Annotated in this window: 54 protein-coding genes, 1 tRNA gene and 1 pseudogene (1 of these 56 running past the window's edge); 48 read left to right on the top strand and 8 right to left on the bottom strand. The window is 42.2% G+C overall.

The genetic code is table 11. The features are described 5' to 3' along the window. The 6 genes from LLW17_RS15610 to LLW17_RS15585 all read left to right on the top strand — a co-directional run. Nucleotides 1-776, top strand: partial view of a hybrid sensor histidine kinase/response regulator transcription factor gene (locus LLW17_RS15610; RefSeq protein ID WP_228231219.1) — the 3' end only. 3,331 nt of this gene lie to the left of the window's left edge; the window shows 776 of its 4,107 coding nt (coding positions 3,332-4,107); its start codon lies beyond the left edge, outside the window; the stop codon is at nt 774-776. Nucleotides 777-969: 193 nt separating this feature from the next. Then, the gene (locus tag LLW17_RS15605) at nt 970-1,788 is read left to right on the top strand and encodes an SDR family oxidoreductase (protein WP_228231218.1); all 819 of its coding nucleotides are present in this window, start codon (nt 970-972) and stop codon (nt 1,786-1,788) included. After that, nucleotides 1,781-4,417 (top strand): MGH1-like glycoside hydrolase domain-containing protein, encoded by a 2,637-nt coding sequence (locus LLW17_RS15600; protein ID WP_228231217.1) that lies wholly within the window; start codon nt 1,781-1,783, stop codon nt 4,415-4,417. The genes LLW17_RS15605 and LLW17_RS15600 overlap by 8 nt, the downstream gene beginning before the upstream one ends. A gap of 49 nt (nt 4,418-4,466) precedes the next feature. Next, complete coding sequence (locus LLW17_RS15595; RefSeq protein ID WP_228231216.1) at nt 4,467-4,871, top strand: VOC family protein; 405 nt, start codon at nt 4,467-4,469, stop codon at nt 4,869-4,871. A 15-nt stretch (nt 4,872-4,886) separates the two neighbouring features. Beyond that, nucleotides 4,887-6,152: a cation:proton antiporter gene (locus LLW17_RS15590; RefSeq protein ID WP_228231215.1), complete on the top strand. Its 1,266-nt coding sequence runs from the start codon at nt 4,887-4,889 to the stop codon at nt 6,150-6,152. A 54-nt stretch (nt 6,153-6,206) separates the two neighbouring features. Beyond that, entirely contained in the window at nt 6,207-6,917 is a 711-nt protein-coding gene (locus tag LLW17_RS15585; RefSeq protein ID WP_228231214.1) for a hypothetical protein, read from the top strand. A gap of 327 nt (nt 6,918-7,244) precedes the next feature. On the opposite strand, the gene LLW17_RS15580 is transcribed toward LLW17_RS15585, so the two are convergent. Further along, complete coding sequence (locus tag LLW17_RS15580) at nt 7,245-8,300, bottom strand: endonuclease/exonuclease/phosphatase family protein (RefSeq protein ID WP_228231213.1); 1,056 nt, start codon at nt 8,298-8,300, stop codon at nt 7,245-7,247. Nucleotides 8,301-8,307: 7 nt separating this feature from the next. After that, the gene (gene gldA / locus LLW17_RS15575) at nt 8,308-9,204 is read right to left on the bottom strand and encodes a gliding motility-associated ABC transporter ATP-binding subunit GldA (RefSeq protein ID WP_228231212.1); all 897 of its coding nucleotides are present in this window, start codon (nt 9,202-9,204) and stop codon (nt 8,308-8,310) included. Between the two features lie 442 nt (nt 9,205-9,646). Between gldA and LLW17_RS15570 the strand changes: the two genes are divergently transcribed. The 4 genes from LLW17_RS15570 to LLW17_RS15555 are packed head-to-tail and all read left to right on the top strand — an operon-like array spanning nt 9,647 to nt 13,601. After that, nucleotides 9,647-10,471, top strand: a complete 825-nt coding sequence (locus LLW17_RS15570) for a prephenate dehydratase (RefSeq protein WP_228231211.1) — start codon at nt 9,647-9,649, stop codon at nt 10,469-10,471. After that, nucleotides 10,468-11,619, top strand: coding sequence for a pyridoxal phosphate-dependent aminotransferase (locus tag LLW17_RS15565; RefSeq protein WP_228231210.1), 1,152 nt, complete (start codon nt 10,468-10,470; stop codon nt 11,617-11,619). Before LLW17_RS15570 ends, LLW17_RS15565 begins: the two co-directional genes overlap by 4 nt. A 1-nt stretch (nt 11,620) precedes the next feature. Continuing rightward, the gene (locus tag LLW17_RS15560) at nt 11,621-12,481 is read left to right on the top strand and encodes a prephenate dehydrogenase (protein WP_228231209.1); all 861 of its coding nucleotides are present in this window, start codon (nt 11,621-11,623) and stop codon (nt 12,479-12,481) included. 28 nt (nt 12,482-12,509) lie between these two features. Then, nucleotides 12,510-13,601: a bifunctional 3-deoxy-7-phosphoheptulonate synthase/chorismate mutase type II gene (locus LLW17_RS15555; protein ID WP_228231208.1), complete on the top strand. Its 1,092-nt coding sequence runs from the start codon at nt 12,510-12,512 to the stop codon at nt 13,599-13,601. 56 nt (nt 13,602-13,657) lie between these two features. Here LLW17_RS15555 and LLW17_RS15550 read toward each other — a convergent pair whose 3' ends face one another. Further along, on the bottom strand, nt 13,658-14,122 hold the full coding sequence (locus LLW17_RS15550; RefSeq protein WP_228231207.1) for a hypothetical protein: 465 nt from the start codon (nt 14,120-14,122) through the stop codon (nt 13,658-13,660). A gap of 79 nt (nt 14,123-14,201) precedes the next feature. On the opposite strand from LLW17_RS15550, the gene rsgA reads away from it, so the two are divergent. The 16 genes and pseudogenes from rsgA (at nt 14,202) to LLW17_RS15475 (ending at nt 29,478) form a co-directional block, all read left to right on the top strand. Next, nucleotides 14,202-15,155, top strand: coding sequence for a ribosome small subunit-dependent GTPase A (gene rsgA / locus LLW17_RS15545; protein WP_228231206.1), 954 nt, complete (start codon nt 14,202-14,204; stop codon nt 15,153-15,155). 12 nt (nt 15,156-15,167) lie between these two features. Beyond that, nucleotides 15,168-15,620, top strand: coding sequence for a D-aminoacyl-tRNA deacylase (gene dtd, locus LLW17_RS15540; RefSeq protein WP_228231205.1), 453 nt, complete (start codon nt 15,168-15,170; stop codon nt 15,618-15,620). A 36-nt stretch (nt 15,621-15,656) separates the two neighbouring features. Continuing rightward, a complete protein-coding gene (locus tag LLW17_RS15535) occupies nt 15,657-17,564 on the top strand; it encodes a DUF3858 domain-containing protein (protein WP_228231204.1) in 1,908 nt (635 codons plus the stop codon). Between the two features lie 3 nt (nt 17,565-17,567). Further along, the gene (locus LLW17_RS15530) at nt 17,568-18,536 is read left to right on the top strand and encodes a DUF3857 domain-containing protein (protein ID WP_228231203.1); all 969 of its coding nucleotides are present in this window, start codon (nt 17,568-17,570) and stop codon (nt 18,534-18,536) included. Nucleotides 18,537-18,551: 15 nt separating this feature from the next. Further along, nucleotides 18,552-18,806 (top strand): annotated as a pseudogene (locus LLW17_RS19095) (transglutaminase domain-containing protein); the annotation flags it as partial. A 27-nt stretch (nt 18,807-18,833) separates the two neighbouring features. Then, nucleotides 18,834-19,583, top strand: coding sequence for a DUF3858 domain-containing protein (locus LLW17_RS15525; RefSeq protein ID WP_491546742.1), 750 nt, complete (start codon nt 18,834-18,836; stop codon nt 19,581-19,583). Between the two features lie 5 nt (nt 19,584-19,588). Next, nucleotides 19,589-20,086, top strand: coding sequence for a hypothetical protein (locus LLW17_RS15520; RefSeq protein ID WP_228231202.1), 498 nt, complete (start codon nt 19,589-19,591; stop codon nt 20,084-20,086). Between the two features lie 162 nt (nt 20,087-20,248). Further along, complete coding sequence (locus LLW17_RS15515) at nt 20,249-21,604, top strand: DUF3858 domain-containing protein (protein WP_228231201.1); 1,356 nt, start codon at nt 20,249-20,251, stop codon at nt 21,602-21,604. Nucleotides 21,605-21,695: 91 nt separating this feature from the next. Next, nucleotides 21,696-22,022 carry a nucleotide pyrophosphohydrolase gene (locus LLW17_RS15510; RefSeq protein WP_228231200.1) on the top strand — a complete coding sequence of 109 codons (327 nt, stop codon included), beginning with the start codon at nt 21,696-21,698 and terminating at the stop codon, nt 22,020-22,022. A gap of 23 nt (nt 22,023-22,045) precedes the next feature. After that, nucleotides 22,046-23,269 (top strand): 3-phosphoshikimate 1-carboxyvinyltransferase, encoded by a 1,224-nt coding sequence (locus LLW17_RS15505; protein WP_228231199.1) that lies wholly within the window; start codon nt 22,046-22,048, stop codon nt 23,267-23,269. A 147-nt stretch (nt 23,270-23,416) separates the two neighbouring features. After that, nucleotides 23,417-24,466 carry a tRNA preQ1(34) S-adenosylmethionine ribosyltransferase-isomerase QueA gene (gene queA, locus LLW17_RS15500; RefSeq protein ID WP_228231225.1) on the top strand — a complete coding sequence of 350 codons (1,050 nt, stop codon included), beginning with the start codon at nt 23,417-23,419 and terminating at the stop codon, nt 24,464-24,466. A gap of 220 nt (nt 24,467-24,686) precedes the next feature. Further along, a complete protein-coding gene (rlmN, locus tag LLW17_RS15495; protein WP_228231198.1) occupies nt 24,687-25,730 on the top strand; it encodes a dual-specificity RNA methyltransferase RlmN in 1,044 nt (347 codons plus the stop codon). A gap of 33 nt (nt 25,731-25,763) precedes the next feature. Then, nucleotides 25,764-26,741: a polyprenyl synthetase family protein gene (locus LLW17_RS15490; RefSeq protein ID WP_228231197.1), complete on the top strand. Its 978-nt coding sequence runs from the start codon at nt 25,764-25,766 to the stop codon at nt 26,739-26,741. 332 nt (nt 26,742-27,073) lie between these two features. After that, the gene (locus LLW17_RS15485) at nt 27,074-27,643 is read left to right on the top strand and encodes an RNA polymerase sigma factor (RefSeq protein WP_228231196.1); all 570 of its coding nucleotides are present in this window, start codon (nt 27,074-27,076) and stop codon (nt 27,641-27,643) included. Continuing rightward, nucleotides 27,624-28,361, top strand: a complete 738-nt coding sequence (locus tag LLW17_RS15480; protein WP_228231195.1) for a hypothetical protein — start codon at nt 27,624-27,626, stop codon at nt 28,359-28,361. The genes LLW17_RS15485 and LLW17_RS15480 overlap by 20 nt, the downstream gene beginning before the upstream one ends. 82 nt (nt 28,362-28,443) lie before the next feature. Next, nucleotides 28,444-29,478, top strand: a complete 1,035-nt coding sequence (locus LLW17_RS15475; protein ID WP_228231194.1) for a hypothetical protein — start codon at nt 28,444-28,446, stop codon at nt 29,476-29,478. Nucleotides 29,479-29,584: 106 nt separating this feature from the next. Here LLW17_RS15475 and LLW17_RS15470 read toward each other — a convergent pair whose 3' ends face one another. After that, nucleotides 29,585-29,971 carry a hypothetical protein gene (locus LLW17_RS15470; RefSeq protein WP_228231193.1) on the bottom strand — a complete coding sequence of 129 codons (387 nt, stop codon included), beginning with the start codon at nt 29,969-29,971 and terminating at the stop codon, nt 29,585-29,587. A 183-nt stretch (nt 29,972-30,154) separates the two neighbouring features. Between LLW17_RS15470 and dnaG the strand changes: the two genes are divergently transcribed. After that, nucleotides 30,155-32,116 (top strand): DNA primase, encoded by a 1,962-nt coding sequence (dnaG, locus tag LLW17_RS15465; RefSeq protein WP_228231192.1) that lies wholly within the window; start codon nt 30,155-30,157, stop codon nt 32,114-32,116. On the opposite strand, the gene LLW17_RS15460 is transcribed toward dnaG, so the two are convergent. Both LLW17_RS15460 and nadE read right to left on the bottom strand, forming a co-directional pair. After that, complete coding sequence (locus tag LLW17_RS15460; RefSeq protein ID WP_228231191.1) at nt 32,113-32,751, bottom strand: response regulator; 639 nt, start codon at nt 32,749-32,751, stop codon at nt 32,113-32,115. The two genes, dnaG and LLW17_RS15460, sit on opposite strands and share 4 nt — an antisense overlap. Before the next feature lie 93 nt (nt 32,752-32,844). Next, nucleotides 32,845-33,639: an NAD(+) synthase gene (gene nadE, locus LLW17_RS15455; RefSeq protein WP_228231190.1), complete on the bottom strand. Its 795-nt coding sequence runs from the start codon at nt 33,637-33,639 to the stop codon at nt 32,845-32,847. 88 nt (nt 33,640-33,727) lie between these two features. Between nadE and gldB the strand changes: the two genes are divergently transcribed. The 3 genes from gldB to LLW17_RS15440 are packed head-to-tail and all read left to right on the top strand — an operon-like array spanning nt 33,728 to nt 35,398. After that, nucleotides 33,728-34,705 carry a gliding motility lipoprotein GldB gene (gldB, locus tag LLW17_RS15450; RefSeq protein WP_228231189.1) on the top strand — a complete coding sequence of 326 codons (978 nt, stop codon included), beginning with the start codon at nt 33,728-33,730 and terminating at the stop codon, nt 34,703-34,705. A gap of 3 nt (nt 34,706-34,708) precedes the next feature. Then, on the top strand, nt 34,709-35,032 hold the full coding sequence (gldC, locus tag LLW17_RS15445) for a gliding motility protein GldC (protein WP_228231188.1): 324 nt from the start codon (nt 34,709-34,711) through the stop codon (nt 35,030-35,032). Between the two features lie 3 nt (nt 35,033-35,035). After that, nucleotides 35,036-35,398 (top strand): GTPase, encoded by a 363-nt coding sequence (locus LLW17_RS15440; protein ID WP_228231187.1) that lies wholly within the window; start codon nt 35,036-35,038, stop codon nt 35,396-35,398. On the opposite strand, the gene yihA is transcribed toward LLW17_RS15440, so the two are convergent. Both yihA and LLW17_RS15430 read right to left on the bottom strand, forming a co-directional pair. Then, entirely contained in the window at nt 35,379-35,993 is a 615-nt protein-coding gene (gene yihA / locus LLW17_RS15435; RefSeq protein ID WP_228231186.1) for a ribosome biogenesis GTP-binding protein YihA/YsxC, read from the bottom strand. The two genes, LLW17_RS15440 and yihA, sit on opposite strands and share 20 nt — an antisense overlap. A 12-nt stretch (nt 35,994-36,005) precedes the next feature. Then, nucleotides 36,006-36,770, bottom strand: coding sequence for an alpha/beta fold hydrolase (locus tag LLW17_RS15430; RefSeq protein ID WP_228231185.1), 765 nt, complete (start codon nt 36,768-36,770; stop codon nt 36,006-36,008). A gap of 250 nt (nt 36,771-37,020) precedes the next feature. Here LLW17_RS15430 and mraZ point away from each other — a divergent pair, with 250 nt between their 5' ends. The 18 genes from mraZ to LLW17_RS15340 all read left to right on the top strand — a co-directional run bounded on the left by mraZ (nt 37,021) and on the right by LLW17_RS15340 (nt 57,496). Continuing rightward, on the top strand, nt 37,021-37,494 hold the full coding sequence (gene mraZ, locus LLW17_RS15425; protein WP_099644794.1) for a division/cell wall cluster transcriptional repressor MraZ: 474 nt from the start codon (nt 37,021-37,023) through the stop codon (nt 37,492-37,494). Further along, nucleotides 37,481-38,377, top strand: a complete 897-nt coding sequence (gene rsmH / locus LLW17_RS15420) for a 16S rRNA (cytosine(1402)-N(4))-methyltransferase RsmH (RefSeq protein ID WP_228231184.1) — start codon at nt 37,481-37,483, stop codon at nt 38,375-38,377. The genes mraZ and rsmH overlap by 14 nt, the downstream gene beginning before the upstream one ends. Before the next feature lie 6 nt (nt 38,378-38,383). Beyond that, entirely contained in the window at nt 38,384-38,701 is a 318-nt protein-coding gene (locus LLW17_RS15415) for an FtsL-like putative cell division protein (protein WP_228231183.1), read from the top strand. A 7-nt stretch (nt 38,702-38,708) separates the two neighbouring features. Continuing rightward, nucleotides 38,709-40,700 carry a penicillin-binding protein gene (locus tag LLW17_RS15410; protein ID WP_228231182.1) on the top strand — a complete coding sequence of 664 codons (1,992 nt, stop codon included), beginning with the start codon at nt 38,709-38,711 and terminating at the stop codon, nt 40,698-40,700. After that, complete coding sequence (locus tag LLW17_RS15405) at nt 40,697-42,160, top strand: UDP-N-acetylmuramoyl-L-alanyl-D-glutamate--2,6-diaminopimelate ligase (RefSeq protein WP_228231181.1); 1,464 nt, start codon at nt 40,697-40,699, stop codon at nt 42,158-42,160. The genes LLW17_RS15410 and LLW17_RS15405 overlap by 4 nt, the downstream gene beginning before the upstream one ends. A 32-nt stretch (nt 42,161-42,192) precedes the next feature. Next, on the top strand, nt 42,193-43,422 hold the full coding sequence (gene mraY, locus LLW17_RS15400) for a phospho-N-acetylmuramoyl-pentapeptide-transferase (RefSeq protein WP_228231180.1): 1,230 nt from the start codon (nt 42,193-42,195) through the stop codon (nt 43,420-43,422). Nucleotides 43,423-43,548: 126 nt separating this feature from the next. Then, nucleotides 43,549-44,880, top strand: coding sequence for a UDP-N-acetylmuramoyl-L-alanine--D-glutamate ligase (murD, locus tag LLW17_RS15395; protein ID WP_228231179.1), 1,332 nt, complete (start codon nt 43,549-43,551; stop codon nt 44,878-44,880). A gap of 179 nt (nt 44,881-45,059) precedes the next feature. Beyond that, nucleotides 45,060-46,262 carry an FtsW/RodA/SpoVE family cell cycle protein gene (locus LLW17_RS15390; protein WP_228231178.1) on the top strand — a complete coding sequence of 401 codons (1,203 nt, stop codon included), beginning with the start codon at nt 45,060-45,062 and terminating at the stop codon, nt 46,260-46,262. A gap of 250 nt (nt 46,263-46,512) precedes the next feature. Further along, nucleotides 46,513-47,625, top strand: a complete 1,113-nt coding sequence (gene murG, locus LLW17_RS15385) for an undecaprenyldiphospho-muramoylpentapeptide beta-N-acetylglucosaminyltransferase (RefSeq protein WP_228231177.1) — start codon at nt 46,513-46,515, stop codon at nt 47,623-47,625. Between the two features lie 8 nt (nt 47,626-47,633). Then, nucleotides 47,634-48,983: a UDP-N-acetylmuramate--L-alanine ligase gene (gene murC, locus LLW17_RS15380; RefSeq protein ID WP_228231176.1), complete on the top strand. Its 1,350-nt coding sequence runs from the start codon at nt 47,634-47,636 to the stop codon at nt 48,981-48,983. Beyond that, nucleotides 48,980-49,696 carry a cell division protein FtsQ/DivIB gene (locus tag LLW17_RS15375; protein WP_228231175.1) on the top strand — a complete coding sequence of 239 codons (717 nt, stop codon included), beginning with the start codon at nt 48,980-48,982 and terminating at the stop codon, nt 49,694-49,696. The genes murC and LLW17_RS15375 overlap by 4 nt, the downstream gene beginning before the upstream one ends. 3 nt (nt 49,697-49,699) lie before the next feature. Continuing rightward, on the top strand, nt 49,700-51,046 hold the full coding sequence (ftsA, locus tag LLW17_RS15370; RefSeq protein ID WP_228231174.1) for a cell division protein FtsA: 1,347 nt from the start codon (nt 49,700-49,702) through the stop codon (nt 51,044-51,046). 89 nt (nt 51,047-51,135) lie between these two features. Further along, nucleotides 51,136-53,166, top strand: coding sequence for a cell division protein FtsZ (ftsZ, locus tag LLW17_RS15365; protein WP_228231173.1), 2,031 nt, complete (start codon nt 51,136-51,138; stop codon nt 53,164-53,166). A 175-nt stretch (nt 53,167-53,341) separates the two neighbouring features. Further along, on the top strand, nt 53,342-53,791 hold the full coding sequence (locus LLW17_RS15360; protein ID WP_228231172.1) for a GatB/YqeY domain-containing protein: 450 nt from the start codon (nt 53,342-53,344) through the stop codon (nt 53,789-53,791). A gap of 56 nt (nt 53,792-53,847) precedes the next feature. Then, a tRNA-Arg gene (locus LLW17_RS15355) sits at nt 53,848-53,924 on the top strand. A 146-nt stretch (nt 53,925-54,070) separates the two neighbouring features. After that, on the top strand, nt 54,071-56,095 hold the full coding sequence (locus tag LLW17_RS15350; RefSeq protein ID WP_228231171.1) for a type I restriction-modification system subunit M: 2,025 nt from the start codon (nt 54,071-54,073) through the stop codon (nt 56,093-56,095). Beyond that, on the top strand, nt 56,089-56,931 hold the full coding sequence (locus LLW17_RS15345; protein ID WP_228231170.1) for a restriction endonuclease subunit S domain-containing protein: 843 nt from the start codon (nt 56,089-56,091) through the stop codon (nt 56,929-56,931). The genes LLW17_RS15350 and LLW17_RS15345 overlap by 7 nt, the downstream gene beginning before the upstream one ends. A 1-nt stretch (nt 56,932) precedes the next feature. Beyond that, nucleotides 56,933-57,496: a restriction endonuclease subunit S gene (locus LLW17_RS15340; protein WP_228231169.1), complete on the top strand. Its 564-nt coding sequence runs from the start codon at nt 56,933-56,935 to the stop codon at nt 57,494-57,496. The last annotated feature ends 175 nt before the right edge of the window (nt 57,497-57,671 follow it).

The following is a 57,671-nucleotide window of genomic DNA, read 5'->3' as shown; positions in this document are numbered from 1 at the left end:
AGCGCGAACTCATTTTGCTGGTTGAAGATAATCCGGATATTCTGGAACTCTTAGATGCTATTTTGAGTGAAAAATATGATTTAATACACGCTGAAAATGGCGAAATAGGAATTGGCATGGCCGGTAAATTTTCGCCAGATCTTATTATTACCGATGTCATGATGCCGGTAAAAGATGGGATAGATTTGTGTCACGAACTCAAATCTGCTAAAGAGACGTCCCACATTCCTATCATCATGTTGTCTGCCAAGGCAGATACTGCCGTTAAGGTAACCGGTTATAAAGAAGGTGCAGACGACTATCTTACAAAACCCTTTGAGCCGGAATTGATCAAGGCGCGTGTGCGAAATCTGCTCGATAGCAGAATGCTGCTGCAAACTTATTTTAAAGGTCTGGGAGATACTCAGGAGCTTAGTTCTACAGAGACCCGCGTGCTTGACAAGGAGAAGGTTTTCTTGGCAGATTTTGAAAAGGCAGTATTAAAGTTTAAAGATTCTGAAGGTTCTATTATTCTCAAGCTCACCCGCGAACTGGGGATGAGCAGAACTTCGCTCTATAAGAAAATTACCGTCCTTACCGGAGAGAACATCAATAGCTATGTGCGCAGCATTAAAGTAAATAAGGCGAGCCAGCTTATGCGTGAGGAAGGCTATAGCGTTTCTGAAGCAGCTTCGGCAGTGGGCTTTAATAATCCCAAGTATTTTCGCAAGATATTTAAAGAGCAGTTTGGAAAGCTTCCGTCTGAGTTTACCACTTCAATTCATAAACTTCTTTAACAAATGCCGGCTCAGAGCTTGCATTTTTAGCAGTTAAGCAGTATTTTTTTCAGGATTTGATAACCAGATGTTAATCTGCTGAAAGGTTATCAAATTTCGTGTTTGTGTCATTATAAAATACGTTAATACCGGGCTTAACCTATGAGTAATAGTTTAATTTAGAAGATTTGTAAGTTTAGTAAACTAAAAATATATGCAAAAACCCAACGAACGTTTAAAAGGTCAGACCGCAATAGTAACCGGCTCCAGCACCGGTATAGGGGCAGCCGTTGCCCTTGCACTGGGAAGAGATGGTGCCAATGTAGTGGTAAACTACAATTCTTCAGAAAAGGAGGCGCGGGAAGTCGCAGCCCAAATCAATAAGGACAATACCTGTGGTGAGGCTCTTGTTATTAAATGCGACGTGAGTAAGGAAGATCAGGTGCAGGCCATGTTTAAGCAAACTATTGAAAAATTTGGGACCGTAGATATCTTGGTAGCCAATTCGGGTTTGCAACGGGACGCCCCGCTTCATGAGATGAGTCTAAAAGACTGGCAGTTGGTTATTGATGTCAATCTAACCGGCCAGTTCCTGTGTGCCCGTGAGGCGTTGCGCGAATTTATGCGCAGAGGCATGCGTGAGGGTGTTTCAAAATCTTTAGGGAAAATTATTCATATGAGCTCTGTGCATCAGATCATTCCTTGGGCAGGGCATACCAATTATGCCGCTTCCAAAGGCGCGCTGGTTATGTTGATGGAAAGTATCTGTCAGGAATATGCACCACTTAAAGTGCGTTGTAACAGCATAGCGCCGGGAGCCATTAAAACCGATATCAATCGCGATGCCTGGGAAACTCAGGAAGCACTTAATAAATTAAATGAACTCATTCCCTACAAACGCATCGGTGTTCCCGAAGATATAGGCAGTGCGGCTGCGTGGCTGGCATCAGACGAATCAGAATATATTAATGGTACGACCCTCTTTGTTGACGGAGGTATGACCTGTTATCCCGGATTTACTACAAATGGTTAAAAAAAATACTCAAGAACAAAAACGCCTTGACGCGCATTATGCACAGGAAGAAGACTGGTTACACTGGGGTCCTTACCTGAGTGAGCGCCAATGGGGAACCGTACGCGAAGACTATAGTGTAAACGGAGATGCCTGGGGGTATTTTCCTCACGATCACGCCCGAAGCAGAATGTATCGCTGGGGAGAAGACGGTCTTGCCGGTTTTACAGACCGGTACTGTAACGTGTGCTTTGGCCTCGCTCTATGGAATGGTAAAGACAATATCTTAAAAGAGCGCTTGTTTGGACTTACCGGGCCCGAAGGGAATCATGGTGAAGATGTAAAGGAGCTGTATTATTATCTGGAAAATACCCCTACGCATTCGTACATGAAGCATTTGTACAAATACCCGCAGAATGCTTTTCCTTATGATGAAATGGTTTCAAAAAACCGAAGCAGAGATCGAAAGCAACAGGAATATGAACTACTGGATACCGGTCTTTTTGATAAAAATGAATATTTTGATGTTGTAACCGAATATGCAAAAGCAGGTCCCGATGATATTTGCATCCGTATTTCGGTTACCAACCGAAACTCAAAAAGTGCTAAGCTGCACGTGCTACCCACATTGTGGATTCGTAATTTCTGGAGCATTCGGGATATGCCCTTTAAACCCCAGATAACACAAAATAAAAAGAGCAAAACGCCTTCGGTACACATTAATCATCCCTATACCGGAGAATACAATTTCTACTTTGAGCAACCCGAGCATTTTCTGTTTACCGAAAATGAAACCAACGATCAGCGACTTTACGGGCAGCCCAATGATCATCCTTACAAAAAAGATTTTTTCCATGATACGGTAATCAAGGCAGACTATAAGCTGGCCAAAAAGAAAACCGAAGGAACGAAGTTTGCCCCGCACTATCAGCGTGATGTGCCTGCGGGAGAAACGGTGGTTTTTAAATTAAGACTCTCAAAAGAAGAGCTTGAGGCAGCCTTTAATGAAGACTTTGATGACACCTTTGATACACGATTCCAGGAGTGCCTGGATTTTTATGAAGGTATCAACGCTATTAAAGATCCCGAAGCTAAGGCAATTCAGCGGCAGGCCTTTGCAGGTTTACTTTGGACCAAACAATATTACAATTACGAGGTAGAGCAGTGGCTTAAAGGTGATCCTAAAGTATCAACACCGCCGCAAAGTCGCACCAGCGGTCGCAATCACAACTGGAAAACCCTGAGAAATCACGACATTCATCTGATGCCCGACAAGTGGGAATATCCCTGGTATGCCGCCTGGGACAGTGCCTTTCACTGCATCACGATGGCCTACATAGACCACGAGTTTGCCAAAAAACAATTACTGCTATTCACCAAGGAATGGTATATGGCTCCTAATGGGCAGATCCCGGCTTACGAGTGGAATTTTAGTGATGTTAATCCGCCTACTCAGGCTTTTGCAGCACTTCAGATTTATAAGATAGAACGGGACAGCACCGGCTATGAGGATATTGATTTCCTCAAACGCATTTTCAACAAGCTGTCGCTCAATTTCACCTGGTGGGTTAATCAGGAGGACAAGAGGCAAAACAACGTATTTCAGGGAGGCTTTTTAGGTCTTGATAATATCGGGGTTTTTGACCGAAGCAGCGGAATCCCGGGTAATGCAACTCTGGAGCAGGTTGACGGAACTTCCTGGATGGCGCTTTATTGCCTCAATATGCTCGAGATCGCGATCAAGATCGCATTGGTTGATCCTTCCTATGAAGAAATGGCGACCAAGTTCTTTGGGCATTTTATTTTTATTGCAGAAGCGCTCAACCAGCTCAATGAGGAGTATGAAGGTACCTGGGATGAAAAAGAGGGATTCTTTTACGACAAGCTGGTTTTTGAAAACGGAAACTTTCAGCCTATAAAAGTACGGTCTATCGTGGGCTTGATGTCTTTGGTAGCCGTGCTGCACATAAGTAAAACGACTTTAGACAGACTGCCTAACTTTAAATACAGTATAAACTGGTTTAGAAAATACCGTAAAGAGAATTTGAAGTATCCTGTGATTCAGGAATATTCTGAAGATTCAGATTTGCTGTTGGCTTTGGTTCCCAAAGAGCGGGTGAAGATTATGCTCAATGCTGTTTTTGATGAAAAGGAGTTTTTAAGCAAGCACGGGCTGAGGTCACTTTCTAAAGTGCACGAAAAGGTTTACAGAATAGACATAGACGGGACAAATTACGAGATCAAGTATGAGCCTGCAGAGTCTGAATCATCTATGTTTGGGGGTAATTCAAACTGGCGCGGCCCGGTATGGTTACCTTTTAATTATCTGTTTATCACGGCCATCAAAGAGTTTAGAGATTATTACGGCAAGAGTCTCGAGGTGGAATATCCTAAAGGAAGCGGAAAGATTATGGGTCTTAATGATATTCGCAACGACCTGATGAAGCGTCTGTTAACTCTTTTTCAACAGGATGAGGACGGAAACAGACCGGTAAATGAGAATTATCAAAAAATGTATAAAGATCCACACTTTAAAGATCTGATACTTTTCTATGAGTATTTTCACGGAGACACCGGCAGGGGATTGGGAGCTTCGCATCAAACCGGATGGACTGCCTTAATCGCCAATATGATTCACGAAATTTATTAATATGAACGCCTTAAAAATTATATTCAATACGGCAGTAATACTTTTAGTTATGCAGACAGCACATGCGCAGCAATTTACCTTTACCAAAGATCATGACGCACTTTTAGTTAAAGACCTCGATAGTGCAGCTGCTTTTTACAGCGAAATTTTGGGATTGAAGGAGATTGATAACGCAGGTCTTGGACCGAAGTTCAGATGGTTTGAGCTGGATAATAAGGTCCAAATTCATTTGATCGAAAGCAGTGAAGAATTCACTCCGCATAAAGGCGTGCATCTGGCTCTTAACGTTAATGATTTAGACGCTTTTATGGAGTTTCTTAAACAGAAGAAAATCCCTTTTGAAAATTGGCCCGGAGAAGCCGGTACTACTAACACCCGGCCGGATGGAGTGCGTCAGATATACCTGAAAGATCCCGATGGATACTGGATAGAAGTGAATACGAATACCTTATAAAAAACCGGCAGTTTTATGGACTTTTACCTCATCTGTACTATTTTAATTGTGCTTTCGGCACTATTTGGCTACGTCAACGTACGTTTTTTAAAATTGCCAAATACCATAGGTTTAATGGTCATAACGCTTCTTTTTACTCTGGGAGCAGTAGGTTTAAGTCATTTTAACGATGCCTTGCTTGAGGCCGAAAGAGAGCTCATTACAAGTATAAATTTTGAAAAAGTCCTGCTCGACGGGATGTTGAGTTTTTTGCTCTTTGCAGGTGCTTTGCACACCAATTTTGAGCAGCTCAAGGTGCAAAGGGGGCCTGTTTTGGCTTTTGCTACCATAGGCGTGCTGACTTCCACGTTTTTAGTGGGAGGGGCATTATATCTCATACTGGTACTTTTGGGGATTCCGGTAGATTTTATCTATTGCCTTCTTTTTGGGGCACTTATTTCGCCTACAGACCCAATCGCTGTTTTGGGCATTTTAAAAAAGGCCGGAGCGCCCAAGCAACTCGAGACCAAAATTGTAGGGGAATCGCTTTTCAATGATGGGGTAGGAGTTGTAATTTTTTTGACCTTGTTTCGGATAGCAGGCTCAGCAGAGCCCGTTACGGCTTTAGATGTGATCAAGTTATTTGGGATTGAAGTTTTTGGAGGGATTTTGTTGGGCTTGATTTTGGGCTATATCACGTATAAACTGCTCAAAAGTATAGACGATTATGATATTGAGGTAATCATAACACTTGCAGCAGTTATGGGGGGTACTGTTATTGCTCAAAAGTTGCATACATCGGCCCCGCTGGCTATGGTAACGGCAGGCCTGCTGGTAGGTAACGATACCTCCCGAAAAAATACGATGTCGCATCTTACCGAGACTTATGTAGACAAGTTTTGGGAACTTCTCGATATTTTGCTCAACACCATTCTGTTTGTGCTCATTGGGATGGAGTTACTCATTTTAACTTTTGAATTTGATGCGGTTGTTGCAGGACTTATAGCCATTCCGGTGGTGCTGGCCTGTCGTTATATCGCTTTGCTACTGCCTATATCTTACTTTGCCAAAAAGCTCGACTTTGTGCCCCGAACAAATGAAATTATGACCTGGGGCGGCTTGCGCGGGGGGATTTCAATCGCCCTGGCTTTAAGTCTGACTCAGGAAATGCACCGGGATTTATTTCTTATAATAACCTATATCATAGTGGTATTCTCCATAATTGTACAGGGCCTTACCGTTGGGAAGGTAATCGAGAAATTTGGTCTAAGTACAAAATCAGAAAAACCTTCAGAGTTGTAGAGGTAAATCGGCTAATGTGTTTTATTAGTCGATTAAAGACTTAATAGTGTATATTTGAGTTCATCTTCAATACAACTCAAAATGCGTTTGAATCCGTTATTAATACTGGTAACATTTTTAGTAACCGCCTGTGCGGTCGAACCCGTATCTCAATCAGAAACTTTTCCTGAAGCTACTTTTGAAACGAGCACAGCCCTGCGTATAACTCTGGAGAGGATTTCAGAAAGTGCCGAAGAAAAAGCTGCCCGCACAAAAAACCGACTCAATGCGTTGTGTTTTCAGATTGTTTATCCTGTTTCTTTAGGTTATAACACGGGTGAAACTATCGTGGTCGAAAATTACGATCGGTTGCTTGAAGTTATTTTGTCGGAAACCCTGGAGCGGCATATTACTTCAATTGCTTATCCATTCCGCATTGTGAAACGTGATTCGGGTCAGGAGGTTTTGATAACTGATGAAGCTGGCTTTATGCAGGTTGTGCAGGATTGCGGTTATGAGGCAATTACCTATACCGATGTGATTACAGAAGCCGGAAGCTGCTTTGAAGTGATCTATCCGCTGACGCTTCTGGTCAATACCAATCCTGTAGATTTTGGTTCAGCGATCGAAGCACAGAAATATTTTGCTGCTCAATACGCCGCTATTCAATCTTTGGGAATCGCTTATCCTCTTAATGTAAGGCTCATTGCTACTGATGAGGAATTGGTGATAGCAGATGATTATGAACTCATTTATCTTTTTAAAGAAACCTGCGGATTTCAATAATCACAGCCATTAAAAGGCTTCGTAGATTAATACAAGTAATTTTTGTAAAAAATATATTATTTTTGAAAATATAACTGAAAATAGTTTAGTATATTTGTAGCACGAAAGATTAAGAGGCCACCAGATCTTTAAATTTTGGTTTTGAAGTGTTAGCCAGGGTGGCCCCTAAGAAAATGTCAGATTGGGTTTAGGGACTAGTTCAGCAATGGACACTTAATTCTGGCAAATAAGCCTCCGCAAGGAGGCTTTCTTTTTATAGTATAAGTGAGAATTTATGTAAAGCCACTATTTACAAGGTCTTCGTAAATATTTTAGCTTTTTTTAAAATCATTCGGCACGTTCAATACCCTCCTCAATGCGTTCCTCAACTTCTTCTTCAGTTTCCTGATCTATTTCGGGTTTTTCAGTTTTTTTGAACTCTTCAAGCCAAAAGGTAAAGTACATCGGGAAGTGATCTGAGCCAATATGCCCTAAACGGTTCATATTATCAACGGTAATATTTTTGGAATGAAACAGGTGGTCAATAGGAAACCTCAGATACCAGTAATCGGCATGAAAAGTGGGGAAGAGACCCCGGCCTATACGAGGATCAATCAACCCGGTGATTCGGGCAAACAATTTACTCACGCGCGACCAGACCACATCATTAAGGTCTCCGCAAACAATAACCTGAGCGTCATCGTCAAGTTCGCGCACTGCTTTACCTACTATTAATAATTCGGCATCGCGTTCCTCGCTGGTTTCGTTTTCCGTGGGGCTCGGAGGGGCGGGATGTACACAAATGAGATGTAGCGGCTTAAAGCCACCATAATGTACTTTGGTGAAAATAGAGGGTACGTCTTTTTCGACCAGGTAATTTACCTGCGTTTCAGAAAGTTCGAGCTTGCTGTACAGGTGCATACCGTATAAATTATCGAGAGGTACCCTTACTACGTGTGGATAGTCTGCTTCAAAAAGCTGCAGGGCCTCTTCCCACTGGCTGTCGGTTTCCATAACCAGAAAGAGATCGGGATCTTTATCCTGAATTTCCCTGATAAGTTTATCATAGTCCCGGTTTGTTTGTAAGACATTGCTGCTTATTAAACTTATTTGTTTTAAAGATTCGGCATTTTTCGGCTTTGCCTGGCTTAAAGGATAATATTTGGAGTACGGGAAAACCACAAATACCTGAAATATAAATGCAGCAATAAGGCTTATTAATGTTGTGTATTCCCAGGATTCCTCGGGAAATTCTAAAATTATTATAAGCAGGATGGTGAGAATTTGCAGAAAAGAGGTTTGAACACGAATAAAATCCCAGCCTCTTACGATCCAATGAGTACCCCGAGTTAAAGGCAATAGGGCAATGACGATCAAAAAGACTGCAAAACTATAGAGAATCATAGGCTTGTTAATTGCTGGTAAGCTCGTGAAATAATTGCTCTAGGGTTTGATTTTTTCGGTTGAGTTGCAGGGTTTTGAGACCGTTATCGTGGGCAAAGTCAAAAAGCGCAGGCCGCATGTCTTTTGTGGTTTCAAAAGTGATTTCATAAACAAAACCCCTGGTGTTTTTGGTCTGCTTTACATGAGGTAATTTTTGAAGCGCTACCTCTTCAACCCGGTAATCAAATTCTACTTCAATAAGTTGGTCTGTAGCTTCGGTAAGCTCTTTAAGTCTGCGATCTGCGACAATTTTACCTTTGTTGATGATGATTACCCGGTCGCACATCGCTTCTACTTCCTGCATTATATGGGTAGAAAGCAACACGGTTTTGTCTTTTCCCAAACTGCGTATGAGCTGTCTTATTTCACGAAGCTGATTGGGGTCTAGTCCTGTTGTGGGTTCATCAAGAATAAGCACCTCGGGATCGTGTAAGAGGGCGGCTGCAAGACCCACGCGCTGTTTGTAGCCTTTGCTGAGTTGCTTTATTTTTTTTGAAACTTCAGGGCTGAGTCTGGTCATTTCTATGACCTCATCAACACGTTTTGCAGGTGCTTTACTCAAATTGGCCATGAGTTTTAGGTACTCCCGCACATACATTTCGGGATAGAGCGGGTTGTTTTCGGCCAGATAGCCCACATGTTGCTGTACGCTACGTGGAGCGTTTTCTGTAGAAAAATCGATCACCGAAGCTTCCCCCGAAGTAGGTTTAAGCAGAGTGGTGAGTATTTTCATCAACGTGCTTTTTCCGGCTCCGTTGGGTCCCAGAAAACCGGTGATTTCTCCCTTTTGAATTTCGAAATTTACTGTGTCAAGAGCCTTCTGCTCACCAAATTTCTTTGAAATATCTTTAACCCGTATAGACATAGCTGTAATTATGCTTAAAGCTAAAATTACTCAATTAGACTGCAGCCTCTTCTATATTAAAACATAAAATTAGCAGGCAGAATAAATACAATCTGTACGAAAACGTTGTTGAATAATGAAATTTCTAACAAATCTCACAAATACGGATGCCTCATTAAAGTTCATTTAATAAAAGTAAAGTTTTATTTGGATATGTGTAAAAGTTGCCCATTCTTCTAGGCGTTCTTAAATATTTAAGTACTTTAGCAGCGTAAAAATCAAGATAATGATCAATCTAGGTTACTTCTTTAATCGCTATTACTTCTTTTTCTTCTGGAGAGAGACGGGACCGCTATAAAGTAACTTATAGTACATAAAGCACTTAGGTCCCGATTTAATAAATCGGGATTTTTTTTTGCCGAAAAAAAAAAGATTAAAAATAAAAAAAAACAGCAGCAACGCATTGAAACATAAAGTAGCCATACAGGGAATACGGGGGTCTTTTCACCACAAAGTGGCACAGGACTTTTTTGGTGAAGCGGTCGAAGTAGTGGCTTGCGGCAGTTTTCAGGATGTGGTGGGCAGTTTGCTTAAAGAGACTGCAACAGATGCGGTGATGGCTATTGAAAATTCGATCGCCGGAAGCATCATTCCCAATTATGCTTTAATTGACAAAAACAACCTGAATATCGAGGGAGAGCGTTATCTGGAAATCAGTCAGAATTTAATGGCTTTGCCGGGGCAAAAGCTTTCAGACCTTAAAGAAGTCTGGTCTCATCCGATGGCTTTGTTGCAGTGCCATGATTTCTTTCAGAATCATGAACACATCAGGCTGGTGGAACAGGATGATACGGCTGCGGCAGCTATGCGTATTGCAGATGCTAAAACCCGGGGGGTAGGAGCGATTGCCAGTAAAACAGCTGCACAGATTTACGGTCTCGAGTTGCTGGCAGAAGATATACAAACCATAAAGGCAAACTCGACGCGTTTTTTTATTCTAAATACAAACGGACGCACCGAGGCTGATGTACCCGATAAGGCATCGGTAAAATTCCTCACAGACCACAAGCGGGGAAGCCTTGCGGCAGTGCTCAATGTGATGAGCGATTGCCGGTTAAACCTAACGAAGATTCAGTCTTTACCGGTAATTGAAACACCCTGGAAATACGCCTTTTTTGTTGATGTTACCTTTGAGCGTTATGAAGATTTTGAAAAGGCTAAAAAACTATTAGAGATTATGGCACAGGAGTTTAAAGTGCTTGGGGAATATAAAAACCGAAAATCATGATTATAGAATCGGCAAACCGGTTAAATCAAACTGCAGAATACTACTTTTCGCGAAAGCTGAAAGAAGTGCGGGCACTGGCAGCACAGGGCAAACCCATTATCAATATGGGTATTGGAAGCCCAGATTTGCCACCGCCTCCGCACGTGATAGACGCGTTAACGAAGGCTCTGGTTGACGGTCCGGCTCATCAATACCAAAGCTATAAAGGTCTGCCCGAGCTTACTGCGGCGATGTCAGATTTTTATAAACAACAATATCATGTTGATCTGGATGCAGAGACCGAAATTCTCCCACTAATGGGTTCAAAAGAGGGTATTATGCACATCAGCATGGCCTTTTTAAACCCCGGGGATGAGGTGTTGATTCCCAATCCCGGTTATCCAACCTACACCTCTGTAACCCATTTGGTAGAGGCAGAGCCGGTTTATTATGATCTGGACGCAGCGCACAACTGGATGCCCGATTTTGAGTCGCTTTCTCTAAGAGATTTAAGTAAAGTGAAATTAATGTGGGTCAACTACCCGCATATGCCCACCGGAGCCAAGGCCTCGAAGGCAGATTTTGAAAAACTGATCGCTTTCGCGAAAGCAAACCAGATTCTTTTGGTGAATGATAATCCCTACAGTTTCATTTTAAACGAAAATCCACAAAGTATTCTGGCAGTCAAAGGTGCTAAAGAAGTCGCTATTGAGCTTAACTCCCTGAGCAAAACCTTCAATATGTCTGGCTGGCGCGTGGGTATGTTGCTGGGCGCCCCGGAATACATAAACACGGTGCTTACGGTTAAAAGCAATATGGATAGCGGTATGTTTTATGGCATTCAAAAAGGAGCTGCTGCTGTTTTAAAGGAAGGAAAAGAGTGGTTTCAATCGTTGAACGAGGTTTATACAAGCCGGCGGGAGTTGATGTGGCAGTTTGCAGAAATCCTGGGTTGCAGCTATGATAAGGATACAGCGGGTATGTTTATTTGGGCCAAATTGCCTGAAGGAGCAGGGGATGCCGAAGCCTTTATCGATGATATTTTGATCAATAAAAGTGTTTTCATTACCCCGGGGACTATTTTTGGATCACAAGGTGCCGGTTACATACGCTTTTCGCTTTGCGTAACTGAAGAAAAAATTAAGGAAGCCATTAGCAGATTTAAATAAGGTGAACGAATTTAAAAACATACACATACTTGGAATAGGCCTTATAGGAGGTTCCCTGTCCCGCGATCTTAAACGCATTTTGCCCGAATCTGTGCTGTATGGTGTAGATAGCAATGAAGATCACCTGGATGAAGCTATTGGCCTGGGCGTTATCGATCATTCGTCACGATTTGAGGCCATTAATCAGGCAGATCTGGTTATATTGGCAATACCTGTTGATCAGGCAAATCTGTTTTTGCCGCCCATTCTCGATGCGTTAAAAGAAGATGCGCTGGTTATAGATGTGGGTTCCACAAAAGGCAGTGTGTGCGATGCCGTAAAGGAGCATCCACGACGCGATCAGTTTTTGGCAGCACATCCTATCGCAGGAACGGAGTTTTCGGGGCCTTCGGCAGCGATTGAGCATCTGTTTAAAAACAAGACGATGATACTTTGCGAAGTAGAAAAAACACGTCACGATTTGCTGGATAAAGCCTTGCAGATTTTTGAAGCTTTAGAAATGAAAATCCGCTATATGAATCCGCATTCGCACGATAAGCACATCGCATACGTCTCGCATTTGTCGCACATCAGCAGTTTTATGCTGGGTAAGACGGTCATCGAAAAGGAGAAAAATGAGAAGGATATTTTTGATATGGCCGGCAGTGGTTTTGCTTCAACCGTGCGTCTGGCAAAAAGTAATCCTGCCACCTGGACTCCTATTTTTAAAGAAAATAAAGCTAACGTACTCGAAAGCTTATCTGAATACATAACTAATTTAACGCATTTCAAAAACGTGCTCGAAGCAGGGGATTACGAGGAGGTTTATAACGAGATGCACAATACAAACCACATAAAATCAATACTTAAAGGATTGTCGTAATTGGCTTAAAGCTGTAAATTTGTTGAATATGGAAAATAAGAAAGAACTTAGAAACTGGTTAGACGCTTTCAATCTGGACCACCCGCTTGTAATAGCTGGTCCATGTAGCGCAGAAACCGAAGAGCAGGTACTTAAAATTGCTCACGAACTCAAAGATACCGATGCAACTGTTTTTAGAGCAGGTATCTGGAAACCACGTACCCGCCCGGGAATGTTTGAAGGAGTAGGTGCTTTAGGTCTGAAGTGGATGCAGAAAGCCAAAGAAGAGACCGGAATGCTTACCACTACCGAGGTTGCAAACCCCAATCACGTAGAACTTGCCCTTAAACACGATGTTGATATTTTGTGGATTGGTGCGCGTACCACGGTTTCTCCATTCAACATTCAGGAAATTGCTGAAGCTTTAAAAGGAACTGATAAAGTGGTACTTATCAAAAACCCGGTAAATCCTGACTTGGCCTTATGGTTAGGTGCAGTCGAGCGTTTTTACGCGCAGGATGTTAAAAACCTGGGTGTGATTCACAGAGGTTTCTCTACCTATGAGAAAACTAAATACCGCAACAATCCGGAGTGGCAGTTGGCTGTAGATCTTCAGAATAAATTCCCTGATCTGCCTTTGATCTTAGATCCTTCACATATTGCAGGACGTCGTGACATTATTTTTGATTTGTGCCAAACCGGTCTTGATTTAAATTATGACGGGATCATGGTAGAAACCCACTATGATCCGGACAACGCTTGGAGTGATGCCAAGCAGCAAATCACCCCTTCTACTTTGGTTCAGATTATGAAAGATCTGAAAATCCGTAAAGAGGAAGGTACTGCTGCAGAGTTTAATAATAAATTGAATACCCTGCGTACCCAAATTGATGTTATCGACCATCAGTTGATTGAAAATCTGGGAAAGCGTATGAAAATCGCAGACGCGATCGGAGAGTTAAAAACCCAAAACAACGTAGCTATTCTTCAGTCTAAACGCTGGAATGAAATTCTTGGGGCGATGATTCTTGAAGGAGAGCAACACAATTTGAGCGAAGAGTTTATTTTGCGTGTGTTTAAAGCGATTCACCAGGAATCGATTAACCACCAGAAAAAAATCTCCAGAATGGAGGAAGCTTAAGATCTTGAGCTTAAAACAAAAAAATAGGCTGCCGTTTCCCGGCAGCCTATTTTTTTTTACTCTTGAACCTGCTTAACCCGTTTAAAAATATAGCGGGTTACATAGATGCCATTCTCATCCCCTTCGCCTCCATAGCTTTCAACTCCGCTATTAACAAAGGCCAGTTCCCAGCCTTCTTCGGCCATGGTGTTAATTTTGGAAGTAACAACTGCATCGTTTGCTGCAATATTTTGAAAACGAATACCTCCGATATTGAAGAAGTTTAAAAGTTTGGTTTCCTCAAAGTTCTTAAGACGAATCTCGCTTCGGTCTGACTTGTTTCTGGAATCATCTTCTTCAGAACGTTCTGAAGTAAATTCTTTATAATCCCGACTTTCAAGGGTAGAGATCATTCGGGATCTTCCCAGACCATTGGGAATAATAGATTCAATTACGGTTACCGTTTGATATTCAAAAACCTGTGCAAAAAGGCTCAGATTTAAGCTTGCAAACAGCAGAAACAAAAACGTAGTTTTTTTCATAATAGGAATTTAAGGTTTAAGGAATTTGATTCGTCTAAAATAAAGTAGTTTTACAAAACTAAAATAGTAAAAATACCATTTGAAAGGAACCGTTTACAAATCAACAGGAAGCTGGTACAGCGTTAAGGCAGAAGATGGCACGTTCTACGATTGCCGTATTAAAGGGCGCTTCAGAATACAGGGTATTAAAAGTACCAATCCTGTCGCGGTAGGCGATCGTGTAGTTTTTGAGCTCGAGCAAACCGGTGATGCCGTAACAGGTGTCATAAAAGATATTGAGAATCGGGATAATTATATCATTCGTAAATCGGTTAACCTTTCAAAGCAAACGCACATCATTGCAGCAAATGTTGATTTGTGTTTTTTGGTCATCACGCTAAACAATCCACCTACATTTACGGCTTTTATAGACCGATTTCTAGTCACTTGCGAGGCTTATCATATTGAAGCGGTGCTTCTGTTTAATAAGGTAGACGCGTTGAGTGATGAGGAGTTTGGCGAGGTAAAATTTCTGGCAGAACTGTATCGGGATATCGGGTACACGTGTATTGGTATTTCGGCTAAAACAGGCAAAAATATAGAAGAAGTAAAGGCTCTGATGCAGGGTAAGACCAGTATATTCTCAGGCCACAGCGGGGTAGGGAAATCCACATTGGTAAATGCCATTGAGCCTGCGCTCGATTTAAAAACCAAAGCGATCAGCGATCAGCATATGCAGGGGCAGCATACAACCACCTTTGCCGAAATGTTTGACCTTGATTTTGGCGCCCGTATTATCGACACCCCCGGAATCAAAGGTTTTGGAGTGGTTGATATGGAAAAAGAGGAGGTGGGAGACTATTTTCCCGAATTTTTTGAGCTGAAAGATCAGTGTAAATTCAATAATTGCCTGCATCTCGAAGAACCGCATTGCGCTATAAAGGCTGCCCTCGAAGAAGATAAATTGTACTGGTCCAGATATCAAAGTTACCGCCAAATTCTGGAAGGAGACGATGAAAACTACCGCAGAACCAACTACGATCAAAATCAATAAAACCAAAAATTCATGCGAGCAATCATACAACGCGTTAGTGAAGCTTCGGTTACTATAGACAATGTGATTACCGGCACGATTGGTAAAGGTTTTGTGGTATTGCTTGGGGTTGAGCCCGAAGATACCGATGCAGATATAGAATGGCTCAGCTCTAAAATTTGCGGCTTACGTGTTTTTGGCGATGCCGAAGGATTGATGAATGAGAGTATTCAGGATCAGGAAGGAGCTATTTTACTTATAAGTCAGTTTACCCTTTTCGCTTCTACCAAAAAGGGAAACAGGCCCTCATTTATAAGGGCTGCCAAGCCTGATGTGGCCATCCCGCTCTATGAAAAATTTCACAGTGAACTCTCCAAAAAATTGCATAAACAGGTGAAAACGGGAGTCTTTGGAGCAGATATGAAAGTAGCTCTTATAAATGACGGACCGGTGACTATTTTTATCGATTCAAAAAATAAAGAATAGTTTTTAACAATATTTTAGTATATTGGCAACTTTCTTATGATGATTAGAACGTTAGCTTTTATTCTACTTGTTACCCCCCTACTAACATTTAGTCAATACCAAGAAGATTTTTCCGCCTTAAGTGTAGATCCTGCACTTTCAGAGGGGGCAGATAGTGTATTGCGGTATGAAGATATTACCCTTGATTTTTCTGATGAAGGAAAATTAAAAACGACTATTGACCGTATTGTAACCGTTTATAATAAAGCTGGTTTGCGGGATGTGCAAGCAGGTGTAGGTTATGATAATAACTCAAAGGTTACCCATGTTGAAGCCATTATCTATGATCTTATAGGTAATGAGACTGAAAAAATAAAAAAGCGTGATTTTAAGGATTATAGTGCGGTAAGTGAGATTAGTCTTTACGAGGATAATCGTGTTCTGGCTCTTGACTATACTCCAACACGCTATCCTTTTACCATTCGGTTTTCTTCAGAAACGGCTTCAGAAACCACGGCTTTTGTAAGATCATGGATGCCGGTTTCTCAATATGACAGCGGCACGCAGTTTTCTAAATTTACAATCATACATAAACCCGAAGACAGCCTGCACTTTAAGGCGACCAATTTTGAGGGTTACGATATTGAATATACTGAAACGCCCGAGCAGACTGTGTGGGTCGCACGTGACATAAAGCCGGTATCTTATGAGTATAAATCTCCGGCGTTTGAAAAGCGATTTCCACGGGTAAAAGCCTATTTCGATAAGTTTTATCTCAAAGGTGTACCCGGGGTGGGTGGTACCTGGGAGGCATTTGGAAAATGGGTATATGATGATTTAATTAAGGATACTCAGGAGCTGGATGCAGCAACTATTCAGGAGGTACAAAATTTGGTGAAAGACTTACCAGACGATGAAGCAAAGGCAAGGGCATTATATCAATACCTACAGGACAAAGTACGTTATATAAGTATTCAGGTTGAAATAGGCGGCTGGAAACCTATGAAAGCATCAGACGTGCACAGATTGAGTTACGGCGATTGTAAGGCCTTAAGTAATTATCTTCAAAGCCTGCTCAATGTTGCAGGTGTTAAATCCTATTACACATTGCTTTATGCTGACGAGGATAAACAGTCTTTAGATACAGATGTTGTTGCCATTCAGGGAAATCATGCCATCCTGGGGGTGCAGTTGGGTGATGAAATTAAATTTTTAGAATGTACCAGTCAGGAAACGCCCTTTGCTTATATGGGTACCTTCACAGACGATCGGGATGTTTTGCTGCTTACGGAGGAAGGTGGCAAACTTGCACGAACAACGAAATACAATCAGGAGGATAATATAGGGAAGATTGTTGCTCAGATTGAACTGGATGCCGAGGGAAACCTTACCGGCACGTATACCGAAACTTCTAAAGGAATTTTCTATTCCTCAAAAATGGGTCTGGAAAATAAAGATCAGAAAGATCTTAGTGATTATTACTACGAGAATTTTTCCGGGTTAAAAAGTCTGAGCGTTTCAGATATTAAACTTGTAAATGATCGCGACCGCGTGGTTTATGAAGAGGAGTTAAAACTAAATGCCCGCAATTACGCTTCCAAAATAGGCGAGGATTATCTGGCGAAAATAAATCCCTTTTCATGGTCTAACGACATGATTCCTCCCCGTTATACAGACCGTAAATCAGATTTCGTTATCCTCCGAGGCTTTATCCGTCAGCACGAGCTTAGCTTTAAAATACCCGAAGGGTACAAGCTTGGCGCAATTGCCGAGCCCGCACTCCTGGAGGAAGAATTTGGAAGCTATCAAACCGAAATACAGGTAAATGAAAATACGGTAAGCTACAAGCGTACCTTCAAATTAAACGAAGGGAGTTATGCCGTTGAAGCTTACGAAAAGTATCGGGAATTCTACAAGAATGTAGTACGCGAGGATAATCAAAAGTTATTTATCGAGAAAATTTAAGTTATGCATAAACTAATACTCTACGCATTTCTCTTGGGAAGTGCATTAAGCTACGGTCAGGATTTCAGATTTGGTAAAGTTTCTGAAGAAGAATTACAGGAACAGGTACATCCTAAAGATTCTGCGGCAAATGCAGCAATACTTTATAAAGAGCAATATTCACATATTGAATATTCGCCTAATGACGGTTTTACTCTTACAACCGAAATTTTTCAGCGTATTAAAATTTATAACAAAGACGGTTTTGACTGGGGAACCCACGTAATTCCCGTTTTTGTAGGCGGAACCAAAGATGAAAACGTATCTAACTTAAAGGCGGTTACCTACACTCTTGAGAATGGGAAGATCGAAGAGTATAAATTAGATAATGACGGTATTTTTAAAGAAGAGCGAAGTAAAAATTTTAATGTCGAAAAATTTACAATGCCCAATTTACAACCCGGTTGCATCGTTGAATTCAGGTATAAATTTTTCTCTCCCTATCTTAGCGATGTTGATGAGATAAGATTTCAGGAAGACATCCCGGTAAACAAGGCAGAACTAACCTTTGAAAGTCCGGAGTGGTTGGTTTTTCAATTGCATCGAAAAGGTTTATTTCCTTTAGATATACAGGAAACCAATAAGGCAGATAAGATAAATTTTACTTCCCGGGTAGGTGCCTATAATGCCGGGTTACGGGGAGGAAGCAGAGGGACTTTGCAATCCCAAAGTATCGATTTGATGAATAAGACTTATTCCGTCAAGGTGCAGGATGTGCCTGCGATGCGGGAAGAAGCCTTCTCCTCTAATATAGACAACTACAGAGCTGCTGTTAGCTTTGAACTGTCGTACACCAAGTTTCCTAATGAGCCTATAGAAACCAGAACCAGTAGTTGGGAAGCTGTTTGTAAAACCATTTATGATTCTGAGGGTTTTGGTGGTCAGCTTAAAAGCGATCGTTATTTTGATGATGATTTAGATGAGATTTTGTAAGGCGTAAGCGATCCTAAAGAAAAGGTTGTTCGCATTTTTGAGTATGCCAAACGCAGAATGACCTGGAATGGGTATTTAGGTATATATGCCGATGAAGGTGCTAAAAACGCATATAAAAAAGGCTCCGGAAACAGTGCAGACATCAATTTAACTTTAGTTAATATGCTGCGTTATGCCGGGCTTGATGCAAATCCGGTTATTTTGAGCACCCGCGATAATGGGATCCCTATTTTTCCCACCCGCAACGGGTTTAACCATGTCATCGCAGGGGTGGTTATAGAGGGCACTGTTTTATTGATGGATGCTACAAACAAGATTGGGGCCGTTAATTTGCTTGAAGAGGCTTTATTGAACTGGAATGGCAGGCTTATACGTGAAGACGGTACTTCAGACTGGGTAAGTCTAAATCCCGGGAGTCATGCTCAGGAAAACACAATGGTTAATGCTGAAATTGATGAAAATTTTGCATTGAATACCAAAGTGAGAAGTCAATTTACAGGTCACTATGGTTTGCGTCACCGCAAAAACTTTGGGGGTAAAGATGAGCAGGAGCAGCTTGAAGCCTATGAGCGGAGGTATTCGGGTATTGAACTCAACCAAATTCAAATAGAAAATCTGGAGAATCCATACGAGCCGGTACAAATAAGTTATGATTTTGAAATGGCAGATGGGGTAGAGCGCGTAGGCGATAAAGTATTTATCAGTCCGTTACTGCATTTAGCCAGTCAGGAGACTCCCTTTAAGTCTGAGCAAAGGCGGCATCCGGTAGATTTTGGTTATCCCTGGAAAGACCGGTATATTATCACCATTAATTTGCCCAAAGGCTATACTGTTGAAAGCCTTCCGGAGAACGGGATTTTTACTTTTGGAGATGATTTGGGCTCGTTTAAATACCTCATTTCAAACACTAACAATACTATTCAGATTTCCACAGAAATGGTAATTAACAGCTCTATAATCACACCAGATTTGTATCAGGGGCTTAAGGAGTTTTATGCGATGGTGGTTTCTAAAGAGAATGAAAAAGTTGTTTTAGCTAAAATATAGAAGATTTGAATTGGTATAAGTTTTACACCGCAGTAGTGTGCTTTGGAGTATTGTTTTCGATTGAAGGTTTCGCTCAAAAAAATCCTTTAGATAAGGTGACCGAAGATCAGTTGAAAATGACCCTATATGCAAAGGATTCGGCTGCACCGGCAATTTATTTAAATAAACACAGAGAGACCTATTTTGATTATACAGATAAAGATGGTTTCCTCATAATCAATGAATTTACCGAACGTATCAAAATTCTGAATAAAGCCGGATTAGATTATGCCACCAAAAAGATATCTTCTTACAAACGCGACGAAAGTAAAGAATTTGTCACCGGAGTCTGGGGAAATACCTATAATCTGGAGAATGGTAAGATTGATTCGAAAGAGTTGGAAAAATCGGCAATATTTGAGCGTGAGGTTTCTGAACACTTTGATGAAACGGCCTTTACCATGCCCGATGCCAAGGTGGGATCGGTCGTAGAATGGGGTTACAAGACGGTTTCTCCTTTTTAAAAGGTAGATGATCTTATTTTTCAGGAAGATATACCGGTTGTCGCTTATCACGCTACCATAAGAACTCCCGGAGCATTTACTTTTAGAAGAATACGCAGAGGGTATTTTAATGTACAGCCGGAGGAGAAAATTGAAAAGCGCACTCTGGGTGTAACGTACAATATGAAAGATAGTTACGGCACTAATACTCAAAACTCCCGTAGCGCACGATTGTCGTTTTCAGAGCTTGTTGCCGTTTACGAAAAAGAAGATGTGCCTGCTCTTAAAGAAGAGATTTATGTGACCAACCCGCGCAGTTACCGAATGAGCGTAATCTATGAGTTGGTTTCTACCGAATTTACCAGAGGAAATAAAAAAGAATATGCAACAACCTGGGATGAGGTAGCCCGCACGATTTTTAAAGATTCCCGTTTTGGAGAGCGCCTCGAGCGAACCCGTTTCTTAAAAGACGTGAAAGAGATGATTTTTCAAAAGCAATTGAGCGATGCCGAGAAGATCGATTTTATTCTAGATCACATCAAAACCCGAATGACCTGGGACGGCGAGTATACTAAATATGCTGAAGATGAACTTGATGAAGCATATGAAAGAGGCTCTGGAAGTGTGGCCGAAATCAATTTAACCCTCATTGCGTTACTTAAGGAGTGTGGTCTCGAGGTATACCCGGTTTTGTTAAGTTCAAAGCAATACGGCATTCCATTATATCCTACTTTGGAGGGTTATAATTATGTGATTGCGGGAGTGAGAAACAAAGGCAAAGTCATTCTCCTTGATGCAACAGATAAAATGAGCAGTCCAGACATACTTCCTAACAGAGTGTATAACTGGACGGGAAGAATGGTTAGTTTTCAGGGTGTTTCGCAGGAAATTGATTTATTTGAAAACATAGCGCCTGCTTCAACCATATTTTTAAAGGCTTCTATTTCCGAAGAAGGTATAATTGAAGGCGATTATAAAGAGCGATTGAGCAGTCTTGAGGCTCTTAATTTTAGGCACAATTACTTTTCGCACGATAAGTCAGAATGGGAAGAGGAGGAGCAGGAAAAATACGCTGTTAGTGAAATACTCAATTACGATCTTGAAGGGGTTGATGCATTTGAAGCACCTATCGTTAGGTCATTCAATTTTAAGGTTGAGCGTGGTGTAGATCGGGTAGGAAATAAGATTTTTGTGAGTCCGCTTGGGTTTTTGCGCTTATCAGAAAATCCGTTTAAATCAGATAGCCGTCAGTTTCCTATTTCCTTTGACTATCCATTTTCAAAAGACATCACCATAAATATGCAGTTGCCCAAGGGCTATAAAGTTTCTTCCCTGCCTGAGAGTACTAATTTGGGTTTGCCCGATGATTCCGGTACGTTCTTTTATTCAATAGCCGAAAATAATGGGATGCTGCAGGTTATGATGCGGTTTAAGCTGAAAAAGCACGTCATTCCGGTGGAATACTACGAGTCTCTTAAAGAGTTTTACAAACTCCGGGTAGATAAAGAGAATGAGAAAGTGGTCTTAGAAAAGGTCTAAAGCTCAAAGATTTCAGTATTTGACAACCTTAATATGGGATAGTTAGGCGCTTTGCTTTAATTTAGCACACCTAAATTAAGATTCCTGTTTTATGAAGATTGACCACGCTCAGAAAGCCGTTGATGACTGGATCAAAGCACACGGAGTACGCTATTTCAATGAACTTACCAATATGGCTCAGCTTACCGAAGAGGTAGGGGAGGTCGCCCGCATTATCGCACGTCGTTATGGGGAGCAAAGCGAAAAGGAAAGCGATAAAAGCAAAGATCTGGGGGAAGAACTCGCCGATGTGCTTTTTGTAGTGCTTTGCCTGGCCAACCAGACCGGAATAAACCTTCAGGAAGCCTTCGATAAAAAACTGGATCTTAAAACCAAAAGGGATCACGACAGGCATCACTCCAATACAAAACTGAAATAACAACCACGTTTTAATACTGCATTTTGATTCTAAAACTTCAGCAAAAACAGCCCAACCTTAACGGAACCGTACGTATTACCGGCTCTAAAAGCGAAAGCAACCGACTTTTACTATTACAGGCGCTCTTTGGCAATTTTGAAATAAAAAATCTGTCTAATAGCGAAGACAGTGATATGATGCAGCAGGCGCTGGCATCTACAGAAAAAACGGTAGACATACACCATGCTGGTACTGCAATGCGCTTTTTAACTGCTTATTTTGCGGCTTATGAAGGTCGCGAAACCATTCTCACCGGGAGCAGCCGCATGCAGGAGCGACCCATAGGTCTTTTGGTTAACGCCCTCAACAGTCTGGGTGCAGATATTACCTATCTTAAGAATGAGGGTTTCGCGCCTCTTTTGATTAAAGGTAAAAAGCTGGAGCAAAATAAAGTGGCTCTTGAGGCTAATGTGAGCAGCCAGTACATTTCGGCTTTGATGATGGTGGGAGCCTCTCTGCCTAATGGAATTGAAATTGAACTTATTGGGAAAATCACTTCGGTGCCTTACATTGAAATGACCCGGTCTTTACTCACCCAATTGGGAATTGACAGTACTTTTGAAGGCCAAATCATTACCGTCAAACCGGTATCTTCGGTAGATGTAAGCGAAATGGTGGTGGAGTCTGACTGGAGCAGCGCTTCCTATTATTACAGTCTTGCAGCACTTTGTGATTCAGCAGCGCTGAAATTGTCAAGCTACAAGAAAAACAGTTTACAGGGTGATTCGGCACTGGCCGAAATCTATACGGAACTGGGCGTGGAAACTACCTATCTGGATACTGAAATCCTTCTGAAAAAAATACAGGAGCCCAAATCGAAACGTGTTGCTTTCGACCTGGCAAACAGTCCTGACATTGCGCAAACAATCGCTGTTACCTGCTACGGCCTGGGAATAGGTTGTGATTTAACCGGTCTTCATACCCTCAAAATAAAAGAAACCGACCGGCTTGAAGCTTTAAAGGCTGAACTTACCAAGCTGGGCGCTGAAATTAGCGTGTCTAACGACTCCTTACACCTGAAACCGGGAACAAATTACCAGGCAGATGTTACCATCAAAACCTATCAGGATCATCGCATGGCGATGGCTTTTGCGCCTATGGCATTGCGTGTTCCTATTGCTTTTGAAGATGCCGAGGTCGTAAATAAATCCTATCCCGATTATTGGGATGATCTGAAATCCCTTGGTTTTGAAATAAACGAGCGCTGATTTTTTCACCTAAAGCCTTAGAATACCTGCTGCTTCAGGCATAAGTCACTGCGTCACAAATTAAACGCTGTTTTACTTGACAACCCCTACCCTGAGGTTGTATATTTGCACGCTATTTTAAATACCTTAAAAAGACCGCTCATGGGAATGAAACTTTCAAATTTCAACTTTGATTTGCCAAAAGAATTGCTGGCTGAATATCCTGCAGAAAACAGGGATGAAGCCCGCTTAATGGTTCTTAACCGCAAAACCAAAACAATAGAACATAAGTTATTTAAAGACCTTATCGATTATTTTGAGCCCGAAGATGTAATGGTGCTCAATAATACCAAGGTTTTTCCCGCTCGTCTTTACGGTAATAAAGAAAAAACCGGTGCCCGCATCGAGGTTTTCTTACTGCGCGAATTGAATTCTGAAACCCGTCTTTGGGATGTTTTAGTAGATCCTGCCCGTAAAATACGTATCGGGAACAAGCTGTATTTCGGGGATGATGAGAGTTTGGTTGCTGAGGTAATCGACAACACCACCAGCCGCGGTAGAACGCTGCGTTTCCTCTATGACGGTTCGTATCAGGAATTCAGAAATAAATTGACTGAGCTGGGTGAGACCCCGCTTCCTAAATACATCAAGCGTGAGGTAGAGCCGGAAGATGCAGAGCGTTATCAAACTATCTTCGCAAAAGAAGAAGGGGCTGTAGCCGCGCCAACTGCCGGTTTACACTTTAGCAAACACTTGCTAAAACGCCTTGAAATTAAAGGAATCAACTTCGCCGAAGTAACCCTTCACGTAGGTCTGGGAACTTTTAGCCCGGTTGAGGTTGAAGACCTTTCCAAACATAAAATGGACAGTGAAGAAGCTTTTATACAGAAACCTGCAACTCAGGTTATCAATAAGGCGATTCAGGAAAACCGAAGAGTTTGTGCTGTTGGTACCACAGTTATGCGTGCTTTGGAGAGTGCGGTAAGTTCAAACCACACACTTAACGAGTTTAGCGGCTGGACAAATAAGTTTATTTTTCCTCCTTACGACTTCAGCATTGCAAACTGTATGATTACCAATTTCCATACGCCTAAGTCTACGCTTATGATGATGGTTTCTGCTTTTGCAGGTCACGATTTTATGAAAGAGGCTTACGAGCTTGCCGTTAAAGAGAAATACAAGTTTTACAGCTATGGTGATGCAATGCTCATCATCTAATTAAACTGATAGTTTTATAAAAATCCCCGGTACGCTGTATCGGGGATTTTTTTTTGGCTCTGCCAAAGGGTATAATGTTCAGTCCCGATTGCTATCGGGATGCTTTAAAATCAAGGCTTTTTTTACTTGGGATGCCTTGTGAGTTTGTCCCGAGATGGTTTATTGCTAAAAGTTTGAAATGAATTTAAGCTAACAGCCTCTTAATTGGTAACTTTGCAGCGTGAAAGACAGCAAGAAAGATATACGGGCATTAACACGCGAGGAATTGCGTGATTTTTTTGTGGAGCAGGGCGAAAAGGCATTTCGCGGCAATCAGGTTTACGAGTGGTTGTGGACTAAAGGTGCACATTCCTTTGATGATATGACCAATCTGTCTAAAGAAACCCGAAGCTTTCTCGACACCCATTTTGTGATCAACCACATCAAGGTAGACCAGATGCAACGCAGCAATGACGGCACCATCAAAAATGCGGTTAAATTGCACGACGGTCTTACTGTAGAATCGGTTTTGATTCCTACCGCTTCACGTACAACCGCCTGCGTATCTTCTCAGGTGGGCTGCAGTCTCAATTGTAAATTTTGTGCCACAGCACGTTTAAAACGTATGCGTAATTTAAATCCTGACGAAATCTTCGATCAGGTAGTGGCAATAGATCAGCAAAGCCGTTTGTATCACAACCGTCCGCTTTCAAACATTGTGTTTATGGGTATGGGCGAGCCCTTGATGAATTATAAAAACGTGGTGGCCTCTATCGAAAAAATCACAGCGCCAGACGGACTGAATATGTCGCCCAAGCGTATTACCGTTTCCACTTCGGGAGTACCTAAGATCATCAAAAAAATGGCTGATGACGGGGTGAAATTCAAGCTTGCCGTCTCGTTGCATTCTGCATTAGACGAAGTGCGTACCGATATTATGCCGTTTAACGAGCAAATGCCTTTGCACGAACTCAAAGAAGCGCTTCAGTATTGGTATATGAAGACTAAAAAGCGCATTACGTATGAGTATGTGGTTTGGCGGGGTATCAATGATCAGGATAAGGATATTGAAGCCCTGATTGATTTTTGTCTTGCAGTACCGAGTAAAGTAAATTTGATTGAATATAACCCTATTGACGATGGGCAGTTTCAGCAGGCAGATCCCGAGGCGATTAATCGCTATGTGGCAAAGCTTGAAGACCGTGGTATTACGGTTACGGTACGTCGCTCCAGAGGAAAAGATATTGACGCCGCCTGTGGGCAGCTTGCTAATAAAAATGGTTAGTAAAAGCAATTAAAATAATAATAGAAATAGGAATTGAAAGTAGTCGAACAAATTAAGCAGCCTATTGCGCACGAAATGGAACTTTTTGAACAAAAGTTTTCGCTTTCGATGAAATCAAAAGTACCCCTGCTTAACCGCATCACGCACTTTATTGTAAACCGAAAAGGGAAGCAAATGCGGCCCATGTTTGTATTTCTGGTGGCCAAAATGCTGGGTGACGAGCGTCTTAACGACCGTACGTATCGTGGTGCTTCGGTTATAGAATTGATACATACCGCGACGCTTGTACACGATGATGTGGTTGATGACAGCTATCGTCGCCGCGGATTTTTCAGTCTAAATGCCCTTTGGAAGAATAAGATTGCGGTTCTGGTTGGCGATTTTCTGCTTTCTAAAGGATTATTACTTTCCATTGATAATGAAGATTTTGATTTGCTCCAAATTATTTCCGTAGCGGTACGCGAGATGAGTGAGGGCGAACTCCTGCAAATCGAAAAAGCCCGCAAACTCGATATTACCGAAGAAATCTACTTCGAGATCATTCGCCAGAAAACGGCAACTTTAATCGCCGCCTGTTGCGCTATGGGCGCCTGCGCGGTTCACGCCGGCAAAAAGGATGTAGAGAATATGCGCAAGTTCGGCGAACTCATCGGCCTGGCTTTTCAGATTAAAGATGACCTTTTTGATTACGGAACGCAGCGCATCGGTAAACCTACGGGTATCGATATCAAAGAGCAGAAAATGACGCTTCCGCTTATTTATGCGGTAAATAACAGCACCCCCGAAAAGCGCAAATGGCTCATCAATTCGGTTAAGAATCACAATAAGGATAAAACCCGGGTAAATGAAGTTATCGCTTATGTGAAAGAAATTGGTGGTTTAGATTATGCAGTCACCAAGATGAAAGCCCTTCAGCAGGAAGCTCTAAACCTGCTCAAGAAATACCCCAACTCCCCCTATAAAGAATCGCTTATTCTGATGGTGAATTACGTCATCGAGCGTGAGAAATAGATTTTTTGAAAACAATTCGTCTCGTAAGTCCTTCCTTTGAAGTAAGGGTTTGTGAAGCCTGTTTTTAGAATTGATACGAATCACGCAGACCTGATCATAGCCAGATTGGTTTTGGTTCAGTATGTTTTTTTAATTTTTTAAAACATAAATAGCTGTATATCAATTTATTTAAAATTTTTTCAAATTATTTTCAAACCTCAGGCAACCATTTCTCAATTTTCTGCGTCTCTATAAATGAAGGCAGTTTTGATAAGGCCGTTTGCTTAAGAAAGCGGTTTTAAGAATTTCAGTCTGACTTAATAAAGAGTCGAACCAGGCAGTTTAAAGGTTTTGTGAAAGTCATTACATTTTTCAATAACGAAAAGCAGCTCATTAAAAAAGCGGCAGGCGGGCATCGCGAGGCCCAGCGAAGACTGTATGAAATTCATGCACCAAAAATGCTGAGCGTGTGCCGAAGATATCTTAGTGATCTCATGCAAGCCGAAGAAGCTATGTGTAACGGCTTTTTAAAGGTTTTTCAGAATCTGGATTCCTTTCGCGATGAGGGTAGTTTTGAGGGTTGGGTGCGTCGCACTATGGTTAACGAGTCTATTTCGTATCTGCGCAAGACAATCAAAATGCAGTTTACAGATTATGAGCAGGAAGGTGATGATCCTACCTACAGTCCGCAGGACAGCAATCTGGAAGTAGCGGAAATTCAGGCGTTGATAGATGCGCTACCCGAAGGTTACCGTGCCGTTTTTGTGATGTATGCGGTAGAAGGCTACAAGCATCAGGAAATTGCGCAGAAGCTTGATATTTCTGAAAGCACCTCAAAAAGTCAGTTGTTTAAGGCACGCAAACTGCTTCAGCAAAAATTAAAAGAATTTAATACCTACAGCTATGGCACCGGTAAAATTTGAAGAAAATATTAGAGAAAAACTGGAGCAGCGCGAACTTAAACCTTCGGCTTCAGCCTGGGAACGCATTGAGCAGGGTTTGGATACTTCCGCAAAGCGGAAAACTAAAAAGGGATACACCGTTTGGTTAGTGGCCGCAGGTTTTATAGGAATATTAATCCTGGCCGGAAAGTTTCTGTTTATAACTCCTGAAGTAAACCAAAACCCGGTTGTAGACGCCCCGGTTGAAGAGCAAAAGATAGAAACCCGTTCTCAGCAGGAGTTGTTTCAGCCCCAACAGGAGCAATTTGAAGAGACGACCCCGGTAGTTTCCGCAGAAAAAGAACGGCAAAAACCGGAAACCGTAAAACCGGTTCCTGCTCAAACTACTGCAGGCAAAACGGCGTCTGTCGCGGTTCAGGAAACAGGAAATCAGCTATTACAGGAGCCTGTGCAGCAAAAAATAGATGCTGAGGTTGAGAAGCTTTTAACTACGGTTACCGAGCAGCAAAACGCAGGCGTAGCCTATTCTGATGCCGAAATTGATAGACTGCTGCGCGATGCACAACGCGATATCATTTCTGAACAACTACTGGCTAAGGACCGCAATACAGTAAATGCTGAGGCACTGCTCTACGAGGTCGAAGAAGAATTGGATCCTTCCTTTAAAGACCGTGTTTTTGAAGCACTAAAAGAGGGGTTTCTAAAAGCACGGGAGGCTGTGGCTTCGCGCAACAATTAACAAACATTCATTCATCAATCTTTGGGAAGCTGCTCTCCGCCTTTGGGGCGGAGGGAGGTGACCTGAAACTAAACCAAACATTATGAGAACTTTAATTTTACTTTTTATCGCAGTTATGGGATTTGCGACCCCTGAAATGCAGGCTCAGAGCGAGACCACTGCAGAAACCATCGAGCAATTAAATGCCCAGAAAGAACAGGTGGTTATCGATGAGAAACAGGCTTTGAAAATTGAAGTGCTTGCTATTAACAAGCGTTTTGAAAATGGAGAAATCAGCAAAGAAGAGGCTGATCTTTTGAAAAAGGAGGCAGCGACCAAACACGCCCGAAATATCGAAGACAAGCTTGCGATCATCGAAAGCAAGATCGACTTGCTGGAGCGTAACGAGGATTCCATTGAAGACGATTCGGTTTTTGGGATTTTTATTGGAAACGAAAAACTAAGACTGGGCAGTGATAAAGAAGAGGTGGTTTACGATCGCCGTACCACATCAGACCTGGTTTTGGGTATCGGCTTCAATAACGCGCTTAGCGAGGGACGTTCGCTAAATGATTCGCCTTATAAAATAGGAGGCAGTCGCTTTTTTGAACTGGGCATCGCGTGGAAAACCCGCGTGTTTGATAACACCAATTTTTTGAGATTGAAATACGGTTTCAGTTTTATGTTTAACGGCTTAAAGCTCGATGATAATCAGTATTTTGTAGAAGATGGCGAGCAGACGGTTTTGGAAACCTATCCTATTAATCTTGATAAATCAAAATTCAGAATGGATCATCTGGTTTTTCCGGTGCATTTTGAGATCGGACCTTCAACCAAGCGTACCGGAGACAATTACATCAGGTATTCAACCAAAAATCAGTTTAAATTGGGTTTGGGAGGTTATGCCGGTTTCAATTTGTTGACCATCCAAAAACTGAAGTATGAAGAAAACGGAGATGAGCGTAAAGATAAATTCAAGCAGAATTTCAACACCAACAATTTCATTTACGGCGTAAGTGGTTATCTGGCCTTTGGAGATACGGCGCTGTATGTCAAGTATGACCTGAATCCCATATTTAAAGACAATCCTATTGAAGAGCGCAATTTTTCTGTAGGTCTGCGTTTTGATATGGACTAAGCCCTTATCTCTCTTGACCCCGAAGGGGTAATGTAAAAAAGCTTTAGCAATTTCCCTAGAAGTTGCTAAAGCTTTAGTTTTTTTAAAGCAGCATAGGTGTGATGCTTCAATACGTTAAAACCGCCTTACCTTCTTCGCAAACCACTCCGGTAGGTTCAACAGTTATGGCACAGTCACTGGCAATCCCCCATTTTTGGTTGTAGATGGTTTGAGCCTCTATATGCTCTTCAATTTTTTGGAATAAGAGTTCGCTGTCAATGTCTTTGTGGTAAGCGATAAATCCGACATATCCCCCGCAGGATTTAGTGCCGATACCTGTAAAATCCCACTCCGCAGCATCAGTGCAGTCTTTGCTGTTTGCCAAAACTTCAATTTCAGAAAGCAGCTGATTGAGATATGCGAGGTCTTGCTCCTGTGTCGATTCTTGATCAGGGTCACAAGAACTTAGCATAGCTACAAATACCGAAAACGCGATTAATTTTAATTTTTTCATAATGTGTTGGTTTATTATTCAGATCGCGTTTTTAGATATTGGTTGCGTAAGTTTAGAAAATAATCTTTCAGCAGGGTTCCTGATCGTGCAGGATTTTTTAATGTAGTAAATTTGCAGCCTGTTTTATCTTTAGCAGAAAGCAAACTCCAATTAACAATTAACCGATAACAACTAACCTCAGAATTGATTTCAAAAACCACCATAGACAATGTATTTGAGACTGCCCGTGTAGAGGAGGTGATAGGTGATTTTGTGCAATTAAAGAAGTCGGGTTCTAATTTTAAAGGTTTGAGTCCGTTTACAGACGAGCGCTCACCAAGCTTTATGGTTTCTCCGGTAAAGCAGATCTGGAAAGATTTTTCAAGCGGAAAAGGAGGCAATGCCGTGGCATTTTTAATGGAGCATGAGCATTTTACCTATCCCGAAGCCATAAAGTACCTGGCTAAAAAATACAATATCGAGGTAGAAGAAACCGAGCAAACTGATGAGCAGAAGGAGCTCGCCGGCGAGCGCGAGAGTATGTATGTGGTGTCTGAATTTGCCCGCGACTGGTTTCACAGAACCTTACTAAAAACCGAACAGGGAAAGGCTATTGGACTCAGCTATTTTAAAGAACGCGGTTTTACTGATGAAACCATAGAAAAATTTCAGTTGGGGTATTCTCCCGATGAATGGGAGGCCTTTACCAGTGAAGCGCTGCGCAAAGGCTATAAACTGGAGTTTTTAGAGAAAACCGGGCTTAGCATCGTAAAAGAGGAAAAGCAATTTGACCGTTTTAAGGGGCGTGTTATGTTTCCTATACATTCGCTAAGCGGAAGGGTTTTAGGTTTTGGTGGTCGTATCCTCACTAATGATAAAAAGGCTGCAAAATATTTGAACAGTCCCGAAAGTGAGATTTACCACAAGTCTAAGGTGCTTTACGGGATTTACTACGCCAAGCAGGCTATCGCCAAAGAAGACAATTGCTATCTGGTTGAAGGCTATACCGATGTGATCCAGATGCATCAGCTGGGTATTGAAAATGTGGTGTCTTCTTCGGGTACCGCGCTTACACCAGAGCAAATACGACTTATCAACAGGCTGACGCCAAATATTACGGTCCTTTTTGATGGGGATGCTGCAGGACAGCGGGCTTCGCTTCGGGGAATTGATCTGATTCTGGAGCAGGGCATGAATGTGAAGGTGTGCAGTTTCCCTGAAGGGGAAGATCCCGACAGTTTTTCGCGTAAGCATACCTTAACCGAAGTAGAAGATTTTCTCAAAGAAAACGCTAAAGATTTTATTCAGTATAAGGCTTCCTTACTCGTCGAAGAAGCCGCAGGAGATCCTATAAAAAAAGCCGCGCTCGTCAGAGATATGGTTGAAAGTATCTCTAAAATCCCTGATGTTATTAAGCGTGAAATCTACGTTCAGGAATGTGCCCGTATTATGGACATCAACGAGGCGGTGCTTTTCAATACCCTGGCTCAGATGCGCAATGCGGGTAAAAAAGAGGAAGCTAAAGAGCAGGCGAGGCCCAATAAGGGCGAAATGCAGGTGGTGCAGAAAGACCAGCAGGTCGAAAAAATTGACCGGCAGTTTGTTTTAGAACGCAAACTGATTGAGCTTTTACTCCTTTACGGAAACCGAAAAGTTTCATTTGAGGATGTTGTCGTTAATGAGACTGAAGATGGTGATTTGGTTGAGGAAGCAGTAGTACTGGATCTGGATGTGTACGAAAAAATTTATCTCGACCTCCAGGAAGATGAGACCGAGTTTGCTAACGAACGGTTTAGGGTGCTTTATAAGAAACTCATTGAAGCCCTGATGCAGCAACAGGAAAGTTTTAAAATAGATCAGTTTATAAACAGTGTTGATGCTGAAGAGGGTGCGCTAATCTCAGATATTGTTTTAGAAGAAGAAAAGTACAGTTTACACCGTTGGGATTCACAGGAGATCTACGTTAAGCTTAAGAGCCAGACCATTCCTCAAATGGTGTCTCAAACCATTTTGTACCTGCGTCGTTTTTATATCACGCGTAAAATCGAAGAGCTTGCAGAATCGATTAGAGAACAAAATGAATCTGCACGCGAAATCCTGATGGAAATCAAGGATTACCAGGAGCTCAATAAATTAATCGCCCAGCGACTTAACCGGGTGATCTAAAGGTCTGAAGTCTGTAACAAACGCGCCTGTTGAATTAATTCGGCAAGACTGCCTGCATCCAGTTTTTTGAGCAAACGGGTTTTATACGTACTTACGGTCTTCTCATTGATATCCAGAGTTTCGGCAATGTCTTTGTTTCGTTTTCCTGCAGAAAGCATATTGAGTACTTCGGTTTCCCGGGTAGAAAGCTTCTTATACCGGTAAGCCAACGAATTATTTTTGGAAGGATCTGTGTTTGATAACATCTCCACCAGCGAATTGTTGAGGTAAATCCCTCCGCGAGCTACCTGAGAAAGTGCCTTCAGGACAACTTCAGAATCTGCAGTCTTGCAGACATATCCCATCGCTCCGGCCTTAATCGCGCTCAGTGCATACATTTCCTCGGGATGAATACTGAGCACCATAATCTTGATTCCGGGAAAAAGCTTGCGCAATTCTTTAATGGCAGAAAGTCCTTGCAGATTAGGCATGTCGATTTCCATAATAACCAGGTCAGGAACCTGTTCTTCCAGAGACGGAATCAGGTTTTTTTCCTCTACGATGGTATCGATGATTTCGTGAGGAGTTTCTCTTAAAATATGAGAGAGACCATCAATAATTATAGGATGATGATCTGCTATAGTAATTGTAATCATAGGGACTTTATCATGGGTCTGCGATCAAAAATAGGCTGAAGCTTTCAATCTGCAAATCCTTTTCGCTGTACGAATAAATTTACAGGATAAAAGTCATAATTCCTTCAAATTATCGGGAATAACACAAACCGGTATCGGGTCCATCTTGTGTTTGTTTGCCGTGTTGAAGCGTTTATAGATTTCAAAAACACTGCGCTTATGCCCTTCAAAGTCGGCTGCAGTCTTTCCTTTTTCATCCTGAAGCATCGCCCATTCCAGATCGTCATAAGTGGCTCCAATTTGATCTTCATCGCTTCGGTCATCTCCCCAAAGTCCGTCTGTTGGTTTTGCCTGCTGTATGCTTTCGGGAACACCCAAAGCTGCAGCAATTTTGTAAACTTCGCTTTTCATCAGATCTGCGATCGGGCTGAGGTCAACTCCGCCGTCACCGTACTTGGTGTAAAACCCAACCCCAAAATCTTCTACTTTATTACCTGTACCGGCTACCAGATACTTATGAAGGCCGGCAAAATAATAGAGCGTACTCATACGCAGGCGTGCCCGGGTATTTGCAAGAGACAGAAAAAGATCATTGCTTTCAGGAGCAAGGGGTAATGCAGATTTCAGAGTCTCAAACGTCTCGGTAAGATTTACGCGTACATCAGACACATTGGCAAAGCGCTGTTTAAGCTGCGCGATATGCTCCTGAGCACGGGTAACGTGGCTGGCTGGCTGGTGTATGGGCATTTCGACACATAAGACGCGCAGACCGGTTTTTGCACAAAGGGTTGAAGTGGTGGCACTATCTATTCCTCCGCTGATGCCTACAACAAAACCGCTGATGTTTGCGTTTGTGGCATAGGTTTTTAACCAATCTACAATGTGATCGATGACTTTTTCAGTTTGCATGGGTGACGGGATTTGTGGTTTGTAAATACTACCTTTGCGGCGCAATTTTATAAGTGTGAATTTACTAAAATTATACAGGTTAAACAGCTTGAAAAACGGAGGACTCAGCGTTTTTAGCATATTTTTAGGGGTTTTTCTAATCCTGATGCTTGGTTGTGAGAATGATGTAAAAATACCCGACGAAATTTCAGAAATTTCTGTGAGCCTTTCTGTTGATCGTTTTGACAGGGCTTTTGCTCAGGTTGATTCTGCATCGCTCCCCGATTTGATACAGGAATATCCGTATTTATTTCCCGGAAATTATCCCGAGGGTTTTTGGCAGGAAAAGATAAAAGACACTATTCAACTCGAACTCAATACCGAGGTTGCAAAAGCATTCCCTGATTTTGATGCCGAAACGCTCGCGCTCGAAAACCTCTTTAAGCACATTGCGTTTTATTACCCTAAAACCCCAATTCCGGAAGTGGTGACCGTTACTTCAGATGTGTCTTTTCGTACTCCCGTAATTTTAACCGACAGTTTGCTTATTATAGGTCTTGATAATTATCTGGGTCCCGATCATCATTTTTATACCGGAATTCAGAAATTTTACGCGCAGAATTTCAGAAAGGAACAAATAGACGTTGATGTGGCCAATGCCTTTGCAGTCAAATGGGTGAAGCGGGAAGGCAATCGCCGGTTTTTGGATGAAATGATTTACCACGGAAAAAGGCTTTACCTGATGGAGCGGTTGCTCACCCTGAAGGATAAAAACGAAATCATAGACTACACCCCCGAGCAGTATGACTGGGCGATGGCAAACGAGACCGATATCTGGACCTATTTTGTGGAAAACAAATTGCTGTTTGATACCGATAGCAAATTATTGAGCCGGTTCATCAACCCGGCTCCGTTTTCAAAATTCTATCTGGAATTTGATAACGACAGTCCGCCACGACTGGGTCGCTACATCGGCTGGCAGATCGTGAAGGCTTATATGGATCGCAATAACATACCTTTGCAGATGCTACCCGCTAAATCTGCAGACGAGATTTTTAAAGAAGCAAATTACAAACCCCGTAGATAAATTATGAAAACCGAAATAAAACTCAGCGTAGAATTAGATTCCAACCGTGTTCCTGAAAAAATAAGCTGGGATGCTCCTGATGGTGGCGTAAAAAACGAAGCTGCAAAGGCTCTGATGCTGGCCTTGTGGGATCATAAAAAGCAGGAAGCAGCACGCATTGATTTGTGGACCAAAGATATGCCCGTAGATGAGATGAAAGTGTTTTTTCATCAAACCCTGGTGAGTATGGCGCAAACTTTTAAGCGTGCCACAGATGATGATAAAATGGCGGCTACGATGATGGATTTCTGTGATTATTTTGCCGAAAAACTCGAGCTTAAAAAATAAGGAGTGAAACTCCTGCTGGTCTATAATGCCCGTTCGGGTGGGGTACAAGCTGCTTTAGATAGTCTGCATAAAATCGTAAGTCCGGCTACTTATGCCTGCGATTTATGCAAGTTGACCCACGGAAACCTTACCATGCACAGGCGCTGGAAACAATTTCTGAATCAAAGCGATTTCGAAATCAGCGTCTATCACAAAGATGAATTTCAGAACGAGTTTGGAAACGAAGCTCTCGCGTTTAAGCTTCCGGTAATTCTGGAGCAGAAGGATGATGGGCTGACTGAGTTTATTTCGCAAAGCGAAATTCAAACACTTAAAGATGATGTAGCTCTAATTGAATTGATTAAAGCTAAATCGAAGATTCCTTAAGCTGTAGATTTATCTGCTCAATATAATTGATGATCTCGTCTTTGCCGGTGGTGTTTGTAGCGCTGCTCACAAAATAATTGGGCATTTCGGCCCAGGCGCCGGCCAGTAACTCCTGTTTATAATTCTCAATATTGCGTTCCAGGGCTTTAGGCTTCAGTTTATCGGCTTTGGTGAAAATAATCGAAAACGGAATCTGCTTCTCTCCAAGATACTGCATAAATTCTTTGTCAATAGGCTGCGGCTCGTGCCTGCAATCTATAAGTACGAAGGCCGAAACGAGTTGCTCCCGCTCCTCAAAATACTGGGTGATAAATTTCTGAAACTCCTTTTTTACTTTTTTGGAGACCCGCGCATACCCATATCCGGGTAAATCTACCAGATACCATGATTGGTTGATGATAAAGTGGTTGATAAGCTGCGTCTTCCCCGGCCTTCCTGAAGTCTTAGCCAGGTTTTTGCGATCGGTAAGCATATTGATCAGGCTAGACTTTCCTACGTTTGACCGTCCTATAAATGCATATTCGGGCAGGTTATTTTTAGGGCATTTAGCCACATTAGAATTACTTACCAGAAATTCAGCAGTTTTAATAGACATAACAGCTTGGTTTTAGAAGTTTCGTTTTTTTAGCCACTCGGCTAAAATACCGTTGAATTCTTCGGGGCGTTCCATCATGGCGGCGTGGCCACATTTATCGATCCAATAAAGGTCAGAATCGGGCAACAGCTTATTAAAATCTTCTGCTACTTCGGGCGGGGTCACATTATCATTCCGCCCCCAAATGATGCAGGTAGGCGTTTTCATATGCGGTAAATCCTGTGCCATATTGTGTCGTATAGCGCTTTTGGCTATCGCCAGGGTTTTGATGAGTTTATTACGGTCATTTACCGTTTCGTAAACTTCATCAACGATTTCTTTGGTCGCTACAGCAGGATCGTAAAACACATCTTCAGCCTTCTTCTTGATGTACTCATAATCTCCACGTTTCGGGTAGCTTTCACCCATAGCGCTCTCATAAAGGCCGGAGCTTCCGGTAATGACCAGAGCCTGCATTACATCAGGATACAGTTTGGTATGGTATAAACCTATATGGCCTCCAAGGGAGTTTCCCAGCAAGATCACTTTCTCAAACTTTTTGAGCTTGATAAAATCGTTAAGGTACTTGGCAAAGGTTTTTACGCCGGTTTTAATGAGCGGCATAGAATACAGGGGCAACTCGGGGATGACAATTTTATAACCCTTTTCCGAAAAATAATCGGTTACCGCGTCAAAGTTGCTGAGACCACCCATAAGCCCGTGAAGAACTACGATAGGGGTGCCTTCGCCTGCCTCGATGTAGGTGAATTTTCCCTCTTTTTTTAATTGGTGCTTCATAATTGGTGGCGAGACGCTTTGTGACAAATATAGACATTTAGCCCAAAAACAAAATCGAAAAATACAAACGCCTTGGTGTGGTCTAAGCGTATTAAAGAACAACTGGTTTGAAGACAAGCTTCTAGGGCTTCAATTTGGATTAAAAAAATAAACAAGTGGAGTGATTTATCAACAAAGTGGTAGAAAGTGGGAAAATGTGGTAATAAATTCTATATATTTGAAGTTATAATACCTAAAACCTACTGTATTCGTGCTCAGCCTGATAGGGACATACGAGTGTAAAGTTGACGCCAAAGGAAGGCTCATGATGCCGGCTGCGTTGAAAAAACAGCTTGCAAAAGAGTTGCAGGAAGGTTTTGTGGTAAAGCGATCGGTTTTTAATTCGTGCCTGGAGTTGTGGCCTATGTCTGAATGGCAGGTAATGATGCAAAAGCTGAATGGTCTCAATCGTTTTGTGAAGAAAAACGTCGAGTTCATACGTCGGTTTACCGCAGGAGTGAAGGTGGTTGAGGCAGATGCTTCCGGAAGGTTGCTTATCCCAAAAGATCTGATTGCCTTTGCATCAATAAACAAGGATATCGTGTTGACCTCGGGAGGAAACATCATTGAAATATGGGACCTGGTAGCCTACGAGGCTGCGGTGAGTAATGAAGACGGGGATTTTGCTTCCCTGGCAGAAGAAGTAATGGGCGATCAAAACAGCATACCAGATGGACTATCATGATCCCGTACTGCTGCACGAAAGTGTTGACGGTTTAGCTATTAAACCCGGTGGGATCTATGTGGATGTCACTTTTGGTGGCGGTGGGCATTCAAGGGAAATTTTAAAACGCCTGGATGCTTCCGCAAAATTGTTTGCTTTTGATCAGGATCAGGATGCTTTGGCAAACGCGATTGACGATGAGCGGTTTACCCTAATTCCGGAAAACTTTCGCTTTGCGAAACGCTTTTTAAGGTTTTACGGCGCAGCTCAGGTTGATGGTATTTTGGGAGATTTTGGGGTTTCGTCACATCAGTTTGATATGGCAGAACGCGGATTTTCAACCCGTTTTGATGCAAAGCTCGATATGCGGATGAACCAGAAAGCGAGACTTTCTGCGCATCAGGTGGTTAATGAGTATGAGGAAGGGGAGTTGAGCCGGGTACTGTTGCAGTACGGTGAGTTACGCAACGCGCCCAAGATTGCCCGAACGCTGGTGTCTGTGCGTAAAGAGAAAAGCATAGATACTACCGAAGATTTAAAAGAAGCGCTACAGAGCTTTTTGCCTCGTGGCCGTGAACATAAGATACTGGCTCAGATTTATCAGGCGATTCGCATCGAGGTAAATCAGGAGCTAGAGGTGTTGAAAGAGTTTTTACAGCAAACGGAAGATTTGCTCAAGCCGGGAGGCAGGCTCAGTCTCATCTCGTATCACTCGCTCGAAGACCGGCTGGTAAAGCGCTATATGCGCAACGGCTTATTTGAGGGAGAGCCTGAGAAAGACATGTTTGGGAACTTTAGCGTCCCGTTTAAAAAGGTTGGCGGACTCATTGTTCCGTCACGAGAAGAAATTAAAAAGAATAACCGTGCGCGCAGTGCCAAGCTGCGTGTGGCAGAAAAGATCTAACAGCAGTTGAAAGAAGGTATTTATAACATACTTAAAGGTAAGTTTCTTTTTAGCGATGACGCTATGAAGAACTGGCGCATGATCCTGTTTCTGTCATTTTTGGCCATCATTATGATTGGCAGTTCACACCGGGCAGATAAGAAAGTGCACTATATCGCACAACTTAATGCTGAGGTTAAAGAATTACACAGCGAGTTTGTAGATACCCGGCTTGAGGCACGCCGGCTTAAAATGGAAAGTGTCGTCACCCGAAAAGTAGAAAATATGGGTCTGGCGCCCTCTTTAACGCCGCCCAAAAAAATAAAAGTAGTAGAAACCCCGTAAGTTCAGCATGGCAACCAGTGAAAAGAACATATTGAACCGGATGTATTTAGTGGCAGGAGGTATGTTTCTCTTCGCCCTGCTCGTTGCGTTTAAACTTTGCAATATTCAGCTGGCTGAAGGGGATAAATACAAGGCTCTTGCTGAGGCGCGTACCGAGCGTATGTTTACCATACCTGCAAATCGCGGTAATCTGTACGCCGGCGATGGGAGTTTATTGGCTACATCGGTGCCCAAGTACACCATTCGCTTTGATGCGCTGGCTCCTAAGGAAGAGGATTTTGAAGAAAACGTTCAGGCGCTTGCGCAGGGACTTTCTGAGCAATTGGGTAAGCCTGCTTCGCATTATGTAAGCGAACTGCGTCGCGCACGCCAAAACAAAAACCGCTATTTATTACTGGCCCGCAATCTGGGGTATTCTAAATATCTGGCGATTAAAAAACTTCCCCTTTTCAATAAAGGGCCTTACAAGGGTGGTATTATCACCGAACAGCGTACCGTACGCGAGCATCCGCTTGATCAAATCGCAGAGCGAACCATAGGTTATGACCGTCTTACCGAATACGGGCGTTACAGTGAGGCCGGTCTTGAAGGAGCTTACGGCCCCTATTTGCGCGGAAAGGAAGGCCGCAGGCTAAAACAACGTATTGCCAAAGGCCAGTGGAAACCTTTGGGTGACGATAATATTGTAGAGCCGCAGGATGGTTTTGACGTGATTTCAACCATCGATGTCAATATTCAGGATATTGCGCATCATGCGCTTTTAGCTTCGCTGGAAAAATTTGAGGCCGATCATGGCTGTGTGGTGGTGATGGAAACCAAAACCGGAGAAGTAAAAGCCATTTCCAATTTAGGTCGTACCGAAGATGGAAACTATTATGAGGATCGAAACTATGCGGTTTATGAGTCGGCTGAGCCGGGCTCAACCTTTAAGCTTATGGCTATGGTAGCGGCCCTCGAAGATCGGGTGATTGACAGCAGTACCGTGGTAGATACCGAAAACGGAAGGGTTCGGTTTTACAATCGCACCGTGTATGACTCGCACTGGGGAGGTTACGGTAAGATCTCGGCTGCCCGGGCTTTCGAGCTTTCGTCCAATACGGCTTTCGCCAAAATGATCAATGAGCATTATAAAGATGATCCCAAACGCTTTTTAAAGCGGCTGTACAATATGGGACTTAACGATAAACTGGGACTTGAAATCAAGGGAGAAGGTAGCCCGCGTTTCCCGTATCCCGGTGATAAGAACTGGTACGGTACCACTCTTCCGTGGATGGCTTTTGGATATGGAGTTTCCCTTACGCCCTTGCAAACCTTGACCTTTTACAATGCCATTGCAAATGATGGAGAGATGGTGAAACCCAGGTTTATCAAAGAGATTAAAAAGTGGGATGTTTCCGTAGAGAAATTTGAAAAAGAAGTGATCAATCCGGCGATTTGCTCACAAACCACAATTGATAAAGTAAAAGATATGATGCTGCACGTGGTGGAGCGCGGTACAGCACAAAATATTTATTCCAAAGAATTTTCGATGGCCGGTAAAACCGGAACCTGTCAAACCGAATACTGGTTAGAAGAAGGGAAGTACATCAGTTCGTTTGCAGGCTACTTTCCGGCAGAAAACCCGAAGTATTCGTGCATCGTGGTGATTCATAAACCCAATAAGAAATTAGGCTACTACGGTAATGTGGTTGCTGCGCCGGTTTTCCGAAAGATCGCTCAAAAGATTTACAGCGATACACCTTTGGTAGATGAGGTACAACTGGCTTCGGCAAACGTTCCCAGAGTAGATAAGGATTTTGAAACCTATTATACAAAAGCGCAGAAAGCAGATGTGACCATGCCCAATGTAAAAGGTATGCCCGCTATGGATGCCGTGGCGCTTTTAGAAAACCTGGGTCTCAAAGTGGAGTTTAACGGAATTGGTAAGGTTAAAAACCAATCCCTGCAGGCTGGAAAAAAAATAGCTAAGAATCAAAAAGTAGTTCTCGAACTGTCGTGATCGTATTAAAAGACATATTATTTAAAGTAACCTTAGAGTCGGTAACCGGTAATCCCGGGGTGCCTGTAAATGCAATTCATTTTGACTCCCGTAAAGTGGGGCTTAATGATGTGTTTGTAGCGCTTCGCGGAACCCAAAGCGATGGTCATGCCTTTATCAAAAAGGCAGTTGATCAGGGTGCGATTGCGGTTATTTGCGAAGAGCTTCCGGATGATTTTGTAAATGGGGTGACCTATGTACAAACTTCAGATACGGCTCAGGCATTGGCTATTATGGCTTCCAACTACTACGGGAATCCTTCGGCTAATTTAAAACTTGTAGGTATAACCGGGACTAACGGTAAAACCACGATTGCAACGCTGCTTTATCAATTGTTTACCAAAGCTGGTTTTAAAACCGGTTTGCTTTCAACCGTGAAAGTTTTGGTAGCCGAACACGAGTATCCTGCAACGCATACCACGCCAGACTCCCTTACGATAAATAAGTATCTGGCCGAGATGAACGAAGCCGGTGTGGAGTATTGCTTTATGGAAGTAAGCTCTCACGGCATTCACCAGAAGCGCTCTGAAGGTTTGCAGTTCGCCGGTGGAATTTTTAGCAATCTCACGCACGATCATCTGGATTATCACGCAAGTTTCGCCGAGTATCGCGACGTGAAAAAATCTTTTTTTGACAACCTGCCAAAGTCTGCCTTTGCCCTCTCAAACCTAGACGATCGCAACGGGCAGGTGATGTTGCAAAACACCAAAGCTAAAAAAGTCACTTATGCGCTGAAGTCCTTTGCAGATTACCGCGCACAGATTTTAGAAAATCAGCTTAGCGGCTTGTTGCTTAAAATCAATGATCAGGAAGTTTGGGTAAAATTGATAGGCTCATTTAACGCGTATAATGTTTTGGCAATTTATGCTGCGGCAGAGTTACTTGGCTTAACCCAGCTTGAGGCGCTTCAGTATTTGTCTGAGCTTACTAGCGTAAGCGGACGCTTTCAGTATTTGATTTCGCCCAAAAAAATCACGGCTATAGTTGATTATGCGCATACGCCCGATGCACTTAAAAATGTACTCGAGACGATCAATGATATCCGCACCAAAAATGAAAAGCTCATTACGGTGGTTGGCTGTGGCGGAGATCGGGATCGCACCAAGCGTCCTAAAATGGGCAGAATTGCAGCAGCTTTAAGTACTCAGGTCATTTTCACCAGCGATAACCCGCGTACCGAAAATCCCGAAGCGATTATTGAAGAGATCGAAAAAGGAGTAGAACCGGTTGATTATAAGAAAACCCTGTCTATCACCTCACGGAAACAGGCGATCAAAACTGCCTGCCAGATGGCCGAAGAAAACGACATCATCCTGATTGCCGGAAAAGGGCACGAAACCTATCAGGAAATTAATGGGGTGCGTACAGACTTTGATGATTTTAAGATAGTAAGTGAATTGTTAACCCAACTGAATAAATAACCTAAAACCAAAACGTAACCAATAAAAACCAGATGCTGTATTACCTATTTGAATATTTAGAGCGCGCATATAACTTTCCGGGAGCGAGTCTTTTTGGCTTTATCACCTTCAGGGCAGCTGTCGCGATCATTATGTCTCTGGCGATTTCGACCATTTGGGGTAAGCGTATCATTTTGTATTTACAGAAAAAACAGCTGGGTGAGTCGATTCGTGATCTGGGTCTTGAAGGTCAGGTGGAGAAGGCTGGTACACCTACAATGGGTGGAGTGATTATTATTCTGGCGACTTTGGTTCCGGTTTTTCTGTTGGCAAAACTTGAAAATATATATGTCATCCTGCTTATCATCACGACGCTGTGGATGGGAGCTATAGGTTTTATGGATGATTTCCTGAAAATCAGAAAAAAGAATAAAGAGGGTTTACAGGGAAAATTTAAGATTTTCGGTCAGGTAGGACTGGGGATCATTGTGGGGGCAACGATGTTTTTCCATCCCGGGATAACCGTTAAGGAAGAAAATACGGGATCAGATACCCTTACTGAAGCCGTTGAAACACAGGAACGCGAGATAGCACAGGAAGAAAAGGCCTTAACGACCACCATTCCGTTTGTGAAAGATAACGAGATCGACTACAGCATTTTGGTAAGCTGGTTGGGTGATGATTATGTGAAATATGCGTGGTTGCTCTTTATACCCATTGTGATTTTTATCGTAACCGCGGTATCAAACGGGGCTAATCTAACGGATGGGATTGACGGTCTTGCGGCAGGTTCCTCGGCAATAATCGTATTAACACTGGGCATATTTGCCTGGGTTTCGGGTAACATCATTTTCAGTGATTACCTCGATGTGATGTATATCCCTAATTCGGGCGAGATGGTAATATTTATCACTGCTTTTGTGGGAGCGCTAATTGGGTTTCTGTGGTACAATACCTATCCCGCACAGGTCTTTATGGGTGATACCGGTAGTTTGACTATTGGTGGAATCATCGCGGTAATCGCGATTGCCATTCGGAAAGAATTACTCATTCCCATTTTATGTGGAATCTTTTTTATGGAAACCCTGTCTGTGATGCTGCAGGTAAGTTGGTTTAAATATACCAAAAGCAAAACGGGTGAAGGGCGGCGAATCTTCCTGATGTCACCGCTACACCATCATTACCAGAAAAAGGGAATTCACGAAAGTAAAATCGTGACCCGGTTTTGGATTATCGGCATTTTACTGGCGATTATCACTATTGTAACGCTTAAAGTGCGCTGATGTTTAAAATTAAAAGTTAATGGTTAAAGGGGGTAATAAAATATTTAAAGATGGATGTGGGTGTAAAGAGCTTCAAAACCTCTTACCATTCACTTCTTACCTCATACTTCAAACTTCGTATTTCTTATGAGACTAGTAATACTGGGTGGTGGAGAAAGCGGAGTGGGAACCGCGATTTTGGGTAAAAAGCAGGGGTATGCGGTTTTTGTTTCCGATTTCGGAACGATCAAAACCAAATACCGGGACGTTCTTAAAAATTATGAGATTGAATGGGAAGATGGCGGTCATACCGAAGCCAAAATCCTGAACGCAGACCTGGTGATGAAGAGTCCGGGAATTCCCGATAAAGCACCACTAGTTCAGAAGTTGGTTGCAGCAGGAATACCGGTTATATCAGAGATTGAGTTCGCCTCCAGATATACCAATGCCACATTAATAGGCATCACCGGAAGCAATGGTAAAACTACCACGACCCTGATGATGGCTCAGATTCTCAAACAGGCCGGGTTTAAAAGTGTCGCGGCGGGCAACATTGGAGACAGCTTTGCACGCTGGGTAGCGTTTGATGATCAGGATTATTACGCTTTGGAGATCAGTAGTTTTCAGCTGGACGGGATTGTAGATTTTGCGCCGCATATCGCGATTCTGACCAACATCACTCCAGATCATTTGGATAGATATGAATATAAGTTTGAGAATTACATCCGCTCAAAATTCCGCATAGCGGAAAATCAAACGGAGAACGATTACCTCATTTACGATGCAGACGATCCGGTAGTCACAGATTGGCTCGAGCAGCATCCGGTAAAGGCCAGGTTGATGCCTTTTTCAATTTCAACAACAGTAAAACAGGGAGCATTTTATGCTCAGGACGAAATAACAATTATAACTGACGATACAAGCATGACGATGTCAACAAAATCAATGGCGATCAAAGGCCAGCACAACACCAAAAACGTAATGGCAGCAGCTACTGCGGCAAAACTTTTAAGCATACGTAAAGCGACCATCCGGGAGTCTTTAGAAGGATTTCAGGGTGCAGAACACCGCCTGGAGCACGTGCTTAAAATAAATCATGTATCGTACATCAACGATTCTAAAGCCACTAACGTCAATGCTACTTTTTATGCTTTGGATAGTATGAGTTCCCCTACAGTATGGATTGTAGGAGGTGTTGATAAAGGCAATGATTACAAAGATTTGTTTCCGTTAGTTAATGAAAAAGTAAAGGCGATCATTTGCCTTGGGAAGGATAACAGTAAGCTGTTGCAGGCTTTTGGAAATATGGTTGAAACTATTGTGGAAACCCAGTTTATGTCTGAAGCGGTAAAAATCGCGTATAAGCTCAGCGAAAAAGGAGATGCTGTATTGTTATCACCTGCCTGTGCAAGTTTCGACCTTTTTGAAAACTACGAAGACCGCGGCCGTCAGTTTAAAGATGCCGTTAGGAATCTTTAAAATACGAAATACGAAATATCTTGCTTAGAGAACAGAGAACAGAGAACAGAGAACAGAGAAGTGAGAAGTAAAGGAAATAAAACGATTCAACGATTCAACAAATCCACGATTCAACTTTTTTTCACAGCTTAAGAAAACCGAAAACCGAAAACCGAAAACCGAAAACCGAAAACCAAACCGTGAGCAGTACTAAAAACATATTTTCAACCCTAAAAGGAGATCGGGCGATCTGGGCGATAACCGCCTTTTTGGCTTTGTTTTCCTTTTTACCGGTGTTTAGTGCGAGCAGTAACCTGGCTTACCTTTACGGGAATGGTGATACTTTTCCGTTTTTGGTTAAGCATTTTATGCATTTGGTATTGGGCTTTGCCATTATTTATGGGGTGCATAAAGTGCCTTCTAATTATTTCAAAGGTCTTTCTATAATTGGTATTCCCATTGTTTTGGTGTTGTTGTTGATCACTCTGGTTCAGGGTACAACTATTGACGGGGCCAATGCCAGTAGATGGATTAAGATCCCGTTTGTAGGCATTACGTTTCAGACTTCTACTTTGGCTTCGGTGGTGCTGATGATTTATATTGCCCGTTACCTGTCGCGTATTAAGGACAAAACCATCACGTTTAAAGAAAGCATTTTACCGCTTTGGGTGCCGGTTGCTGTGGTTTTAGGCCTGATTTTACCGGCCAACTTTTCAACAGCCGCGATCATTTTCGTAATGGTACTGACTCTGGTGTTTATGGGGGGGTATCCCTTAAAGTATATTGGAATCATCGTGGCAGCAGGGCTGCTCACACTTACGTTATTTATCCTCAGTGCGAAGGCATTTCCAGGGGTATTTCCCAACCGGGTAGATACCTGGATGAGTCGTATTGAAAATTTCACCGGGGAAGAAGACGGGGAAGGCGATTATCAGATCGAACGTGCAAAAATTGCCATAGCCACAGGTGGACTCGTTGGCGTTGGGCCTGGTAAGAGCGTGCAGAAAAACTTTTTGCCTCAGTCCTCATCAGATTTTATCTATGCGATTGTGGTGGAAGAATTTGGTCTTATTGGTGGACTTACGCTTCTGTTGATGTATTTGTTATTGCTGTTTCGCATTCTGGTGATAGCCAACAAAGCCACGACGGTTTTTGGCAAACTGGCTGCAATTGGCGTAGGTCTGCCAATTGTTTTTCAGGCGCTGATCAATATGGCGGTGGCGGTAGAATTGTTTCCGGTGACGGGACAAACCCTGCCGCTCGTAAGTAGTGGAGGAACCTCGATCTGGATGACCTGTCTGGCGATCGGTGTGGTGTTGAGTATCAGTGTGAAACGTGAAGAAGCCAGAATAAAAGAGGAAGAAGAAATGAATCCGCTTGATATTTTGAGCGAAACGATTTAGAAATACGAAATACGAAATACGAAATACGAAATACGAAATACGAAATATCTTATTTAGAGAACAGAGAACAGAGAACAGAGAACAGAGAACAGAGAAGTGAGAAGTAAAAGAAATAAAACGATTCAACGATTCAACAAATCCACGATTCAACTTTTTTTCACAGCTTAAGAAAACCGAAAACCGAAAACCGAAAACCGAAAACCGAAAACCGAAAACCGAAAACCGAAAACCGAAAACCCAAAACAACGAATTGAAGACTCATAAATTCATATTATCTGGCGGCGGAACCGGGGGACATATTTACCCGGCGATTGCGATTGCAGATGCTTTAAAAGCAAAGTATCCGCAGGCGGAATTCCTTTTTGTGGGTTCGCAGGATCGTATGGAGATGCAAAAAGTACCTCAGGCCGGTTATAAAATCAAAGGTTTGTGGATTGCAGGAATTCAGCGGAAGCTTACCTGGTCAAATCTGATGTTTCCGTTTAAGTTGATCAGCAGCCTGTTTAAATCGGCGCGTATCATTAAAAAATTTAAGCCTGATGTGGTGATAGGTACTGGCGGTTTTGCCAGCGGACCTTTGCTGGAAATGGCGACCCGTTATCACGTGCCGGCCCTGATTCAGGAGCAGAATAGTTTTGCAGGGATTACGAATAAACTTTTGTCTAAAAAAGTGCAGAAAATCTGCGTGGCCTATGATGGCATGCAGCAGTTTTTTCCGGAAGAGAAAATCGTAAAGACCGGCAATCCGGTACGTCTCGATTTGCTAAAAACCGAAGAAAATCGCGAGGCAGGACTTGCAAAATTCAATCTGGATCCCAATAAAAAAACCTTGCTTATTCTGGGTGGAAGTCTGGGCGCAAGAGCTATAAATCGCTTAATCGATCGTGAATTGCAATTTATTCTCGATCAGGACTTGCAGGTAATCTGGCAATGCGGGCAGTTGTATTATGAGGAATATAAGGTGCATAATGCTAAAGAGCACGTTCAGGTGCTGGCGTTTATAGATACGATGAATCTGGCCTATGCGGCGGCAGATGTAATCATCAGCAGGGCTGGCGCGGGTTCGGTTTCTGAATTGGCGCTGGTAGGTAAGCCGGTGATTTTTATCCCGTCACCCAATGTGGCCGAAGATCATCAGACTAAAAATGCAGAAGCCATAGTTGCCAAAAATGCAGCGGTATTGCTCAGGGAAGGTGAACTCGAAACGCATTTTGAACCGGAGTTTAAAAAACTGATTGACGACCAAAACCGTCAAAATGAATTGGGTGCAAATATTAAAAAGTTGGCTTTGCCACTGGCAACACAGCGTATTGTACGTGAAGTAGAAAGCCTGCTGAAACTGAGTAAACAAGACCTGGAATAGAGAACGAATTGAAGAACCTCGATAACATATCACACTTTTATTTCATCGGCATTGGCGGAATTGGGATGAGTGCGCTGGCACGCTATTTTAAGGCGGCCGGTAAAGCTGTTGCGGGGTATGACAAGACCCCTTCGGGCATTACAGATGCTTTGGAAGCATTGGGTATTGCCATTTCGTTTGAAGATTCAGAGGAAGCAATTCCTTCGGCATTTAAAGATAAAGAAACCACGCTGGTGGTTTATACGCCTGCGGTTCCTAAAGCGCATAAAGGCTATAAGTATTTTGTACAACAAGGATTTGATATTCAGAAACGCGCAGCGGTATTAGGCTTTTTAACCCGCGAAAAGTTTTGTCTGGCTGTCGCAGGGACTCACGGTAAAACCACAACCAGTGCGATGCTGGGGCATCTTATGGCTGCCTGTGATTTGCCGGTTACTGCATTTTTAGGAGGCATAGCCGAAAATTACCAGAGCAACCTCATTCAGCAGGGTGAAGATATCGTGGTGGTCGAGGCTGATGAGTTTGACCGCTCGTTTATGCAGTTGTATCCCAATATCGCAGCCATCACCTCGATGGATGCAGATCATCTGGATATTTACGGGGATGCTGAAAGCTTACAGCAAAGTTTCCGCGATTTTGCCGCGCAGGTGAAAGAAGACGGCGTGTTGTTTGTCAAAAACGGACTCCCATTAGACGGAATAACGGTAGGTGTTGAAGATGATTCAGCTTATACCGCTTTAAAAATTAGAATAGAAAACGGGGCTTACCAGTTTGATTTAAAACATCCCGCTGGCCTTATTGAAGACTTAGTGCTTAACCTGCCTGGTAGACATAATTTGTCTAATGCGATAACCGCTTTGGCGATGGCTTTACGATACGGCTGCCCTGCCGACAAGCTCGCCAAAGCACTATTCGCCTTTAAAGGGGTTAACCGCAGATTTACCTATAGAATTAAAACAGAGACCGAAGTGCTCATAGACGACTATGCGCACCATCCTACAGAAATAGATGCCGTGCACAGCGCGGTACGCGAGATGTATCCAGACAAACGGGTGCTCGCTGTTTTTCAGCCGCATCTGTACAGCCGAACCCGCGATTTTATGGAAGATTTCGCAGCCAGTTTGTCGCAGTTTGACGAGCTCTTGTTACTCGATATTTATCCGGCACGGGAAGAACCTATTGATGGGGTGAATTCTCAAAAATTACTGGATTTGATTACCACTCCGCGTAAGGAGTTGGTTGCAAAACAGGAGCTTCGGGAAAAACTGGAAGCTTCAAAGGCTTCGGTAAAAGTGATGATGGGTGCCGGTGATATAGGTGAAGAAATTTTAAAACTTACTAAAAGTCTAAGCTTATGAAGATCAATTGGTTTTACATAAGGATGGGTGTTTTGGTGTTTGTAACACTGTTTCTGGTGGCTTTTTCGCACAAGCGAAATGCCGCGCGTAAGGTGGAGCGTGTAGAGGTGCATTTTGAAACGGGAGCAAACCTGTTTATCACCGAAGAAACGGTTGATAAATTGTTGATACAAAATGAGAAACCCCTTGAGGGACAGGCTAAAGAAATTCTAGATTTGAGAAACTTAGAGCAGAAACTCGACGCGCACGCAATGATTTCTGATGCAGATGTTTACCTCACCCTTGATGGTGTGGTAGGAGCTACTGTAAAACAGCGAAAGCCCCTTGCGCGTGTGCAGGCTCAGGAACCGTATTACATAGATGAAACCGGGGCAGCGATGCCTTTGTCTTCTAATTATGCTGCCCGCGTACCGCTCATTTCTGGTCTGGATCGCAAACAGATTGAAGAAGTGTATCCGTTATTAAGCTTTTTGCATAACGACGCACTGCTCAACAAGCAGGTAGTTGGGATTACCAGAGATGCCCGTGGAGACTATATTTTAACACCTCGCGTGCTAGACTATAAGATCAATTTGGGAAAGGTTAGCGGCTTGCAGTCTAAGTTTGCCAATTATAAGGCTTTTTACCAGAAAGCCATCAAAGATAACAGTCTCGAGAAGTATAAAACCGTAGATCTGCGTTACAGAGGTCAGGTTATAGGGACAAAAAAATAAGTTATGGAGCAGAAAGACATAGCAGTAGGACTCGATATTGGTACCACTAAGATTGTGGCGATGATAGGTCGTTATAATGATTATCATAAGCTGGAAATTCTGGGCATTGGTAAGTCTAAGAGTCTTGGTGTTCACCGTGGTGTGGTAAATAACATTACCCAGACCATACAGTCTATACAGCAGGCGGTACAGGAAGCAGAAAGTGTTTCCGGGATGAAGATTGAAGATGTAGTGGTGGGTATCGCAGGTCAGCACATACGTAGCCTGCAGCATAGCGATTACATTACCCGCCCTGATGCAGATGAAGTAATAGGGCCCAGAGATATTGATACCCTGTGCAATCAGGTACATAAGCTGGTGATGCTTCCGGGGGAAGAGATTATACATGTGCTTCCTCAGGAGTATAAAGTGGACGGCCAGGCCGAGATCACCCAGCCTATAGGGATGTACGGTGGCAGACTGGAGGCTAATTTCCACGTTGTGGTAGGTCAGGTAAGCAGCATCCGCAATATTGGGCGCTGTGTAAAGAGTGCCGGGCTTAACCTCGATAAAATTACCCTGGAGCCATTAGCTTCGGCTAACGCGGTGTTGAGTCAGGAAGAAAAAGAAGCCGGTGTTGCCCTCATAGATATAGGTGGTGGTACAACAGATCTCGCCATTTTTAAAGATGGAATCATTCGGCATACTGCGGTTATTCCTTTTGGCGGTAACGTGATCACCGAAGATATAAAAGAAGGTTGCAGCATTATTGAAAAGCAGGCTGAATTATTGAAGATCAAATTTGGCTCTGCCTGGCCGGGAGAAAATAAAGATAATGAGATTGTTTCCATCCCCGGTTTACGCGGAAGGGAACCTAAAGAGATTACGCTTAAAAACCTTTCAAAAATCATTCACGCGCGCGTGGTGGAGATCATTGAGCAGGTGTATCTCGAAATAAAAAATTACGGACACGAGGAGCAAAAGAAAAAACTTATTGCAGGTATCGTGCTTACCGGTGGCGGCTCACAACTCAAACACCTGAAGCAACTGGTAGAATACATCACCGGTATGGACACCCGCATAGGTTATCCCAACGAGCACCTCGCCGGCGATAGTGATGCAGAGACGACCAGCCCCTTATACGCAACAGCTGTAGGTCTGGTGATGAACAGTCTGGAGCACCGCAAGGATGTGGTGGTACAACAACAGGATACGGCAGTCGTAGAGGAAGAGCCGGTACAGCCGCAGCCGCAAAATGAAGAAGATATTGAAGAGCCCCAACTTCAGGAGCCCAGGGAGAAAAAGGTGCGCAAAAGCATTTTTGATAGCTGGGCCGAAAAGTTTAAAGACTTTTTAGATAACGCAGAATAAAAAATTGACAACAACCAACTAAAGCTTGCATACCCGTTTGCTTTAGCAATGAAAAAGAAAACAACAGAAACCGGTAAAACGAATATATTATGAGCAACACAGATTTTGAAAACATTTCGTTTGATTTACCCAAAAATCAAAGCAACGTGATCAAGGTAATTGGCGTAGGCGGAGGCGGTAGCAATGCTATTAACCATATGTTTAGTCAGGGTATTAAAGGAGTTGACTTTGTGGTCTGCAATACAGATGCACAGGCTCTTGAAAATAGTCCGGTGCCCATACGCATACAACTTGGCGTGAGCCTCACAGAAGGTCTTGGCGCTGGTGCCAATCCTGAAGTAGGTGAGCAGGCCGCTATTGAAAGCCTTGAGGAAGTAAAGCAAATGCTTGGAACTAACACCAAAATGGTATTTATCACTGCCGGTATGGGTGGGGGTACCGGTACAGGTGCGGCTCCGGTAATTGCAAAAATGGCCAAAGAGATGGATGTGCTTACCGTGGGTATTGTCACCATTCCGTTTCAGTTTGAAGGTAAAATGCGAAACGAGCAGGCTCAGCTTGGAGTAGAGCGTTTACGTTCTCACGTAGATTCGCTTATTGTAATTAACAACAACAAGCTGCGCGAGGTTTACGGTAATCTGGGCTTTAAAGCCGGTTTTAGCAAGGCTGATGAAGTTCTTGCTACAGCTTCCAGAGGTATTGCAGAAGTTATTACGCATCACTATACCCAAAACATTGACCTTCGTGATGCAAAAACCGTATTAAGTAACAGCGGGACTGCCATTATGGGTAGTGCCAGTGCAAGTGGTGGTAGTCGTGCTCAGGACGCCATTAGAAAAGCACTTGACTCCCCGTTATTAAACGATAATAAAATCACCGGTGCTAAAAACGTGTTGTTGCTTATCGTTTCGGGTACCGAAGAAATTACCATTGATGAAATTGGGGAAATCAATGATCACATTCAGGATGAGGCCGGTCACAGTGCAAACATCATTATGGGTGTGGGTGAAGAAGAAAGCCTGGGAGATGCGATTTCGGTAACGATTATCGCAACGGGGTTTAACGTAGAACAGCAAAACGAAATCGTAAATACCGAAACGAAGAAAATTATTCATACCCTTGAGGATGAGCAGCGTGCCCAGCACGATCTTTCCCCAAAGAGTACCGGCAGAACACTTGATTTTTCAGCTTCTGCCAAAAGTCAGGATGCTTTAGAAGAGCCTAAAAAGGAAGTTAAAAAGCCTATAGTACATACACTTGATGATACCGATGATCCTATGGATTTGATGGTAAACAAAACCCAAAATGAGGCTCCTAAGAAGGCTATGGATCTGATCCCTACAACAGATTTGATTCGTGATATACAGGTAGTTTACGAGGAGGTTATTGACTATACGGCTCAAAACGAAATCTTTGAAGAAGAGGAAGACGATGATTTTAATTTCAAAATTGTCAGCGTCGAAGAGCCTAAACCAAAGCAAAATCCGGTTTCAAAATTGAAAGATGAAGAGCAGTTTACGCTTTCTTTTGACCTTCCTTTAAATGAAGAGGAACCTAAAAAACCACAGGTTACCGAAAAGCCAAAGGAAATCGTTTATACACTTGACGATGACATCAGTGAAATAGAAGTAAACAGTCCTATTGAGATTGTTTCGGTTACCGAAGTGAATGAGCACGGAGAAAAGCGTTACAGTCTGGATGATTATATGGAGATTGAGGAGCATTTAAATAATGCAAAACCCGTACAGGCTAAACCTGCCGAACCTAAAATTACACGAGAAGAAGCTATTGAAGTAAAACGTGTTGAGTCAAAGATAAAGCCTGAAGAGAATGTACCTGAAGGCGATGAAGATCCTACCAATACACCAATATCTCAATTGCTAACCGAGCGTGCGGCTGAACGCAGACGTATGATGAAGGAGTTTAATTACAAATTCAGAAACAATCAGTCTCGCATTGATGAGATTGAAAAGCAGCCCGCTTACAAGCGTATGGGTGTTAGTCTTGACGAAAATCCATCAGCTAAGAGCTCGTTATCCAGAACTTCAGTCAGTACAGATGAAAATGAAGAGATGCAGTTGCGTAAAAACAATTCATTCTTACACGATAATGTCGATTAGTTAGTAAAAACCGATGTGAAAGGGCCGGTAGCGTAAGTTACCGGCTTTTATATGTATTGCCAGGGGATATCACTTCCCCCGGTTTGGTTCAAGATAGTTTGGGCTTATTTTTTGAATAAAAAATGGGGGAACCGTCAAAAATAAGTATATTCGCAATCCGAAAAATGAATGCAGGATGAGTTTACAGACCGAAGTAATGACGGCTATGAAAGCAGCGATGAAGGCTAAAGATCAAAATGCTTTGGCTTCACTTCGTGCAATCAAGTCTGCTATTTTAACTGCTCAAACAGAGAGTGGTGCTTCGGGAGAATTAACTCAGGAAGAAGAGGTTAAAATGCTTCAGAAACTGGTGAAGCAACGCAAGGATAGTGCTGCGATTTATCAGGAGCAGGGGCGTGATGAAATGGCTCAGGAAGAGCTTGCACAGGCTGAGGTAATTGAGCAATTTTTACCCGAGCAAATGAGCGAGGAAGAAATTGAAAAGGTAGTAGCTTCAATTATTGAGAAAACAGGCGCTTCGGGTATGCAGGATATGGGTAAAGTGATGGGACTGGCTTCACAGGAACTTGCCGGTCGTGCAGATGGTAAGACCATTTCGGGTATCGTGAAAAAGAAATTGGGTTAGATTTTTGTCTGACCAAAACAGAAACAGGTATCAGTCCTGAATTTAAAACTGAAAAGGGCTCCGTGGCGCAACTGAATAGCGCATCAGATTTCGGCTCTGAGGGTTGGGGGTTTGAATCCCTCCGGGGTCACCATTTAAAACCGTAATTAATTGTAGTTCAGTTAATTACGGTTTTTTAATTTTTATATGTGTCACTGCTTGTGTCACTAATTATTTATTTATTGCATTTCAGCAATAAATAAGATAAATTCAGTTCATCAAAAGTTAATCAAATATTCTATGATAGAAGCCAAGGTTATTATTTCAATTCCAGAAGGAAAACTTCGTGATTATATCGATGGCACTATTCGAGTCGACACGCCTGAAGAATATGTTAGGCAGACCGTTGAAAAAAGATTGATTAATGAACATAAATACTCAAAGGAGCAAATCAAAATTGAGTATGGAGTTCAGATGGGTTCAGGAAAAAAAAGAGCTGATATCGTCATTTTTCCTGAAGGGTCTTCAGATGAGGACATGAAAGACCAAGATAACATTTGGTTAGTAATCGAATGTAAAAAGGAATCTGTTAAGCCTTCAGATAGAAATAACGGGGTTGAGCAGATGAAGTCGTATATGGCGGCTTGCGGGAATTGTGAATGGGGTATGTGGACAAACGGTATGCATAAAGAGGTATGGCGTAGGGTTAGAAATGAACAGGGTAAATATGTTTATGAAGAATTCAATGACATACCTTCAGCTGACGGCACCACTGATGAACACGAAAGACCGAACAGAAATACCTTAATTAAGGCATATGAAGATAACTTGTTATTTACTTTTAAAACTTGTCATAATATTATTTATGTGAATGAAGGATTGCAGAAGCAACCAGCGTTTTTTGAGTTTTTAAAAATAATCTTCTGTAAAATCCATGACGAAAGAAATTTACTGGAACCCATAGAATTTTTCACGACTTCAAAAGAGCGTAATTATAAAGACGGGCAAGCAAGCGTTTATAAACGTATTTCCAAAATATTTGAAGAAGTAAAAAAACGCCACGGACAAATTTTTGATAAAAATGATGAAATAAAACTTGCGCCTAGAACGGTTACTTATCTGGTAGCTGAACTTCAGAAATATGCACTCTTAACAACTAATATTGATATAAAAGGGAAAGCCTACGAGGAAATTGTAGGGGCTAATTTGAGAGGTGACAGAGGGGAATTTTTCACACCTAGAAATGTAATGAAAATGGCAGTCGCCATGATTAATCCTAAGGAGACAGAACGGGTTTTGGATAGTAGTTGTGGTACTGGTGGGTTTGTAGTAACTGCAATGACATCTGTAATTGATTCCCTTTTGGAAAGGATGGAAGGCCAATATGGAGAGGAGGAAGGCTGGAATGCTGATGTAAGAAAGGCATTTAACGACAAAATATCTGAAATCGCTGCTGAAAATTATTTTGGCTTCGATATAAATCCAGACTTGGTAAAAGCTACTAAAATGAATATGGTAATGAATAATGATGGAAGTGGAAATATTCTCCAGCTTAATTCACTTTTGCCACCACAAGAATGGGAGGAAGAAACAAAGAAGAAACTGGCTAAAGCCTTAGGTATTTCGGCAAGTGAAATTCGTAATCATAAAAGTTTAGCTCATTTTGATATTATATTGACCAATCCCCCATTTGGGTCTAAAATCCCAATTAAAGACCAGCAAATTCTTGAACAGTTTGAAATTGCTTATATATGGAACAAAGACAAAAACGGAAATTGGTATAAAACAGACCGGCTTCAATCAAGTGTTCCACCTGAGCAATTATTTATTGAGCGTATTATTCAGCTTTTAAGAGAAGGAGGCCGTACTGCGATTGTTTTACCTGATTCAATTTTAGGGGCACCAGGACTTGAATACATACGTTACTGGTTAATAAAAAACACTAAAATAATTGCAAGTATTGATTTACATGCAGACGCATTCCAGCCAAGAAACGGTACTCAATGCTCAATTCTATTTTTGCAAAAGAAAACAAAGGAAGAAATTACTGACGAAGAAAAGTCAAGGGAAATTATTGATTACGACATATTCATGACTATGATAGACCATATCGGTCACGATAAGAGAGGTGGCAAAATTTTTAAGCGAGATGAAAAAGGTAATATCATAATGATTGAGGTTGAGGAGCTAGTAAGAGAAAAGGATGCCAATGGTAATTTAATTGCTCGGAAAGAAGTGACGCAAGAAAAGATTGTGAATGACCAGACTATTCACGTGGCAGAGATTTTTTCTAAGTGGAAAATTAATCAAGGTATAGCGTGGTAGATAAAAATAATTTAGCATATAAGTTTCAAGAAGTTGAAAATGAAATAGACTATACCTATTTACCAAACGAACTCAACTACACCTCTGTTTCCCTATCAGATATTTTGAACAATAAATTGCGTTTAGAGGCTAATGCCTTTAATCTTGGGGCGAAGGTAGCTAAGGAAAGAATTAGTAAAAATAAATACGGAGTCATAAATCTTTGGTCTAAAAATGGTCTTGTTGAAACTGCTTATCATCGACCGCGATTTAAAAGAATTTATGTTGACCGTAAAGAAATTCCCTTCTATCAACCCTCCTCCATTACTGATGTATATCCTAAACCTTCAAAATATATATCAGCTAAAACTGAAACAAATCTAGAAAGCTTAAAAATAAAAAAAGGAATGCTTTTGATGACTGTTTCCGGTACTATTGGGAAGATTGGTATTGCTGGGAATAAGTTACATAATCAGATTTTTAGTCATGATCTTCTAAGACTTACAGGCAAGGGTAAATATGATACGGGCTATATCTATTCATATTTTCAAACTGAAACTGGCCAACTAATACTTCAATCTAATAATTATGGTGCGGTAATTAAACATATTGAACCTGAGCATTTACAAAATATAATTATTCCGAATGCACCTGAAAGCCTAAAAAAAACGATTCACGAACTTGTAATTGAATCTTATGATTTAAGGGATGAATCAAATGAGTTAATTGATAAAGCGGAATCAATTCTGTACGAAGAACTTCAACTTAAACCAATTGAAGAATTGCAAACGAAATATTTTGATAATTCAGTAGAACTACGAAATTATACTACAAAATTATACTACAAAATTAAGTAATTTGAGATTCCGTCTAGATGGTTCTTACCATATTCCAATTGTTCAGTTGGTAGAGCAAGAAATTAAGCGTAATGCAAAAAAAATAGCCACCATTGGAGAGCTTTCAAAAGATGTAATTCTTGCAGGGGTATTCAAGAGAACCTACGTTGACCGAGAAAATGGAGTGCCATTTCTTGGCGGTAGAGATATAACGCAATTAAATCCAAAAGTTGAGAAATTTTTATCAACAAGCGTTCACGCTGCAAGAATCAAAAAAGAATTAGAAGTATTTGAAAATTATGTTCTAATTTCAGACAGAGGTACAATCGGAAAAGTTCAAATTGTGCCAAAACATTGGAATGGTTGGGCAGTAAGTCAAAATATTATAAAAGTCATAGCAAAGTCAAATGATATTGCAGGCTATTTATTTTGTTTCTTTAATTCTGACTATGGCCAAATCCTTATCAAACGAGAAACTTACGGTTCAGTAGTTGATATGATTGACGATAAGAACGTTAGCGGAATTCAAGTGCCACTTTTAAATAACGAGAAAAAGCAAAAAGAAATTAATGACTTGGTTTTATGAGCATCCCCCCATTTGTAGGGCAGTTTTCAGCTTAAATTAAGTTCCGGTTATATTGACTAAGCTGCTTTTTGTTGTTTGTTTAAATACTTTACCAGCGGTATTTCGTTTTCTATTCCCTGATGCCTTCTTTTTGTATTGTAATAACTAAAATACGTTTTTAATTGTTGGTATAGAT

Source organism: Leeuwenhoekiella parthenopeia (assembly GCF_020782115.1).
Taxonomy (GTDB): Bacteria; Bacteroidota; Bacteroidia; order Flavobacteriales; family Flavobacteriaceae; genus Leeuwenhoekiella; species Leeuwenhoekiella parthenopeia.
This window is presented reverse-complemented; position numbering and strand designations above follow the sequence as displayed.

Bases quoted from the DNA above. Each gene is read 5' to 3' on its own strand.
- LLW17_RS15375 (WP_228231175.1), top strand. From the start codon at position 48,980: ATGAAGATCAATTGGTTTTACATAAGGATGGGTGTTTTGGTGTTTGTA.
- LLW17_RS15470 (WP_228231193.1), bottom strand. From the start codon at position 29,971: ATGAAAAAATTAAAATTAATCGCGTTTTCGGTATTTGTAGCTATGCTA.
- LLW17_RS15595 (WP_228231216.1), top strand. From the start codon at position 4,467: ATGCAGACAGCACATGCGCAGCAATTTACCTTTACCAAAGATCATGAC.
- mraY (WP_228231180.1), top strand. From the start codon at position 42,193: ATGCTGTATTACCTATTTGAATATTTAGAGCGCGCATATAACTTTCCG.
- LLW17_RS15350 (WP_228231171.1), top strand. From the start codon at position 54,071: ATGATAGAAGCCAAGGTTATTATTTCAATTCCAGAAGGAAAACTTCGT.
- nadE (WP_228231190.1), bottom strand. From the start codon at position 33,639: ATGCAAACTGAAAAAGTCATCGATCACATTGTAGATTGGTTAAAAACC.
- LLW17_RS15530 (WP_228231203.1), top strand. From the start codon at position 17,568: ATGCATAAACTAATACTCTACGCATTTCTCTTGGGAAGTGCATTAAGC.
- LLW17_RS15360 (WP_228231172.1), top strand. From the start codon at position 53,342: ATGAGTTTACAGACCGAAGTAATGACGGCTATGAAAGCAGCGATGAAG.
- LLW17_RS15590 (WP_228231215.1), top strand. From the start codon at position 4,887: ATGGACTTTTACCTCATCTGTACTATTTTAATTGTGCTTTCGGCACTA.
- LLW17_RS15565 (WP_228231210.1), top strand. From the start codon at position 10,468: ATGATTATAGAATCGGCAAACCGGTTAAATCAAACTGCAGAATACTAC.
- LLW17_RS15605 (WP_228231218.1), top strand. From the start codon at position 970: ATGCAAAAACCCAACGAACGTTTAAAAGGTCAGACCGCAATAGTAACC.
- ftsZ (WP_228231173.1), top strand. From the start codon at position 51,136: ATGAGCAACACAGATTTTGAAAACATTTCGTTTGATTTACCCAAAAAT.
- LLW17_RS15430 (WP_228231185.1), bottom strand. From the start codon at position 36,770: ATGAAGCACCAATTAAAAAAAGAGGGAAAATTCACCTACATCGAGGCA.
- LLW17_RS15410 (WP_228231182.1), top strand. From the start codon at position 38,709: ATGGCAACCAGTGAAAAGAACATATTGAACCGGATGTATTTAGTGGCA.
- LLW17_RS15515 (WP_228231201.1), top strand. From the start codon at position 20,249: ATGAAAGATAGTTACGGCACTAATACTCAAAACTCCCGTAGCGCACGA.
- rsmH (WP_228231184.1), top strand. From the start codon at position 37,481: ATGGACTATCATGATCCCGTACTGCTGCACGAAAGTGTTGACGGTTTA.
- gldA (WP_228231212.1), bottom strand. From the start codon at position 9,204: ATGTCTATACGGGTTAAAGATATTTCAAAGAAATTTGGTGAGCAGAAG.
- dtd (WP_228231205.1), top strand. From the start codon at position 15,168: ATGCGAGCAATCATACAACGCGTTAGTGAAGCTTCGGTTACTATAGAC.
- LLW17_RS15600 (WP_228231217.1), top strand. From the start codon at position 1,781: ATGGTTAAAAAAAATACTCAAGAACAAAAACGCCTTGACGCGCATTAT.
- LLW17_RS15460 (WP_228231191.1), bottom strand. From the start codon at position 32,751: ATGATTACAATTACTATAGCAGATCATCATCCTATAATTATTGATGGT.
- LLW17_RS15550 (WP_228231207.1), bottom strand. From the start codon at position 14,122: ATGAAAAAAACTACGTTTTTGTTTCTGCTGTTTGCAAGCTTAAATCTG.
- LLW17_RS15535 (WP_228231204.1), top strand. From the start codon at position 15,657: ATGATGATTAGAACGTTAGCTTTTATTCTACTTGTTACCCCCCTACTA.
- queA (WP_228231225.1), top strand. From the start codon at position 23,417: ATGAAACTTTCAAATTTCAACTTTGATTTGCCAAAAGAATTGCTGGCT.
- LLW17_RS15555 (WP_228231208.1), top strand. From the start codon at position 12,510: ATGGAAAATAAGAAAGAACTTAGAAACTGGTTAGACGCTTTCAATCTG.
- LLW17_RS15580 (WP_228231213.1), bottom strand. From the start codon at position 8,300: ATGATTCTCTATAGTTTTGCAGTCTTTTTGATCGTCATTGCCCTATTG.
- LLW17_RS15480 (WP_228231195.1), top strand. From the start codon at position 27,624: ATGGCACCGGTAAAATTTGAAGAAAATATTAGAGAAAAACTGGAGCAG.
- yihA (WP_228231186.1), bottom strand. From the start codon at position 35,993: ATGTCTATTAAAACTGCTGAATTTCTGGTAAGTAATTCTAATGTGGCT.
- ftsA (WP_228231174.1), top strand. From the start codon at position 49,700: ATGGAGCAGAAAGACATAGCAGTAGGACTCGATATTGGTACCACTAAG.
- gldC (WP_228231188.1), top strand. From the start codon at position 34,709: ATGAAAACCGAAATAAAACTCAGCGTAGAATTAGATTCCAACCGTGTT.
- murD (WP_228231179.1), top strand. From the start codon at position 43,549: ATGAGACTAGTAATACTGGGTGGTGGAGAAAGCGGAGTGGGAACCGCG.
- LLW17_RS15510 (WP_228231200.1), top strand. From the start codon at position 21,696: ATGAAGATTGACCACGCTCAGAAAGCCGTTGATGACTGGATCAAAGCA.
- LLW17_RS15525 (WP_491546742.1), top strand. From the start codon at position 18,834: ATGGATGCTACAAACAAGATTGGGGCCGTTAATTTGCTTGAAGAGGCT.
- LLW17_RS15475 (WP_228231194.1), top strand. From the start codon at position 28,444: ATGAGAACTTTAATTTTACTTTTTATCGCAGTTATGGGATTTGCGACC.